The organism is Cellulosimicrobium composti, assembly GCF_009711085.1.
Taxonomy (GTDB): Bacteria; Actinomycetota; Actinomycetes; order Actinomycetales; family Cellulomonadaceae; genus Cellulosimicrobium; species Cellulosimicrobium composti.
Genome location: NZ_WMKA01000003.1, coordinates 115,343 through 171,105 on the forward strand (window position 1 = coordinate 115,343; position 55,763 = coordinate 171,105).

Consider the following 55,763-nt stretch of genomic DNA (forward strand, 5'->3'; position numbering starts at 1 on the left):
AACGCCTGGAACGCCCAGGCGGCCACGGCCGGCGGGCAGGCGATCTTCAACCTCGTCATCACGGGCGCCGTCCTGACGATCCTGCCCCTCGTGATCGCGTTCCTGTTCCTGCAGCGCTACTGGCAGTCCGGCCTCGCCGCCGGCTCGGTCAAGGAGTGACGGCCCGCCCCCGGACGACGCTCCCGACCGCTCCCCCACCCGGTCCCCGCGACCGCACCCCGCACCACCCGCACCACCCGTCCGTCTGACGACGAAGTGAGAGGAACCCTCATGTCCCCCATCACCCGCCGGTCGCGTCGCGCGACCGCCGCCATCGCCGCCACCGGCGCGCTCGCGCTCGTGCTGACGGCATGCAGCTCCGGCTCGGGCGGCGGCAGCGCCGACGACGCCGAGAGCGCCGTCGAGGAGGGCGGCACCATCACGGTGTGGGCCTGGGACCCCACGCTCGAGAGCGTCGCCGCCGACTTCGAGGAGGCGAACCCCGGCGTCGAGGTCGACATCGTCAACGCCGGCACCGGCAACGACCAGTACACCGCGCTCCAGAACGCGATCGCCGCCGGCTCGGGCGTGCCCGACGTCGCGCAGATCGAGTTCTACGCGCTCCCGCAGTTCGCGCTCTCGGAGGCGCTCACCGACCTGTCGTCGTACGGCGCCGACGAGCTCGACGGCACGTTCACGCCCGGGCCGTGGGACGCCGTCACGCAGGGCGACGGCGTGTGGGCCCTGCCCACCGACTCCGGCCCGATGGCGCTGTTCTACAACAAGCGCGTGTTCGACGAGCACGGCATCGCCGTGCCGACCACGTGGGACGAGTACGTCGAGGCGGCCCGCGCGCTGCACGCCGCGGACCCGGGCACCTACATCACCAACGACACGGGCGACGCGGGCTTCACGACGTCGATCATCTGGCAGTCCGGTGGCCGCCCCTACCAGGTCGACGGCACGGACGTGACGATCGACTTCTCCGACGAGGGCACGCAGCGGTTCGCCACGACGTGGCAGCAGATGCTCGACGAGGACCTCGTCGCGCCCGTGACGTCGTGGAGCGACGAGTGGTACCAGGGCCTCGCCGACGGCTCGATCGCGAGCCTCGTCATCGGCGCCTGGATGCGCGGCAACCTCGAGACGTCGGTCGAGTCGGCCTCGGGCGACTGGGCCGTGGCCCCGATGCCGCAGTGGGAGGCCGGCGAGCAGGTGACGTCGGAGAACGGCGGCAGCTCGCTCGCGATCCCCGCCGCGAGCGAGAACCAGGACCTCGCGTGGGCGTTCCTCGAGTACGCGACCGCGGGCGACGGCATCGCGACGCGCGTCGCGGAGGGCGCGTTCCCCGCGACCGTGGCCGAGCTCGAGGCGGACGACTTCACGCAGCAGGAGTTCGAGTACTTCGGCGGCCAGAAGGTCAACGAGGTGCTCGCGGAGTCGGCGGCGAACGTCGCCGAGGGCTGGACCTACCTGCCGTTCCAGGTCTACGCGAACTCGATCTTCAACGACACGGTCGGCAAGGCGTACGTCTCCGGCACGACCCTCACCGACGGCCTGTCCGCGTGGCAGGACGCGTCCGTGACGTATGGCAAGGACCAGGGCTTCACCGTCTCCGAGTGACGGCCTGACCCGGGCCGCCGGGCCGGCCGAGCGCCGGCCCGGCGGCCACCCCCGCGGGCGCGACCAGCGTCCCCGCCCGCCCTCCACCGAGCATCCCGCGAGGAGCACACATGCCTTCCCCCACGCCGCACCGCTGGCTGCGACGTCCCGGTCCCCGCACCCCCTCCGGCGAGCAGGCCGCGCCGGGCACGCACGCCCCGACGGGCCTGTCCTACGGCGCGGACTACAACCCGGACCAGTGGCCGCACGAGGTCTGGGACGAGGACGTGCGCCTCATGCGCGAGGCGGGCGTGACCGTCGTGTCGCTCGCGATCTTCTCGTGGGCCCGCATCCAGCCGAGCGAGGACACGTGGGACTTCGCGTGGCTCGACGAGGTCATGGACCTGCTCCACGAGAACGGCATCACGGTGGACCTCGCCACGGCGACGGCCTCGCCGCCGCCGTGGCTCACGACGAAGCACCCCGAGGTCCTGCCGCAGACCCGCACGGGCGAGACGCTGTGGCCGGGTGCGCGCCAGCAGTGGCGCCCCACGTCGCCCGTGTTCCGCGAGCACGCACTGCGCCTCGTGGAGCGCATGGCCGAGCGGTACGCCGACCACCCCGCGCTCGTCGCGTGGCACGTGTCGAACGAGCTGGGCTGCCACAACGTCTACGACTACTCCGACGACGCCGCCGCCGCCTTCCGCGCGTGGCTGCGCGACCGGTACACGACGCTCGACGCGCTCAACGACGCGTGGGGCACCGCGTTCTGGTCGCAGCGCTACGGCGCGTGGGAGCAGGTCCTCCCGCCGCGCCTGGCCGCGTCGCACCCGAACCCCACGCAGCAGCTCGACTTCAAGCGGTTCTCGTCCGACGCGCTGCGGGACCACCTGCGCGCCGAGGCCGCGATCCTGCGCCGCGTGACGCCCGACGTCCCCGTGACGACGAACTTCATGGTCATGGGCGAGACGAAGGGCATGGACTACGCCGCCTGGGCGGACGATCTCGACTTCGTCTCCAACGACCACTACGTGCTCCCCGGCCCGCAGGCGCTCGACGAGCTGTCGTTCTCCGCCAACCTCACGGGCGGCATCGCCCGGCACCGCCCGTGGTTCCTCATGGAGCACTCGACGAGCGCCGTGAACTGGCAGCCCGTCAACGTGGCCAAGAAGCCCGGCGAGCTCGCGCGCGACTCGCTCACGCACGTCGCGCACGGGGCCGACGCGGTCTGCTTCTTCCAGTGGCGCCAGTCGGCGGCGGGCGCCGAGAAGTACCACTCCGGCATGGTCCCGCACGCCGGCGAGCGCTCGCGCCTGTTCCGCGACGTCGTCGCGCTCGGCGCGACCCTGCGCGACCTCGCGCCCGTCGCGGGGAGCCTGCAGAAGCCCGCGCGCGCCGCGATCGTCTTCGACTGGGACTCGTGGTGGACGAGCGAGCTCGACTCGCACCCGACCGACCGCCTGCGCTACCGGCAGGAGGCGCTCGACTGGTACTCGGCGTTCCTCGCGCTCGGCGTGCGCGCCGACGTCGTGCCGACGGCCACCGACCTCGCGGGGTACGACGTCGTCGTGGCGCCCGTGCTGCACGTCGTCCCCGCCGCGCTGCGCGACCGCCTCACCGCGTTCGTCGAGGGCGGCGGCCATCTCGTGACCACCTACTTCTCGGGCGTCGTCGACCAGGACGACCACGCGTGGCTCGGCGGGTACCCGGGCGCGCTGCGCGACCTGCTCGGCATCCGCGTCGAGGAGTTCGCCCCGCTCCTGGACGGCGAGAGCGCGACCGTCGAGCTCGCCGGCGAGCAGCTCGAGGGCACGCTGTGGACCGAACCCGTCGACGTCGTCGACCCGGACGTCGAGGTGCTGGGCTGGTACAAGACCGGCGAGCAGGCCGGGCGCGCCGCGGTGACGCGGCGCACGGTCCGGGCCGGCGACCGCACGGGCTCCGCCGCGTACGTGTCGACGCGCTTCGGCCGCCTCGGCCTCGTCCCCGTCCTCGCGCGCCTGCTCGACGACGCGGGCGTGCGCAGCGAGCTGCCCGCCGCCGTGCGCGGCGAAGTCGAGCTCGCGGTGCGCACGGACGGGACGGACGACTACTGGTTCCTCGTCAACCGCACGGCCCGACCGGTCGAGGTGCCCGGCGTCACGGGCGACGTGCTCGCGGGCCGTCGGCTCGCGGCGCCCGCGACGACCGGCGCGGACGCACCCGGTGCGCTCCTGCTCGACCCGCGTGGCGTGGCCGTCGTGCGCCGCGCCGCCGAGGCCGCCACGGCCTGACGCCCCACCGCCGCGAGCGCCGCGCGGGGTGCGGGCACGGTCTCCGTGCTCGCACCCCGCGCCGCCCGTCGGCGCCGCAGACCCCCCGCGGGGAGACCCCCGCACCCGGTGCATCCGCCGGTTCGCAGCGACGCGAAGGAGGTGGCTCAGGGATGAGCCCGACCCACACCGACACGACCACCGCACGGGGCGGACCACCCGGTCCCCGCCGCACGAGCCCGGGTCGCCGGGCCACCACGGGGGCGGGGGCACGGCTCACGGCCGGTCTCGGCGCGGGTGCGCTCGTGGCGTCCTGCGCGCTCGCCGCCCTGCCCGCGCAGGCCGCGCCGCTCGGCGTGGCGGCGGTGGGCGCAGCGGCGGTGGACGCGGCCGCGGTGAACGCCGCGGCGGCCGCCGACGTCCCCGGCGTCACCGTCACGCCCGACCCGTCGTACGCGGGCGCGCCGTTCGAGGGCTGGGGCACGAGCCTCGTGTGGTTCGCGAACGCCACGGGCGGCTACCCGGACGAGATCCGCGACCGGCTCGCGGACATGGTGTTCGGCGACGAGGGGCTCAACCTCAACATCGCGCGCTACAACGTCGGTGGCGGCAACGCCCCGGACGTGCCGGACTACCTGCGCGCGGGCGGCGCCGTCGACGGCTGGTGGAAGGCGCCCGAGGGCACGACGCGCACCGACGTCGACTGGTGGGACCCCGAGAACCCGGACCACTGGGACGACGACGCCGACGCGACGCAGCGCTGGTGGGTCGACCGCATCAAGGACGACGTCACGCACTGGGAGACGTTCAGCAACTCCCCGCCCTGGTTCATGACCGTGAGCGGCTACGTCTCGGGCGGGTTCAGCTCGACCGCGGACCAGCTCAGGACGGACCGCATCGACGACTTCGCGGCCTACCTCGTGGGCGTGACGGAGCGCCTCGAGGAGGCGCACGGCATCGAGGTCGACACGATCGACCCGTTCAACGAGCCCAACACGAACTACTGGGGCACCCAGCTCGGCGAGGACGGCAACCCGACGGGCGGCCGCCAGGAGGGCGCCCACATGGGGCCGGAGCTCCAGGCGAAGGTCGTCCCGGCGCTCGCCGCGGCGCTCGAGGGCGCCTCGACGGACGCCGTGGTCTCGGCGATGGACGAGACCAACCCCGGCACGTTCGCGACGAACTGGAACGCGTACCCGCAGGCCGTACGCGACCAGGTGTCGCAGCTCAACGTCCACACGTACGGCACGGGGCAGCGCACGACGGTCCGCGACATCGCCAAGGGCGAGGACAAGCCGCTGTGGATGAGCGAGGTCGGCGGCAACTGGTCCTCGACGGGCCAGGACTTCGAGACGATGGAGTCCGGGCTCGGCAGCGCGCAGCACATCGTCGACGACCTGCGCGAGCTCGAGCCGGACGCGTGGGTGTTCTGGCAGCCCGTCGAGGACTACGACAACATGGCGCCGGGCGGCGAGAGCGCGAACGGCATGAACTGGGGCGAGATCCAGATCCCGTTCGACTGCACGGCCGACGACACGCTCGAGACGTGCCCGATCTACACGAACACGAAGTACTGGGCGACCCAGAACTTCACGCACTACATCGAGCCGGGCGACTCGCTGATCCGCTCGGACGACGCGAGCAGCACGGCCGCGGTGTCCGCGGACGGCACGTCGGCGACGGTCGTGCACGTGAACGCCACGACGGCCGAGCGCGCCGTGACGCTCGACCTGTCGAGGTTCGGTGCGGTCGGGTCCGATGCGACCGTCACCCCCGTCGTCACGAGCACGGCCGGTTACCTCGTCGAGGGCGAGCCCGTGGCCGTCACGCCGGGCGCCGAGGACGGCACGACCGGTCCGAGCGCGACGCTCGTCGTGCCGGCCGAGTCGGTGACGACGTTCGTCGTCGACGGCGTCTCGGGCGTCGCCGAGGACGCGGCGCTCGTCCAGGAGGGCCACGTGTACCGCCTCGACGGCGTGCAGTCCGACCGCTCGCTCGCGCCCTCGGCGTCCGGCGACGCGGTCGTGATTTGCACGGACGCGCCCGTCGCGGAGCAGGCGTGGGAGCTCACCGCGCTCGGCGCCCCCGAGGGCGCCGGGAGCAACCGGACGCGCTACGCCGTGACGAACGCGGCGACGGGCCGTCAGCTCGCCGTCTCGGCGGACACGTCCGCCGTCCTGCAGGACGCCCCGGCCGACGTCGCGGACACCCCGCTCGCCGCGCAGTGGATCCTCTCGACGACCGGCGACGGCACGTACACGCTCGTCAACGCGTCGTCGAGGACCCTGCTCGAGGTCGGCGGCCAGGCGACGGCCGACGGGTCCCCCGTGGGCACGTACCTCGCGAACTCCGGCGTGAACCAGCGCTGGCGGGTCGTGGACGAGACGGTGCTGGGCACCGAGCCGGTCGAGGCGTTCACGACGCCGGGCACCGCGCCCGAGCTGCCCGCGACCGTCACGCCGGTCTACCGCGACGGCGCGCGCGGCGCGCTCCCCGTGACGTGGGACGTGCCGGGCGACGACGCGTGGGCCGAGGCGGGCACCGTCGAGGTGACGGGCACGGTCGCGACCCCGACCGGCGGCACGGTCGCGGCGACCGCGACCGTCGTCGTCGACGTTCTGGCCTCCACGCTCCCCGCGCGCGCCAAGGCGTACGCGGGCGGCACGCCGGACCTGCCCGCGACCGTCACCGCGGTCGCCGCGGGCGGCGCGGAGGTCCGGCGCCCGGTGGTCTGGGACGACGCCCCCGCGGGCGCGTTCGACGCCGTCGGGGTCGTCGAGCTCACGGGAACGGCGGACGCCGGGGCGGGCGCCACGCTCCCCGCGACCGTCCGCGTCCAGGTCACCGAGGCGGACTCCGCCAACGGCGCGCTCGCCGCGGGCACGACCGCGAGCGCGACCTTCACCGAGCCGGGCTACTCCGTCGGCGGCGTCGTCAACGGCACCCTCACGGACAAGGCGTGGTCGAACTGGGTGTCGAGCGCCAAGCGGACCTCGGACACGCTCACCGTCACGCTCCCGGCCGACCGCGACGTCACCGGCGTCGTGACGCGGTTCTGGAAGGACGGGTCCAGCGCGAGCTGGGCGCGCTCCGTGCAGCTCCAGGCGCTCGTGGACGGCACGTGGTCCGACGTCGGCGCCCCCGTCACGGTCGACGCCTCACCGGACGGCCCCGCGCCGGCCGTGGAGATCCCCGCGGACGTGCGGACGTCGTCCGTGCGCGTCGTGCTCACGGCGCGCGAGAACACGCACATGGTGGTCTCCGAGATCGAGGTCCTGGCCAAGGTGCCGGGCACGGGGACGGACGCCACGGCGTCGCGCATCGCGGTCGACGGCGAGCCGCTCGCCGGGTTCGACCCCGCGGTGACGGCGTACGACGTGCCCGTCGCGGGCGCGGTGCCCGCCGTCGAGGCGGTCGCGCACGACCCGTACGCGACCGTCGCGGTCGAGGCCGCCGACGCGGTCCCGGGCACGACGACGGTGCGCGTCACGGCCGAGGACGGGACGGAGCGGGCGTACGCCCTGCGCTGGACGGCCGACGCCGGGTCGGCGCCCGTGGCGGTCACCGCGGAGACGCGGTGCCTGGCAGGAAAGGCGTACGTCGCGGTCCGCGCCACGAACGACGGCGACGTGCCGCTCGACGTGACGCTCACGACGCCGTACGGCACGCGCACGGTCACGGGCGTCGCCCCCGGCGCGAGCGCGTACCAGTCGTTCGCGGCGCGCGCGACGTCCGTCCCCGCGGGGACGGCCGTCGTGACGGTCGACGGGTCCGTGCCGGTCGAGGTCGCGTTCGACGCGCGCACCTGCTGATCCGCCTGCCCGACGGGCCCTGCCGGCGTCCCCGCCGGCGGGGCCCGTCGTCGTACCGGACCCCCACGGGCAGAGGAGACAAATGTCACGTCGTGATCGCGGCCACACGGTGGGCACCGGCGCGCGAGCGTGGGCGTGGCCGCGTAGCGTGTCCCGGGTGCCCGGTACCGTACCGGGACGAGGAGGAGCGCACCACGGTGACCTCGACGACGAGCGGCGACGTCCTGACGGCGGAGGACGGCACACGCTGGACCATGCAGGGTGAGATCGACGCCGCGGTCCAGGCGCGCCGCGAGGACGAGCTCGTGCGGCTCGCGCAGTCCGCGGAGGGGCGCATCCACATCGACCTCGGTGACGTGACGTTCATGGACTCCGGCGGCCTGCGCCTGCTGTACCACGCCGCCACGGCCGGCTCCGGCGTCCCTGTGCTGGAGCGCGTCCCGCGCCGCGTCCGCGACCTGCTCGAGCTCAGCGGCGTCGCCGGGCTGTTCGAGATCGACGACGACGCCGACGAGGACGGCGCGTGAGCGTCGCCCACGCCGCGGTCCCGCCCGGCTTCGTCGAGATCGGTGCGTGGCCGCTGCGCGGGCTCACGGACCTCGCGGCGCTGCGCCAGGGGCTGCACCACATGCTCACGGGCGGCCCGCTCCCGCAGGACCGCGCGCTCGAGGCGACGCCCGAACGCATCGTCCTCGTCGCGAGCGAGCTCGCGACCAACGCGCTGCGCCACGGGCTGCCCCCCACGCGCGTGCGCCTGCTCAGCGACGGGCGCGAGCTCGTCGTCGACGTCGTGGACCACTCGCCCGACGTCCCGCCCGTGGTCGCCGGCCGCCGGTCGCCGGGGGCGGGCGGCTTCGGCCTCGTGCTCGCGCAGCGCGCGGCGACCTGCGTCGGCTGGTGCCGCACCGGCACCGGTGAGAAGCACGTGTGGGCACGGTTCGACGTGCCCGTGTTCCGTGCGGGCGCGTCCGCCCGCAGCGCGCTCCTCCCCGTCCGCTGAGGAGCCCGGCGGCTCAGGCGTCGCGCCGCACCACGAGGAGCGTCGCGTCGTCCGCCGAGCGCGGGTCGCGCGCGGCGGCCACGATGCCGTCCACCTCGACCCCCGGCCCGTCCGCGAAGACGGCCGCCAGCCGGTCCAGACCGTCCCGGATCGACTCGCCCCGCCGCTCGACCAGCCCGTCGCTGTAGAGCACGAGCGCGCCGCCGGGCGGCACCTGCACCTCCTCCGCGGTGGGCGCGCGGTCCACGAGCCCGAGCGGCGGGACGCTCGCGCGACCGGCCCAGCGCGTGGTGCCGTCCGGCCCGACCACGAGCAGCGGCGGGTGGCCCACCGACACGTGCTCCACGACGCCCGTCCGCGGGTCCAGGAGCGCGACGGCGAGCGTCGCCACCTCGCCCGGGAGCGTCCACCGCGCCACGTGCGCCAGGCGCGCCACGGCCTCGACCGCCGAGCCCGTGCTCACGAGCGCGGCGCGCAGCGTGGTGCCGAGCTGTCCCATGGTCGCCGCGGCCTGGAGCCCGTGGCCCGTGACGTCGCCGACGACGAGCGCGATGCGCCCCGACGGCAGCACGAGGGCGTCGTACCAGTCGCCCCCGACGAGTCCGGTCCCGGCCGACTCGTAGCGCGACTGCAGCGTCCAGCCGAGCACGTCGGGCAGCAGCGCCGGCAGCAGGCTGCGCTGCAGCTCCTCCGTCGCGCGCACGGCCTTGCGCCCGCGCAGGTACAGCGCCTCGACGAGGTGCCCGCGCAGCGACGTCGCGACGTCGCGCTGGTCGGCCGTCCACGGCGCGCTGTGCCCGCGCACGACCTCGCGCCACCGCTCGAACGACTTGCGCGGGCTGAGCCGCACGGTGTCGCCCTCGCGCTTCGCGATCGCCTTGTTGTGCGGGTCCCCGCCCCAGTCGACGTGCCGCAGCACCTCGTCGCGCACCCACACCACGACCTGGCCGTCGGGCAGCACGATGCCCATCGCACCGGCCACGTCCGGGGCGAGCGCGGCGACGTCGGGCGCGTCCCGGCCGAGCGCCTCGGTCACCACGAGGTCCTCGTCGCGGCCGAGCACCCAGGCCACGAGCGCGCGGCACCCGTCCTCGTCCGGCGCGTTGCCGACCGCGATGATCCCGCCCTCCGCGACGACGACGGCGCCGTCGGCGCGCACGAGGCGGCGCAGCCAGCCGGAGCGCGTGAGCGCGGTGCCGATCGGCACGCTCTCGTCGCGGCTGTCCGCCGCGAGGTGCGCGAGCACGCCCTCCGCACGGCGCACCTCGACGCCGCGCTCGTCCTCGGCCTGCGCCACGAGCCGCACCGAGAGCGTCGAGCCGAGGAACTCCGCGGCCGTGCGCACCTCGTAGGGCGGCTCGTGCGGGCCGGCGTAGTGGTGGCACGCGATGAGCCCCCACAGCTTTCCCTCGCGCAGGAGGGAGATCGACATCGACGCGCGCACGCCCATGTTGCGCAGGTACTCGAGGTGGATGGGCGAGACGCTGCGCAGCGTGGAGTACGTGAGGTCGAGGGGCGCGCCCGTCGTCGGCAGGAGCGTGGGCACGACCGGCTGCGGCTCGTAGTCGACGTCCGCGATGAGGCGGATCCAGTTCTTCTCGTACAGCGCGCGCGCCTGCGGCGGGATGTCCGACGCCGGGTAGTGCAGCCCGCGGAACGAGTTGAGGTCGTCGCGGCGTGCCTCGGCGACCACCTCGCCGTTGTAGTCGGCGTCGAAGCGGTAGATCATCACGCGGTCGAAGCCCGTGAGCGCGCGCACGTGCCGTGCCGCGTCGTCGTACAGCTCGGTGAGGCTCGCGGCGCGCTCGAGGTCGCGCAGCGCGTGCCGCACGGCGAGGTAGGTGTTGGGGAACGTCAGGGGCCGGGCGCCGGCCGCCGTCTCGAGCTCGACGACGAGCACCGGCTCCGCGCCCGGGCCCTCCGCGGGCAGCGGGGGCCGGTGGAGCACGGCGTCGACCATCTCGTCCGTCGAGCCACCCCACCGGTCGAGGCGGAGCGCGACGGGGTTGCGCGTCGCGAGGTCCGCGACGCTCGCGGCGTGGTCGAGCACGAGGCGCGCCGGCTGCTCGCCCAGGGCGTCCGCGAGCGGACGGCCGGCGAGGTCGTCCGCCGCTGCACCGAGGTAGCGCTCGACGTTCGCCGAGGCCTGCAGCAGCACGCCGTCCGCCTCGCGCACGACGAGGAGCACGCCGCGCGGCTGGATCAGGCCCGGGACGTGGATGGGCTCGCGCGCGCAGTTGTCGAGGTCCACCGCCTCGCCGGGCGCGAGAAGCTCCGGCTCGTCGACCGTCCTGGTCATGGTCCTCCGTCCGGGTCGCCGCACGCGGTGTGGGGCGGGTCGACGGACCACCTGGGCTCGAGGATCCTGTGTCGAGTGCCTCAGGCTACCGCGTCCGCGCAGCACGGCCGCGCCGCGAGGGTATCCCCTCGGGTGACGTCGGGCGCGGTGGACGGCCCGTGAGCCGCGCCACGGAACTCCGCGGTAGCGTCGTTCGTCGGACGTGCGGGACCCCCGGACCGCCCGCCCGGCCCCGACGACCAGAAGGTGACCCATGAGCACGACTGCGACCCCGATCCTGCGCGCCACCGGCCTCGCGGCCGGCTACGGAGGACCCGACGTCGTGAGCGGGGTCGACCTCGACGTGACGCCCGGCGCGGCGCCGGTCGGGATCGTCGGCGAGTCGGGCGCGGGCAAGTCGACGATCGTGCGTGCGCTCGTCGGGCTCGTGCGCCCGACCGCGGGGCACGTCACGTACGCCGGGCGCACCGTCACCAAGCTCTCGCGCCGCGACAAGAAGCAGTTCACGGCCGACGTGCGCCGCGTCTCCCAGGACGGTCTCGCGGGGATCGGGATCGACCCGCGCTGGACCGTGGACCGCACGCTGTCCGCGGCGCTCAAGGACGCGCGCAAGGCCGGACGGCCCAGCGGCCGGTCCGTCCAGGAGCTGCTCGGCGACGTCGCGCTCGAGCCGCGCTACGCGCCGCGCACGGTCCACTCCCTGTCCGGCGGGGAGAAGCAGCGCGTCGCGCTCGCCGTCGCGCTCGCGACGCGCCCGCGCGCCCTGCTCCTCGACGAGCCCCTCACCGCCGTCGACCCCGCGATGCGCGGAGACGTCGTGCGCCGCCTCGCCGGCGCGACGGCCGCGCTCGGCACCGCGGTGCTGCTCGTCTCGCACGACCTCGAGCTCGTCGAGCGCCTGTGCCCCACGGTCCACGTGCTCGCGGACGGGACGTTCGTGTCCTCCGGTCCGCTGCGCGACGTCTTCTCCGGCGCCGCCCCGGGCTCCGACCACCCCGCGGTCCGCGGGCTCGCCGAGGCCGCGCCGCTCGCCGTCCAGCGCTTCCGCTGACCCGGGAGAGCTCGTCAGCGGTCCGTGTCGAAATCCGGGCGGGCCGTCCGACGTGCAGGTGAAGGCACCCCACGGCATAGGGTCGTGGAGGCACTCACCGAGGAGGCAGTCATGCGAGTCATGGTCATGATCACGGGCCACGGGGCGGACGAGGACAAGATCGCCCCGACGCAGGAGATGCTCGCCCAGATGGGCGCGTACAACGAGGAACTCGTCAAGGCCGGCATCATGCTCGACGGCCAGGGGCTGCAGCCCACGTCGAAGGGCGCGCGGGTCGTGTTCCGCGGCGGCGAGACGTCGGTCGTCGACGGGCCGTTCACCGAGTCCAAGGAGATCGTCGCCGGGTACTGGATCTGGCAGGTCTCCTCGCTCGAGGAGGCCGTCGAGTGGGCCCGGAAGTGCCCGAGCGACCCGAACCTGGGGCTCGAGGAGGTGCTCGAGATCCGGCCGATCTTCGAGGCCGAGGACTTCCGGGCGGAGTACACGCCCGAGCAGCGCGAGAAGGACGAGCGCCTCGCCGAGCAGATCCGCGCGCAGCACGGCGCCTGACGCGCCGCCGTCGGGAGCGGGCACGACGATGACCGACGTCTCGCGCACCGTCGAGGCCGTGTGGCGCATCGAGTCGCCGCGCCTCGTCGCGGGCCTCGCCCGGACGCTCCGCGACGTGGGCCTCGCCGAGGAGGTCGCGCAGGAGGCGTTCGTCGCGGCGCTCGAGCAGTGGCCCGCGCAGGGCGTGCCCGACAACCCCGGTGCGTGGCTCACGACGGTCGCGCGCCGGCGCGCCGTCGACCTGGTCCGCCGCGAGCGCACGCGCGACGAGAAGTACGCGCGGCTCGCGGCGGGCCTCGCCGCGCCCGGGTCGGGCACGACGCCCGTCGCGCACCCGGGCGACGGCGCGGCCGCCCTCGTCGGGTCCGTCCCGGCGCCGGACGCGATCGTCGACGACCCGGTGGGCGACGACCTGCTCGCGCTCGTCCTCGTCGCGTGCCACCCCGTGCTCCCCCGCGAGTCGCGCGTGGCGCTCACGCTGCGTCTCGTCGGTGGCCTGACGACCGACGAGGTCGCGCGCGCGTTCCTCGTCCCGTCCGCGACGGTCGGGCAGCGCATCTCGCGCGCGAAGCGGACGCTCGCCGAGGCGAACGTCCCCGTCGAGGTCCCGCACGCCGACGAGCTCGCCGAGCGCGTGCCCGCGGTGCTGGAGGTCGTGTACCTCGTGTTCACGGAGGGCTACGCGGCGACGTCCGGAGAGGAGTGGGTGCGGCGCGAGCTCGCCGAGGACGCGATGCGCCTCGGCCGCGTCCTCGCGGGCCTGCTGCCGGGCGAGCCCGAGGTGCACGGGCTCGTGGCGCTCATGGCGCTGCAGGCGTCGCGCTTCCGCGCGCGCACCGGCCCGGACGGCGAGGCGGTGCTGCTCCAGGACCAGGACCGCTCGCGCTGGGACCGACTGCTCGTGCGGCACGGGCTCGCGGCGCTCGACCGGGCGCTCGCGCTCGGGACCCGCACCGGCCGGGCGCTCGGCCCCTACTCGCTCCAGGCCGCGATCGCGGCGTGCCACGCGCGCGCGGCGTCCTGGGAGGACACCGACTGGGAGGCGATCGCCGCGCTCTACGACGCGCTCGCGACGGTGGCGCCCTCCCCCGTCGTCGAGCTCAACCGGGCCGTCGCGGTGGGCTTCGCGGACGGCCCCGAGGCGGCGCTCGCCGTGCTCGACGGCGTCGCGGACGACCCGCGCCTGGCCCGCCACCACCTGTACGGGGCGGTGCGCGGCGACCTGCTCGTGCGGCTCGGGCGCCACCGCGAGGCCGCCGACGTGCTCGAACGGGCCGCAGCGCTCGCCCCGACCCCGCGCGAGCGGCGGCTCCTGCGCGAGCGCGCCGCGGCGGCGTCCGACCCCGGGGACGACCTGCCGGGCCCCCGCCCGGCCGCGCGACGCTAGCGACGGCCCGTGGGGCGCGCCCGTGCCGCGCGCCCGACGTGGCCGTCGAGGCCGGAGACGATGGCCTCCGCGGCCGCGAGGTCGCGGCCGAGGATCGGGGCGGGGCGGCGCACGCGCGGATGCCCGGGGGCGCGCGGGACGCCCGGCGAGACCTCGACGACGCGCCGCGTGCCACCCCCGTCGTCCGACCCGGGCAGGTCGGTGATGTCGACGACGCCCTCCACGCGCAGCAGCGGGATCCGCAGGAGCCGGGCGAGGAGGTGGATCTCGATACGCATGGCGTCCGCCCGCTAGCCGCCGAGGCGGATGTCCTCGTCGGGCTCCACGTCGCCGGGCCCGGTCCTCGGGCGCGAGCCCGACGACACGCCGTCGCCCTCCTCCAGGCGCTCGCGCAGCCGTGCCGCGAACGCCCGGGCCCCCGCCTCGATCTGGGCCCACCGCTCCCGGCCGGCCCGGGTTCCCACGACGTATCCCAGCCCGAAGAACACCGCGCGCCCGAGCGTCTTACTCCCCAGCATCGTCGTCCCCCTGCTGCCGGGTGCGGATGGCGGAGACCGCCGCGCTGGCCGCCGTCACCGCGGCGAGGGACCCGAGCGTCACGAGGCCCGACCGCACCATGTCCGGGCCGGAGCGCTTCTTCTGCAGCCCGAGCGCCTCGCGCGCCCGGTCGAGGAACGTCTTCCTCCGGAACATCCCCGTCAGGTTCATGATGCCCTCGCCTCCTGCTCGTGCTCGTCGGAGTGCTTGCGGATCGCCGAGACGACGGCCTGCTTGCGCATCGACGAGGTGAGCTCCAGGCCCATCTCGCGGGCGAGCTCGAGCAGCTTGTCCTTCGTCATGTCGTCGAGGTCCAGCGGGTCGGTGTCCGCGTCCGCGCCGAGCCGACGGCCCTCGCCGAGGGCGGCCTCGCGACGCTCCTCGGCGGCGTCGACCCGCTGCCGGGCCCGCTCCGCCTCGGCCTCCGCCTGCTCGGCGAGGCGCTCGGCCCGCTCCCGAGCCTCCTCGGCCGCGGCCCGCGCGGCGGCGGCCGCCTCCTCCGCGAGCTCGCGTGCCCTCGCCATCTCCCGACGTGCCTGCTCGATGGCCTGCTCCGCCCGGGCACGCGCCCGCTCGGCCTCCTCCTCGGCCTGCTCCACGCGGCGTCTCACCTGCGCCTCGACCTCCGCGACCCGGCGCGCGGTGGACTGCTCGGCCTGCGCGCGCTTCGCCGCGACGTACTCGTCCGCCTCGCGCTGCGACTCCGCGACGACCTGGGCGACCTCGCGGTCGGCGTCGTCGCGGGCCGTCTCGAGCTGTCTGCTCCCCTCCTCCTCCGCGGCGCTCAGGGCGTCCGCGCGCTCCTTCGCCTCGCGGGCGGCCTCGTGCGCGCGCAGCTCGAGCTCGTGCACCCGCTCCATCGCGGAGTCCACGCGGCTCGACCTGCGCTCGACGCGGTCGCCGAACGGGTTGACGTCCGCCACGGCCGTGGCCGCGCGCTGGCCGGCGGCCTGCACGGTCTGGCCGGCGGACCGTGCCGGGTTCGTGACCCCGGCGTCCAGCGCCCACAGGATGTTGCGCGGGAGATCGGTCAGGCCGCGTCGCGCCGTGCGCCCCAGCCAGACCATCGGGTTGGTCCTGGTCATCGGCTCCTCCTCGCCTCGGTGAGGGCCGCTGCGGCAGTACCTGGTCGACGACCGCCGCGGCCGCTCGGGGCGGCCGGGCCAGAGGGGGCGCCGACCCGGTGGCACGTCGGCGCGACGAGTGGTCACGACACGCCCCCTCCTGCTAGGAGACGGCAACTGCGCCGACTTCGCACGCCGTCGCGGCGTCACGCCACCGAGGAGCCGACCCGGCGACGCTCCGCGCGCGGGCCGCTACGCGGTGAGGACCGCCTCGATCGCGCCGACCTCGTCCGCCGTGAGCGCGGGCGCGGCGAGCGCCGCGACGTTGCTCTCGAGCTGGCGGACGCTGCTCGCGCCGACCAGCGCGGAGGTGACGCGGTCGTCGCGCAGCACCCAGGTGAGCGCGAGCTGTGCGAGGGTCTGGCCGCGGTCGCCGGCGATCTCGTCCAGCGCCCGCGCGCGCTCGAGGTACGCCTCGTCGAGGTTCCGCTCCGACAGGAACGGCGAGTCGGGGCGCGCGGCGCGCGACCCTTCCGGCGCCGACCCGGACAGGTAGCGGTCCGTGAGCAGGCCCTGCTGGAGCGGCGAGAACACGATGGTGCCCACGCCGAGGTCGCCCACGACGTCGAGCAGCGACTCGCTCTGCACGCCGTCGTACGGGTCGTCGTGCGCGGGGTCCTCGACGTGCCGGTTGAGCATCGAGTAGCTGGGCTGGTGGATGAGGAGCGGGGTGCCGAGGTCGGCGAGGATCGCGGCCGCCTCGCGCGTGCGGGCGGGCGAGTAGTTGGACACGCCGACGTACAGCGCCTTGCCCTGCTGCACGGCGTCGTGCAGGGCCCGCATGGACTCCTCGAGCGGCGTGCTCGGGTCCGGGCGGTGGTGGTAGAAGACGTCCACGTAGTCGAGGTTCATCCGCCGCAGCGACTGCTCGAGCGAGGACAGCAGGTACTTGCGCGAGCCGCCGTCGCCGTACGGCCCGGGCCACATGTCGTAGCCCGCCTTGGAGGAGATGACGAGCTCGTCGCGGTAGGCGCCGAGGTCCTGGGCGAGGTGGCGACCGAAGTTCTCCTCGGCCGAGCCGTACGGCGGGCCGTAGTTGTTCGCGAGGTCGAAGTGCGTGATGCCGAGGTCGAACGCGCGGCGCAGCACGGCGCGCTGGGTGTCGAACGGGGTGACGTCACCAAAGTTGTGCCAGAGCCCGAGCGAGATCGCGGGCAGGTCGAGGCCGCTGCGCCCCGTGCTTCGGTAGGTCATCGAGTCGTAGCGGTCGTCGGCGGCGACGTAGCGGGGGGCGAGAGGCATGGGCCCCATTCTGCCCCGCCCCGCGCCCCCGCAGGCGTCGGCCGGGACGGACCGCGACAGACCGGGCCGCCCGCGGCGGCCGGCGGGACCGCCCGTGGTCAGCGCGTCGGCGTCTCCACGACCTGGCCCGCCCACGCGAACCCGCCGCCGAAGCCGAAGAGCAGCGCGGGGACGCCCGCGGGGATCCTGCCGGCGTGCCACCACTTGGAGAGCCCGAGCGGGATGGACGCGGCGGAGGTGTTGCCCGACTCGACGATGTCCGTCACGACGACCTTCGACTCCAGGCCGAGCGCCTTGGCGAGGGGCTCGATGATGCGCAGGTTCGCCTGGTGCGCGACGAGCACCTCGATGTTGTCGAGCGAGACGCCGGAGCGCTCGACGACGGTGCGCGCGCGGTCGGCGGCGCGCGTGATCGCCCACTTGAAGACGGCGCGGCCGTCCTGGGCGAACTTCTCGTGCGGCGTCTCGATGAGCACGGCGGGCGTGAGGTCGGGCTCGGAGCCCCACGTCACGGGTCCGACGCCGGGCTCGTCCGTCGCGCGCAGCACCGCGGCGCCCGCGCCGTCGGCGGTGAGGATGCACGTGCTGCGGTCGGTCCAGTCGGTGAACGCGGTGAGCTTCTCCGCGCCGATCACGACGGCCGTGCGCGCGGAGCCGGCGCGGATCGCCTGGTCGGCGAGGCCGACGGAGTGGGCGAAGCCGGAGCACGCGACGTTGACGTCGAGCACCGCGGGCCCGACGACGCCGCGCAGGTCGAGCTCGGACGCCTCCTCAGGCGTGGACTGCCCGGGCATGACGCCGGTGCGCAGGTGGTAGGCGACGCGGCCGGCGGTGTTGGGCGAGCGGTCGGTCGCGGTGGCGGTGGCGACGACGACGAGGTCGACCTCGGCGGGGTCGACGCCCGCGTCGTCGAGCGCGTGGCGGGCGGCCGCGGTGGCCATGTCGGCGACGGTCGTGTCCTCGTCGGCGACGTGGCGCGTGACGATGCCCGTGCGCGAGCGGATCCACTCGTCGTTCGTCTCGACGAGCTGCGCGATGTCGTCGTTGGTGAGGGTCTTCTCGGGCTGGAAGTGACCGAGTCCGACGATGCGCGACCCGGCCGCGCCGGTGGCGGGAGTGAGCATGAGGTGATCATGTCACGCGGCCACCCTTCCCCATGACCTACCCTCTGCATTACCTTTGCTTGACCTGAACCGGAGGAGGTGGTGGTGATGACGGAGGACGTCCCCGACTGGGGCTCGGTGACGGAGCCCGCGGCGGACCCGGTGGGGCTCCCGGGGAACCCGGGGTTCCTCAGCCCGCTCGTCCCGGCGTTCGCGGTCCGGGACCCGCGCGGGCGGCCGGTCGTCGAGACGCCGCTCTCGCCGCGCGCCCAGACGCTGTACCTCGCGCGCCTCGTCGCGTCGGCCGGCGTGCTCGTGGCGCCGGTCGCCGGGGCCGCGCTCACGCTGCTCGCGGGCCACCTCCTCGGGTCCGGCGCCCTGCCGGACGGCCGACCCGCGCCCTGGTGGCTCGTGCTCGCGCTCGCGGTGGTCGCGCTCGTGCCGGGCACGCTCCTGATCGGCGTCCACACCGTCGCGCTCGCGGCGACCGGCTCGTCCCGCGTCGGCTCGCGCCTCACGGCGGCCACCGCCCTCCTGGCGGTCGCGCTCGGCGCCGGGACGGTCGTGGCGCTCGACCGGGCCGGCGTCGAGCACCCGCTCGCGCGCGGCCTGGAGCCGCTGCCGCTCGCGGCCCTCGCGCTCACCGCCCTGCTCGCGCTCGCCGGGGGCGGCGCGGCGGTCGCGGCGACGCTCGCGGCCCGGCGCGAGGCGCACGCCGTCCAGGACCGCCTGCGCGCGCTGCGGCGCGACGGGATGCGCACGGAGGGACGCCTGGAGAGCGTGCGGTACCACGGCAGGTGGACCGACGACGGTCGCCCGCGCCTCGACGCGACCGTCACCTACGGCACCCCGGGAGCCGAGCGTCGCGTCGACCTCCTGCTCGTCGCCCCCGCGGACCGCGTGCCCCTGCCCGGCGCACCGGTCGTCGTCGTGCACGACCCCGCCGACGAGCCCACGGGACACGGCACGGCCCCCGGACCCGGCGGCCCGGGCCCCGCCGCGCCCGGCGGCACGAGCCGCGGCCGATGGCTCGACGACGTCGTCCTCGTCGAGCTCGACCAGTCGCGCCCCGTCGCCTACGACCCCGACGTCGCGGCGTACGCGCGCGCCGGGGCCGAGGACTGAGCGCCGGCCCGCGCGGCGGGCGGACCCGCCCGCGGCGAGGTCGGCGAGCGGCCGGTGCGTGACGTAGCGTCGGGTCGTCCCGCCCCCGACCCGAGGAGCCGTCGTGTCCCGTCCCCCGCTGCCCGCCCGCCTCGTCGACCTGCTGCGCCGCCCGAACGCGGCCGTCATGGCGACGGTGCGCTCCGACGGCGCCCCCGTCACCGCGGCCACGTGGTACGTGTGGGAGGACGACGGCCGCGTGCTCGTCAACCTCGACGAGTCGCGCGTGCGCCTCAAGCACCTGCAGCGCGACCCGCGCGTCTCGCTCACGGTCCTCGACGAGAACTGGTACACGCACGTGACGCTCATCGGCCGCGTCGTGGAGCTGCGCGCCGACGAGGGCCTGGCCGACATCGACCGGATCTCGTCCCACTACACGGGGCACGGCTACCCGAACCGGCACAGCCCGCGCGTCAGCGCGTGGATCGAGGTCGAGCGCTGGTACGGCTGGGGCGACGCGCGGACCGCCGGCGACGCGTAGCCACGGCCGCCCGACCGCGTGAGGTAGTCGCGGGCGGGCGCGCACGGACCGAACCGGCCCGGCGAGCCCGCCCGTCACCCGAGGACCGGCCCTCGTGGCCAGGAGGTATCCATGACCGCACCCGCGCCCGAGGCGCACGGGATCCCGTCCACGGCCGTCCTCGACCTCCTGGACACGCTCGAGGGGTCCGGGCTCGACCCGCACGGGCTCGTCGTCGCGCGCGACGGCGTCCCGGTCGTCGAGGCGGCGTGGGCGCCGCACGACGCGCGCGTGCCCGGCCTCGTGTACTCGGTGTCGAAGACGTTCACGGCGATCGCCGTGGGGCACCTCGTCGCGGAGGGCCGCCTCGCCGTCGACGACCGCGTCGGCCCGCTGCTCGGCCTGCCCGACCCGACGGGGCTCACCGTCGAGCACCTGCTGACGATGAGCACCGGGCACTCGGCGGAGCAGGTCGAGGAGATCGGGTTCGACCTCCCCCGCCTGCTCGCGACCCCGCCCGCGCACGCGCCCGGGACGCGCTTCGTCTACAGCTCGCCCGCGACGCGCGCGCTGTCGGCGGTCGTGACGGCCGTCACGGGCGAGCGGCTGCTCGACTACCTGCGCCCGCGCGTGCTCGACCCGCTGGGCGTCGAGCACCCGTGGTGGGTGCCGATCGACGACCTCGACCAGGGGTTCTCCGGGCTCCACGCGACGACGCGCGACGTGAGCCGTCTCGCCGTCGCGCTCGCCGACGGCGGCCGGTACGGGGGCGTGCAGGTCGTCCCGTCCGCGTGGCTGGCCGAGATGCGCGTGCCGCGGTCGGACACGAGCGCGTCCGACGAGGCGGCCGACTGGAGGCTCGGCTACGGCTACCAGGTGTGGTCGAGCCGGTACGGGTTCCGGGCCGACGGCGCGTACGGGCAGTTCGCGCTCGCGGTGCCCGAGCGCGGGCTCGCGGTCGGCTACCGCGGCGCGACGCGGGACACGCCGGCCGTGCTGGAGGCGTTCTGGGCGTTCGTCGAGCGCGCGGGCACGGACGCGACCCCGCTGCCGCCCGACCCCGCCGCGGCCGGCCGCCTTGCCGCACGGGTCGCGGCGCTCGACGCGTGGCCGGCGATCCTCGACCGTCCGCTCGACCCGGAGCCGACGCCCCAGGACGTGCTCAGCCCCGTGCCGTGGACGCTGCTCGCCGCGGGTGACGCGGGGTCGCCCGGCGGCTGGACGGTCGACGTCGGTGGCCAGCGCGTGCCCGTCTCCCCCGACGCGTGGACCACGAGCGTCCTGCCCTGGCCCCACGCCGAGGCGGGCAGCCCGGCCACGGCGGGTCCGGTCGCCGACCCCGTGCTCGTCCTCTCGACGCGCGGGCGGGCGCTGCCCGACGACTCCGTCGAGGTGCACGTCGTGGTCCCCACGTCGCCGCACCGCCTCGTCGCGACCGGGCGCCCGGGCGGGCGCCTGACCCTCGCATGGCACACGACGCCGCTGTGGCACCCGAGCCTCACGACGCTCGTCGTCCCCGCCGCGCACGCCGCGTCCGTCCTCTGACCTCCGGCGAGACGGTCGTGCCCACGGCCCCCGGCCCCGCCGTCGAGGACGAGGACGACACCGGCTGTCAGAGGCCGGTCTCGGCGTAGAAGCCCTCGATGTGCGCGCGCACGGCGGTGGCCGCGCGCTCGCCGTCGCCCGCGGCGACGGCGTCGAGCACCGCGCGGTGCTCGGCGCGCAGGCGCGCGGCGGTCCGCTCCCAGGACGGCAGGGCCGCGCTCCCCCGGGCGACGTAGGACTCGACCGCGCCGCGCAGTCCCGTCATGATCGCCTCCACGAGCGCGTTGCCGGAGAGCCGGACGAGCAGCACGTGGAACGTCGCGTCGAGCTCGCGGAACGCGTCGGCGGGCAGCGCCGGGTCGTCCATGCGGTCGAGGAGCGCGCGCGCCTGGCCGAGGACGCCCGCGACGCCGTCGTCGGCACCGTCGCCCTCGGCCCTGTCGTCGTCGGCGCCGTCAGGCGCGGACGCGCGCGCGACCCGCGCGCCCGCGGCCCGCGCCGCCCACGTCTCGAGCAGCACGCGCGTCTCGACGACGTCGCGCACCGCGAGCGTCCCGGACGCCACGTGCAGCCGCACGGCCGCGCCGAGGCCCGCGGCGGGCCGGTCGATCACCGTCGCCCCGGCGTCGGGCCCGGACCCGACGGCCGTGCGCACGATGCCCATGGCCTCGAGCACGCGGATGGCCTCGCGCACCGACGGCCGCGAGACGCCGAGCTCGTCGGCGAGCGACCGCTCCGCGGGGAGCCGCTCGCCGAGCGCCCAGCGGCCCGCGGCGAGGTCCGCCTCGATCCGGGCGAGGACGCGTTCGTGGGTGCGCACGCGCCCAGGGTAGGCGACCTGTGGTCAGACCACACCGCCGGCGATGGTCTACAGTGGCGACCTGTGGTCAGACCACACCCGCGGCGCCTCACCGCGGGGTCCCGGCGCGCGGCGGGGACGCGGCGCGACTAGACTGGACCCGACACACCGTCTCCCGGAGCAACGATGCGCATAGCCCTCACCGCGACCTGTCTCGGCGACGTGATGTTCCCCCAGGCGCCGCGCGCCACCGCGCTCCTGCTCGAACGGCTGGGGCACGAGGTGTTCTTCCCCGAGCGCCAGGCGTGCTGCGGCCAGATGCACGTCAACACCGGCTACCTCGACGAGGCCGTGCCCGTCGTGCGCAACCACGTCGAGGCGTTCTCCCCCGTGCTCGACGGCGAGTGGGACGCGATCGTCGTGCCGTCCGGATCGTGCACCGGCTCCGTGCGGCACCAACAGGGCATGGTCTGCCGACGCGCCGGCCTCGACGACCTCGCGCGCACCGCCGACGCGGTCGCCGCGAAGACGTACGAGCTCTCCGAGCTGCTCGTCGACGTGCTCGGCGTGACCGACGTCGGTGCCTACTTCCCGCACCGGGTCACGTACCACCCGACGTGCCACTCGCTGCGCATGCTGCACGTGGGCGACAAGCCCCTGCGGCTCCTGCGCGCCGTCGAGGGCATCGACCTCGTCGAGCTGCCCGCGGCCGAGTCGTGCTGCGGGTTCGGCGGCACGTTCGCGCTGAAGAACGCCGAGACCTCGACGGCGATGCTCGCCGACAAGATGACGCACGTGAAGGCGACGGGCGCCGAGGTCCTCACCGCCGGAGACGCGTCGTGCCTCATGCACATCGGCGGTGGCCTGTCGCGCATCCGCGCGGGCGTGCGCACGCTGCACCTCGCGGAGATCCTCGCGTCCACGAAGGACGCGCCCGCCCCGGTCGCGGCCGGCGCGACGGACGGGAGCGCGCGATGACCCGGACGTTCCTCGGCCTGCCCGTCCGGCGCGGCGCACGCACCCTGCCCGACGACGTCGCGCATCCGGGCGGGCACGGCACCTCCGCGAGCGCGGGCCGGGCGTCGGACGCGTTCGGCGACGTGCCGCACCCGGACGCCCCCCTGCGGTGGGGAGACGCGTTCCCCGACGCGGCCCGCGTGGCCCTCCAGAACACCCAGCTGCGCCGCAACCTCGCGCACGCGACCTCGACGATCCGGACCAAGCGCGCCGCCGTCGTGGGCGAGGTGCCGGACTGGGAGGCGCTGCGGGACGCGGGGTCGGCGATCAAGACCGACGTCATGGCGCGCCTGCCGGAGCTCCTCGAGGAGCTGGAGCGCAACGTCGTGGCGCGCGGCGGCGTCGTGCACTGGGCGCGCGACGCGGACGAGGCGAACCGGATCGTCGCGGACCTCGTGAAGGCGAAGGGCGTCGACGAGGTCGTCAAGGTGAAGTCCATGGCGACGCAGGAGACCGGCCTCAACGAGGCGCTCGCCGCCGAGGGGATCGCGGCGTACGAGACGGACCTCGCGGAGCTCATCGTGCAGCTCGCGGACGACATGCCGTCCCACATCCTCGTGCCCGCGATCCACCGCAACCGCGCCGAGATCCGCGAAATCTTCCTCGCGCGGATGGGCGACGCCCCGCCCGACCTGTCGGACGTGCCGCGCGAGCTCGCGATGGCCGCGCGCGCCCACCTGCGCCGCAAGTTCCTCTCGGCGAAGGTCGCGATCAGCGGCGCGAACTTCGGCGTCGCGGACACGGGGACGCTGACCGTCGTCGAGTCCGAGGGCAACGGCCGCATGTGCCTCACGCTCCCCGAGACGCTCATCACCGTCATGGGGATCGAGAAGGTCGTGCCCACGTACACCGACCTGGAGGTGTTCCTCCAGCTCCTGCCGCGGTCGTCCACGGGCGAGCGCATGAACCCCTACACGTCCCTGTGGACGGGCGTCACGCCCGGCGACGGCCCGCAGGAGTTCCACCTCGTGCTGCTCGACAACGGGCGCACCGACGTCCTCGCCGACGAGGTCGGGCGGGCCGCGCTGCACTGCATCCGCTGCTCGGCGTGCCTCAACGTGTGCCCGGTGTACGAGCGGGTGGGCGGCCACGCGTACGGGTCGGTGTACCCCGGCCCGATCGGCGCGATCCTCACGCCGCAGCTCACGAAGGCCTCCGGCGGGCTCTCGGGCCACGACGACCCGAACGCCTCGCTCCCCTACGCCTCGACGCTGTGCGGCGCGTGCTACGAGGTGTGCCCCGTGAAGATCGACATCCCGTCGATCCTCGTCGAGCTCCGCGCGCGCGAGGTCGACGCCGACCGCGGCCGCCCCACCGGGTGGGGCGCCGCGATGAAGGCGGCGTCGTTCGTCATGTCCGACGCGCGGCGGTTCGGGCTCGCGGGCAGGGCCGCGGGCCTGGGGCGCGTGGTCGCCGGGTCGTCGGGCCGGATCTCGACGCTCCCGCCGCCCGCGTCCGGCTGGACCCGCTCGCGCGACCTGCCCGCCCCCGCGCAGCAGACGTTCCGCGACTGGTGGCGCGACCGCCCGGTCGACGAGCCCCGCACCGAGGGGGGTGAGCGCCCGTGAGCGCGCGCGACGACGTCCTCGCGCGCGTGCGCGCCGCGCTCGGAGCACCGGCACCCGGCCCGGCGACAGGCCGCGCGACGGCGGGCACCGTGCCGCGCGCCTACCGCGAGCGCGGCGACCTGACGCCCGGGTCGCCGGAGGCGGTGGAGGTCCTCGTCGACCGGCTCGTCGACTACCGGGCGCACGTGCACCACGCTGCCGGCCCGGCCGACGTCGCCACGCTCGTCGGCGACCTGCTCGCCGACGCGACGTCCGTCGTCGTGCCCGCCGGCCTCGACGAGGCGTGGCTCGGGGGGCTGGGTGACGCGACCGCCGTCGTACGGGACGCGCGCGACGACCCGCGCACGCCCGACGAGCTCGACCGCACGGACGCCGTCGTGACCGCGGCCCGCGTCGCGATCGCCGACACGGGCACGATCGTCCTCGACGGCGAGCCCGACCAGGGCCGGCGGGCCGTCACGCTCGTCCCCGACGTGCACGTGTGCGTCGTGCGCACCGACCAGGTGGTGCAGACCGTGCCCGAGGCCGTGCGCCTGCTCGCCGCCCACCCCGAGCGCCCGCAGACGTGGATCAGCGGCCCCAGCGCGACGAGCGACATCGAGCTCTCGCGCGTCGAGGGCGTGCACGGACCGCGCACGCTCCACGTCGTGCTCGTCGGCGCCTGAGTGCCGCGGGCCGCCCGTCAGGCCCGACGGCGGTGGCGCACCTCGGCGAGCACCGTCGCGAGGCGCACCGGGAAGTCGTCCGGCGTCCCGGCGGGCAGCGCGTCCACGGGGAACCACGCGACGTCCTCGCTCTCGTCGCTCACGACGGTCCGCGCCCCCGGGTCCGCGAACGCGACGAAGCCCACGTCCCAGTGGGTGCGGCACGCGCCGAACGCCGCGGCGAGGTCGTGGCGGTGCACGTCGACGGGCGAGGACGGCGGCGCGCCGGTCGACGGGTCGGGGTCCGGGTCGAACGGCACGAGCGCGTCGAGGCCGCTCTCCTCGCGCGCCTCCCGGTACGCGGCGCCCGCGAGCGTCGTGTCGCACGGCTCGGTGTGCCCGCCGACCTGCACCCAGAACCGGCCCTTGCGGTGGAAGCACAGCAGCACGTGGTCGAGGTCGGGGCTGAGGACGAAGCAGCTCGCCGTGAGGTGCTGCGGGCCGCCGTCGCGGCGCACCGCCTCGGCGCGCGGGCCGGCGTCGCCGCGGACGAACGCGCGGTACTGCGCCGCGAGCGCCTCCTGGCGGGGGTCCACCGGCTGCCACCGGTCGAGGCGGTCGAGGGCGTCGCGGGCGAGCAGGGCTGCGGGGTCGGCGGTCACCGGGGAAGGGTACGCCCGGACCCGCGACCGCCTTCTGCGCCCGCGGCGACCCCCGTCCGGGCCGGGGGGTCGCGCGCGCTGCGACAATAGTGTCCCGTGAGCGACCCTCAGCACGGCAGAGACGGCGGTCCGACCGACGCCGCCACCCGGACCGACCCGGTACCCGCCGGACCCGCCGGGGACCCGGCGCTGTTCGACCTCCCGCCCGGGTCGCGCGAGGTGCCGACCCGGATCGTGCTGCTCACCGGGGCGTCGGGCTCGGGCAAGACGTCGCTCACGCGGCGGCTCGGGCTGCCCGTCGTGTCGCTCGACGACTTCTACCTCGACCACGACCACCCGGACCTGCCGCGCCGGTTCGGGATCGTCGACTGGGACGACCCGCGGTCGTGGGACGGCGCAGGGGCGGTCGCGGCGCTCGTCGACCTCGCGCGCACCGGGCACGCGGACGTGCCCGTGTACGACATCCCGACGTCGCAGCGCACCGGGACGACGCACGTCGACGTCACGGGGTCGCGCGTCGTCATCGCGGAGGGCATCTTCGCGGCGGAGATCGTCGCGGCGTGCCGTGCGCAGGACGTGCTGGCCGACGCGGTGTGCCTGCGCCGCCCGCGCCTCGTGACGTTCTGGTTCCGCCTCCTGCGCGACCTCGCGGAGATGCGCAAGCCCCCGCTCACGCTCGTGCGTCGCGGGTGGGCGCTGCTGCGGGCCGAGCCGCGCCTCGTCGCCCACTGGACCTCGCTCGGGTGCCGGGCGCTCGGTCCCACCCAGGCGGAGAAGGAGATCCGCGCGCTCCTGCAGCGCCCCGCGGCGTAGCCGACGGCGGGCGTCATCCCGCGGGCGGCGGGATCTCCACGCTCGCGCTCCAGGGCCCTCCGCAGTCGCGCCCGTACGGGTGGTCGTCGACGTCCCACGGGACGTCGACGCTCGTCGCGAGGACGGTCGCGCCGGACCCGCTCTCGACGACGCGCACCGCGACCTGCTCCGGTGCGGTGAGACTCGTCCCCGTCCACTCGGGACCGGTCACCGCGGGGCGCTCCGGCGCCGGTGCCGGCGCGTCCGGCGTCGAGGACGGCTGCTCCGGCGTGGAGCCCGGCGCGGTCGGCGTGTCGAGCACCTGGGGCTCCGCGGGCTCCGGAGCGACGACGAGCGTGCCGTCGCGCACGAGCTCGCACCCTCGCTCCCCCGGCAGGCAGGTGACCCGGACGTCGTGCGCGTCCCGGTCCGGCCACGCGTCGTCGAGCCGCACCTCGAGCCGCCCCACATAACCGATCGCGGGGCACGCCACGGTGAGGCCGCCTCCCGGCCCGCTGCACGCGACGGCCACGGCCGCCGCCCCCGCGACCGCGACCACGAGCGCACCACGGCGCACCATGCCCGCCGCGCCGGTCCTGCCCCTCATGCCCGGACTGTGTGGCGGGTGCCGCGCGTCTTGCACCGGGCGCCGGGATGACGCCCGGACAGCGCCGCGCGTCCTCGTCGTCGGCGCGATTCCGTCCGGACGGGCGCTCGTCAGTCGGTCCGCCCGTCGCGCCGCGTGCCGACGACGACCGTCGCGCCGATCTCTTCGTCCCGGACCACGCGCGCGGCGAGCCCGGCGCGCTCCAGCACGGCGACGGCGCCGGGCGCCTGCCGCTCCCCCGACTCGGTGAGCAGGTGGCCGCCGGGCGCGAGCCAGCGCAGCGCGTCGGCCGCCACCCGACGTAGGACGTCGAGGCCGTCGCCGCCGCCGTCGAGCGCGACGCGCGCCTCGTGGTCGCGCGCCTCCGGAGGAAGCAGCGGGATCTCGCCGGTGGGCACGTAGGGGACGTTGGCGAGCAGCACGTCGACGCGGCCACGCAGGCGCGTCGGCAGGGGGTCGAACAGGTCGCCCCGGTACGCGACACCGCCCACGGCGGCGACGTTGCGCGCCGCGCACGCGACGGCCGCGGGGTCGAGGTCGGTCACATGCAGGTCCACGGGGCAGCGTCCGGCGTCGGCCCCGGACCCGAGGTCCGTGGCGACCGCGAGACCGAGCGCACCGGCACCGCAGCACACGTCGACGACCACGACCGGGTCGTCGGCCTGCCCGGGCACGGTCCCGGGCGGCCGCGTGCGGACCGTGCGCCGCCGCACGAGCGCGACCGCCTCGTCCACGAGCAGGACCGTGCGCTGGCGCGGGACGAACACCCCCGGGTCGACGGCGATCCGCAGGCCGTGGAAGTCGACGTACCCGAGCACGTGCTCGAGCGGCTCGCCCTCGACGCGGCGCGCGACGAGCGCCTCCAGGTGGTGCGCGTCGTCGGCCCGCTCGACCAGGCGCGCGGCCTCCTCCTCGGCGAAGACGCACCCGGCGGCGCGCAGCCGCGCGGCGAGGTCGTCGAGCTGGTCCGGGTCCACGCCCGGACCGTACCCCTCGCACCCGGTGCGAGCGTGACTCATTCGACGTCTAGGCGGGCAGCGCACGCGGATCGGCTTGACCCCGCCCGATTCGCTCCTCTAGATTGATCAAGTCATCTGATGTATTCCGCGGTCGTCCGCGGGGACGGCGAGGATACGCATGGCGAGGATCACGAGCGTCGAGATCGAGGACGTCCGCTTCCCGACGTCGCTCACGGCGGACGGCTCGGACGCGATGAACAAGGACGCCGACTACTCGGCCGCGTACGTCGTGCTCCGCACCGACGGCACCGACACGCTCGGGGACCCGCTCGCCGGCCACGGCCTCACGTTCACCATCGGCCGCGGCAACGACATCGTCGCGGAGACCGCGCGCCAGCAGGCCGCCGCGCTCGTGGGGCGCGACGTCGACGAGCTCGCCGCGGACATGGGCGGCGTGTACCGCGCGCTCACGTCCGACTCGCAGCTGCGCTGGCTCGGGCCCGAGAAGGGCGTCGTGCACCTGTCGGTCGCGGCCGTGCTCAACGCGACGTGGGACCTCGTCGCCCGGCGCGCGGGCAAGCCGCTGTGGCGCCTGCTCGCGGACATGACCCCCGCCGAGCTCGTCGCCGTCGCCGACCTGCGCTACCTCTCCGACGCGCTCACCGCCGACGAGGCGGTCGCGCTCCTCGAGGCCAGGGCCGCCACCAAGGCCGAGCGCATCGCCCACCTCGAGCGCACCGGCTACCCCGTCTACACGACCTCCGCCGGCTGGCTCGGGTACGACGACGACAAGCTGCGCCGGCTTTGCCAGGAGGCCGTCGACGCCGGGTACGGGCACATCAAGCTCAAGGTGGGCGCCGACCTCGCCGACGACGTGCGCCGCCTCACCATCGCGCGCGAGGTCATCGGTCCCGACCGGCGGCTCATGGTCGACGCGAACCAGGTGTGGGACGTGCCCCAGGCGATCGAGTGGATGGCCGCGCTCGCGCCGTTCGACCCCCTGTGGATCGAGGAGCCCACGTCGCCCGACGACGTCCTCGGGCACGCGGCCGTGCGCCGCGCCGTCGCCCCCGTCCGCGTCGCGACCGGCGAGCACTGCCACAACCGCGTCATGTTCAAGCAGTTCTTCCAGGCCGGGGCGATCGACTTCTGCCAGCTCGACACGGGCCGCCTCGCGAGCGTCAACGAGATCGTCGCCGTCCTGCTGCTCGCCGCGAAGTTCGGCGTCCCCGTGTGCCCGCACGCGGGCGGCGTCGGCCTGTGCGAGATGGTGCAGCACGTCTCCGTCCTGGACTACGTCGCGATCGCCGGCGACCTCACCGACCGCGTCACCGAGTACGTCGACCACCTGCACGAGCACTTCACCGACCCGTGCGTCGTCGCGGACACCGGCTCCGGGAGCGGCTACGTGCTGCCCCGACGCCCCGGCTACTCGACGCAGATTCACGCCGCGTCCGTCGCGCGGTTCCGGTTCCCCGACGGCGAGTACTGGGCCGAGCGCCGCGCGCGCGAGACCGCACGCGTGACCGCGCAGTCATCAGAGGAATCGCCCGCCGCGGCGTGGCGATAGGTCATACTTCTCGTATGTCCCGCACGGATGAGGTCGTCGACGGCATCAAGCGCATGATCCTCGACGGAGAGCTCGGTCCCGGCGACCGCCTCCCCGTCGAGAAGGACCTCGCCGAGGCCCTCGGCGTCTCGCGCGGCTCCCTGCGCGAAGGCGTGCGCGCGCTGTCCATCCTCGGGATCGTCGACACCCGCCAGGGCGACGGCACCTACGTCACGAGCCTCGACCCCGGGCGCCTGCTGTCCCCCATGGGCTTCGTCGTCGACCTCCAGGGAGACGGCAGCGCCCTCCCCTTCCACCACGTGCGCCGCATCCTCGAGACCGAGGCCGCCGGCCTCGCCGCGACCCGCATCACCCCCGAGGCCCTCGCCGAGGCGCGCGCCGTCCTCGACCAGGTCGACGACATCCTGCGCGAGCCCACCGTCGACCACGAGCGCTTCATCGAGTCCGACATCGCGTTCCACCGCATCATCGCCGCCCACACCGGCAACCCCGTCCTCGCCGCGCTCGTCGAGTCGCTCGCCAGCCGCACCGTCCGCGAGCGCCTGTGGCGCGGCCTCCACGAGGAGGGCGCCGAGGAACGCACGCACGGAGAGCACGAGGCGATCTGGCGCGCGCTCGCCGCGGGCGACGCGGAGCGGGCGCGGCTGCGGATGGCGAACCACCTCCTCGGCGTCGAGGAGTCCCTCCCCCGCGTCCCGGACGACCTCCCCGACGACGACGCCTGATCTCTCCAGGAGCGCGGACGACGGCGTCCGTCCGGCTGGATGGTCGGGGGCTTGTCCGTCCCGCTGGGTGGTCGGGGCGTGCCGACGCGTCCGTCCGGCTGCGTAGTCGGGGCGGGTGGGAGAGGGCACCGCGAGCGGGCGGGGTGGCCTCGGATGCGAAGGGCGTCGACGCCGCGCGCGCAGACCGCCGCCCGACGGACGCAGGTGACGGCGCGGCAGCCCGAGCACCGAAGACACGCCACCCGCGAACCCGGCCACGCGGGCCGTCTCCCGACCCGACCAGCGGACTCGACCCGCGGACCCGACCACGCGGGCCGTCGCCGAGCGTGACCCGGACCACGACGCGAAAGGCCCGGCGCCGGGGCGACCTCAGGGGTCGTCCCCGCGCCGGGCCGGTCGTCGGGTGACGGGCCGTCGGTCACTCGTAGAGGACCGCGGCGATGTCCTCGTCGTCGATGTTCGTCGCGTCGTACCAGTAGAAGCCCGAGTCGATGACGGGCTCGACGTCCTCGCCGTTGATCGCGGCGACGGCGGCGCGGACGGTCTCGTAGCCGATGCCGACGGGGTTCTGCGTGATGGCACCCGCCATGAGGCCGTCACGGATGGCGTCGGTCTGGGCCTTGCCGGAGTCGAAGCCGATCACGGTGAGCGTGCCCGCCCTGCCGAGCTCCTGCACCGCCTTGACGACGCCCGTCGCGGCGCCCTCGTTGGTGCCGTAGATGCCCTGGAGGTCGGGGTTCGCCTGGAGGATCGACTTCGCGGCGTCCGCCGACTTGAGCTGGTCGCCGCCGGCGTACTGGACGTCGACGATCTCGACGTCGGGCGCGTTCTCCTCGATGTAGTCGACGAACCCGGAGACGCGCTGCTGACCCGTCTGCGACGTCTGGTCGTGCCCGAGCACGGCGATCTTCCCGCTGCCGCCGATGAGCTCGACCATGTGCTTCGCCGCCTCGGCGGCGGCGGCCTCGTTGTCGGTCGACACCGTGGTGATCGGCACGTCGGACTCGACGCCGGAGTCGAACGCGACGACGGGGATGCCGCGGGACTGGGCGTCCGCCATGAGCGGGATCGACGCCTCGGAGTCGAGCGCGGCGAAGCCGATGGCGTCGGGGTTCTTGTCGAGCGCGGTCTGCAGCATGGAGAGCTGCTTGTCGACCTCGGTCTCGGTCTCCGGGCCCTCGAACGTCACCTCGACGCCGAGCTCCTCGGCGGCCTCGTCCGCGCCCTGCTTCACGGCCTGCCAGAACTGGTGCTGGAAGCCCTTGGAGACGAGCGCGACGTACGGGGTGCCGCCGTCGCCCCCGCCGGGTGCGGACCCGTCGTCGGCGGCGGAGCTGCACGCGCCGAGCGCGAGGAGGAGGGCGACGGCCCCCGCGGCGCCGACGTGCTTCAGGCGTGCGGCACGGGTGGTCTTCATGAGGGTGCTCCTTCGGGGGATGACGTCGTCGTCGGGGAGACGAGGGAGGTTCGGACGGGTGGAGGGCGGGCGGGCGCCGGGGTCAGGCGTCCTTGCCACGCCGGAGGATGTCGGTGTAGACGGCGAGGAGGATGACGACGCCGACAGCGACCTTCTGCCACTCCTGCGGGATCGACATGATCCGCAGGCCGTTGGTGAGCGTGGCCATGATGAGCGCGCCGATCACGGTCCCGAGGATCGTGGCCTTGCCGCCGCGCAGGGACGTGCCGCCGATGACGACGGCGGCGATCGCCTCGAGCTCGTACCCGAGCCCGAGGCCGGGCTGGGCCGAGTTGAGCCGCGACGCCATGACGACGCCCGCGAGCCCGGTGAAGACGCCCGCGACCGTGTAGACCACGACCTTCCAGCGCCGCACGTCGATGCCGGAGATCGCCGTCGCCTCCTCGTTGGAGCCGATGGACAGCGCGTACCGGCCGACGAGCGACTTGCTGAGCAGCACGCCCGCGACGACGGCGGCGACGAAGAAGATGAGGACGGCGTTCGGCAGCCCGGGCACGAGCTCGCCGAGCGCGATCTGGCCGAAGCCCGCGACGTCGGAGAAGTAGATGGGCTTGGTGCCGGAGATGACGAGCGACAGGCCCTGCGCGACCATCATGGTCGCGAGCGTCGCGATGAACGGCGGGATGCCGAGGAACGACACGTTGAGGCCGTTGACGAGCCCGAGCAGCGCCCCGGCCGCGATCCCGCCGAGCACGCCCACCGCGAGCGGGAGACCGAGGTTGGTGAGGAACACGCCCGTCATGACGGCGCACAGCGTCATCCCGGTCCCGACCGACAGGTCGATCCCGCCCGTGGCGATGACGAACGTCGCGCCGAGCGCCATGATCCCGGTGACCGCGGTGGCGAGCAGGATGCCCTTGATGTTCGCCCAGTCGAGGAAGTACGGGCTCGCGACCGAGAAGAACGCGAAGATCACCACGAGGCCGGCGAACGCGAGGATCTGCTGGAGCTGCTGGCGGTAGCGCGGGCCGCGCGATGTCACGACGGCGTCGGGCAGGGCGTCGGTGACGGTGGTGGTCGAGGTCATCGGGCGTCTCCGGTCGTGGCGAGGAGGTGCTCGGCGCCGCCGAAGCGCGTCGCGAGCTCCATGACGTTGTGCGGGGTGGCGTCGGCGTTGTCGAGGACACCGGTGACCCGGCCCTCGCACATGACGACGATCCGCTCGGACAGGCGCAGGACCTCCGGCAGCTCGGACGAGATCATGACGATCGCCTTGCCCTGGTCCGCGAGCGTGCGCAGGAGGTCGTAGATCTCCTCCTTCGCGCCGACGTCGATGCCGCGCGTCGGCTCGTCGACGACGAGCACGTCGCAGTCGCGCACGAGCCACTTGGCGAGCACGACCTTCTGCTGGTTGCCGCCCGAGAGGTTCTTCGTGCGCTGGCGCACCGACGGCGTCTTGATGGCGAGGCGGCGGACCATGTCGGTCGCGACGCGCCGCGCGTCGCCGTCGCGCACGAACCCGGCCCGGCTCTCGCGGCCCAGCGAGGACAGCATGACGTTCGCGGTGACGTCCTGGTCGAGCAGGAGGCCGTACCGCTTGCGGTCCTCCGACAGGTAGCCGATGCCGTGCCGCACGGCGTCGGCCGGGTTGCGCACGTGCACGGCACGCCCGCGGACCTCGACGCGGCCCGTGCTGCGGTCGGCGCCGACGAGGGCGCGCGCGACCTCCGTGCGACCCGCGCCCATGAGGCCGGCGAAGCCGAGGATCTCTCCCTCGTGGAGGTCGAACGAGACGTCCTTGAGCAGCCTGCGGGTGCTCAGCCCGCGCACGGACAGCACGACGGGGCGGCCGGTCGGGGCGGGCGCGGGCCGCACGTCGGTGCGGATCTCGCGCCCGACCATGCGCGCGATGACGTCGGCGACGGCAGTCCCGGGGGTGTCGAGCGTGTCGATGTAGCGGCCGTCGCGCAGGACGGTGATGCGGTCCGAGATCTCCTTGATCTCCTCCATGCGGTGGGAGATGTAGATGACGCCCGTCCGGGGGGTCAGGAACTGGCGGACGAGCCGGAAGAGCGTGCGCACCTCGGCGTCGTTGAGCGCGGCGGTCGGCTCGTCCATGATGAGGACCTTCGCGTCGAACGACAGCGCCTTGGCGATCTCGACCATCTGCTGCCCGGCGACGCTGAGCTGCGACACCGGCTGGCGCGGGTCCAGGGGGATCCCGAGCCGCTCGAACAGCCCGGTGGCGCGGCGCACGAGCGCGCGGTCGTCGATGAGCCCCAGGCGCCGCGGCTCGCGCCCCGCGAAGATGTTCTGCGCGACCGAGAGGTCGGGCATGAGGTGGAACTCCTGGTGGATGATGCTGATCCCGCGCTCGTTCGCCTCGCGGGGTGAGCGCACGTCGAGCGCCGCGCCGTCGAGCTCCATGGTCCCGGCGTCGGGCTGGTGGATCCCCGAGAGCAGCTTCATGAGCGTCGACTTGCCGGCCCCGTTCTCCCCCACGAGCGCGAGGACCTCGCCACGGCGCAGGTCGAGGCGGACGTCGTCGAGCGCCCGGACCCCGGGGAAGGACTTGGTGATGCCCTCGACACGCAGCAGCGTGCCCGCCGGCGGCGGGTCGCCCGCGCGCACCGCGGGGGTCGGGTCCGTGCTCACGTGAAGCCCCTTTGCTTGGTGGTGACCGAGGTCAGTTCTACCGCAGACATCAGATGCATTTCAAGACTTCGCCCCATCTCTGCCCAGGTCTCGCGCCCGATTCGCGACCTTACGGCGACCGTGAGCGTTTCAACATCTGATGATTCGACCATCAACGGCCTGTTCATCAGACCTGGCGGACCCCGATCGTGAGCAGCAGGTTCGCGTACACGCGCTGGTCCCCGGTCGCCACGAGGAGCGCGACGTCGTCGCCGCGCGCCGCGTCGTAGAACGCGGGTCGGTCGAGGTCCTGCCACGTCGCGGACGGCGCCGCCGCCGCGAGCGCGTCCCGGTACCCCGCGTGCGCGGGCACCCGGGCGCCGGCCGGGAGCACGTCACCCGCGGCGCCGGACGGCGCCATGACGGCCGCCGACTCGACCGGCACCGCGCCGAGCAGCACCTCGAGCACCTGGTCGACCGTGACGAGCCCGGGCCGCAGGTTGAGGTGCACGCGCGCCGCCCCGGCGCGCACGCCCGTCGAGTGCGGGTAGTTCGCGTCCGCGAGCAGGACGCGCGCCCCGTGCCCCGCGGCGGCGAGCGCGCCGATCAGCTCCGGGTGCAGGAGAGGGAAGCGCAGCACGCCGTCACCCCGCGGCGACGGCGGCGCCCGCAGCACGGACCGGGACGTCGGCGTCGGCCACGGCGTGCCGCTGGCGGCCGACGCCCTCGATCTCGACCTCGACGACGTCGCCGTCGCGCAGGTACGGGAAACGCCCGGAGAGGGCGACGCCCTGCGGCGTCCCGGTGCAGATCAGGTCACCCGGCTCCAGCGCCATGTACTGCGAGAGGTGCCACACGAGGTACGCGACGTCGAAGATCATGTCCGCCGTCGTCGAGTCCTGACGGGGCTCGCCGTTCACCCACGAGCGCAGGCGCACGTCCCGTGCGTCGAGCTCGTCCGCGGGGACGAGCGCCGGGCCGGTCGGTGCGAACCCGGGCCCGCACTTGCCCTTGGACCACTGCCCCAGCGACTCGTCGAGCTGCCACGCGCGCTCGCTCACGTCGTCGACGGCCGTGTACCCCGCGACGTGCGCGAGCGCGTCATCCGGCGAGGCGAGGTAGCTCGCGCGGCGCCCGACGACCACCCCGAGCTCGACCTCCCAGTCGAGCCGCTCGGCGCCCGGCGGCACCGGGAGCGTGTCGTCGGGCCCGACCACGGTGTTCGGGTGCTTGAGGAAGACGATCGGCGTCGCCGGGGGCTCGGCGCCCGACTCGGCGGCGTGCGCGGCGTAGTTCTGCCCGATGCACACGACCGCGGCCGGCCGCGCGATCGGCGCCCCGCGGCGCAGGCGGTCCGCGCCGTCGAGCACGGGCAGCGCGCCCGCGGCGAGCGCCGCCCGCACGCGCGCGACGCCGTCCGCCGCGAGGAACGCCCCGTCGACGTCGGCGGTCAGCGGCCGCAGGTCGTAGGTCGTGCCGCCCTCCGCGACGGCGGGGATCTCCTGGCCGGCGGGGCCCAGGCGGAGCAGGTGCATGCGGTCGTTCCTCTCGGGTCAGGGGGTGCGCGCGTCGCGCGAGGGCGCCGCGTCCTCGGGAAGCAGGCCCGCGCGCACGAGCGCGTCCCACAGGTCGTCCGGCACGACGGCTGTGTGCCGCGCGTACGCCTCGCGCACCTGGCCGGGCGTCCGGAGCCCGACGACGGTGCTCGCGACGGCGGGGTGCCGCCGCACGTACGCGAGCGCGGCCTCGGGCAGCGTCACACCGTGCTCGGCGCAGACCGCGGCGATCCGCCGGGTCCGCTCGAGGAGCGCGGCGGGGGCCCGCGCGTAGTCGTACGTCGCGTCGTCGGGCGGCACGTCGCGCGCGAGCAGGCCGGAGTTGTAGACGCCCGCGACGACGACGGCGGCGCCGTGCTCGACGGCCGCGGGCAGGAGGTCGGCGAGCGCCGGCTGCTCGAGGAGCGTGAACCGGCCCGCGCACATGACGACGTCCACGTCCCCGGTGCGGACGAACCGCGCGAGCATCGCGGACTGGTTCATCCCGGCGCCGATCGCCCCGACGACGCCCTGGTCGCGCAGGTCGACGAGCGCGGGCAGCGCCTCGTGCACCGCCGCGTCCTCGTGGTCGTCCGGGTCGTGGAGGTAGACGACGTCGACCCGGTCGAGCCCGGTGCGCGCGAGCGTCGCGTCGATCGAGCGCAGCACGCCGTCGCGCGAGAAGTCCCACACGCGGCGGTGGTCCGCCGGGACGTCGAAGAGGTCCGGGTCCCTCTCGTGCGCGGTCCCCGGTGACGGGACGAGGAGCCTGCCGACCTTGCTCGACACCACGTACTCGTCACGCGGGCGGCCCCGCAGCGCGGCCCCGAGACGCCGCTCGGAGAGCCCGAGGCCGTAGTGCGGGGCGGTGTCGAAGTACCGGACGCCCAGGTCCCACGCCGCCTCGACCGCGGCCGCCGACTCCTCGTCCGTCGTGGCGCGGAAGAGGTTGCCCGCCTGCGCGGCGCCGAACCCGAGGGACGTGAGCCGCACGCCCGTGCCCCGCACCTCGCGCGTCGGGAGCGCGGCCGCCGGCGCGTCCGCCGTCTCGCGCGTCACGACGCCGCCGGCGGGCGGACCCGAAGCGTGTGCATGCCGCCGTCGACCGCGAGCGCCGCACCCGTGGTCGCCTCCGCGAGCGGGCTCGCGAGGTAGCACACGGCGTGCGCGACGGCCTCGGGGCTCACGAGCCGTCCCGTGGGCTGGCGCGCCTCCAGCGCGGCGCGCTCGGCGGCGGGGTCGTCCGCGGCGTCGAGCAGGCGGCCGACCCACGGGGTGTCGACGGTGCCGGGGTTCACGCAGTTCACGCGGATCCCCTCGCGCACGTGATCGGCGGCCATCGCGAGCGTGAGCGCCTGGACGGCGCCCTTGGACGCGGAGTACAGCGCACGCGACGGCAGGCCGGTCCACGCCGCGATGGAGCACGTGTTGACGACGGCCGCGCGGTCGGACGCGCGCAGGTGGGGCAGCGCGGCGCGCGTCACGCGCACGGTCCCCAGGACGTTGACGTCGAGGACGCGCAGCCACTCGGCGTCGTCGTTGTCGGCGACCGTCCCCTGCGCGCCGATGCCCGCGTTGTTGACGACGACGTCGATCCCGCCCATCGCGGCGGCCGCGCTCTCGACGGCGGCGCGGACCGCGGCGTCGTCGGTGACGTCCGCGACCTCGGCACGGGCGCCGTCGGGCACGCCGTCGGTCGTGCGGTCGAGCGACGTGACCGCCGCGCCGCGCGCGAGCATCGCGGTGACGATCGCCGCGCCGATGCCGGAGGCGCCGCCGGTGACGACGGCGCGCACGCCGTCGAGCTCGCGGGTCGTGCTCGTGGGTGCTGTCACGGGTGGCTCTCCTCGGTCTGGGGGACGGCGACGGTGGCGTCGGCGGGGCCGGTGAGGCCGTAGACGCGGCGCGCGGTCCCGGCCCACACCGCGGCGCTCTCGGTCGGCGTGAGCCCGGCGAGCAGCACGCGCAGCGTCTCGATCCAGCGCCCGTAGTCGCTCGCGAGCAGGCACACGGGCCAGTCGGACCCGACCATGAGCCGGTCCGGCCCGAGCACGTCGAGCGCGTGGTCGACGGCGGGCAGCAGGTCGGCCGGCGTCCACGCGTCCCAGCGGGCCTCGGTGACGAGGCCGGACAGCTTCGCGGTGACGTTCTCGTGCGCGGCGAGCGCGGCGAGGTCGGCGCGCCACGCGGCGAGCACGTCGCGCGACGCGCCGGGAGCGGACGCGGCGTCGAGCCGGGGCTTGCCGAGGTGGTCGAGCACGAAGCGCACGTCGGGGAGCGCGGCGACGAGCCGCGCTGCGGCGGCGAGCTGGTGGTCGCGCAGGACGAGGTCGAACGCGAGGCCGGCCGCCCCCACGGCGGCGATGCCGCGCCGCACGTCGGCGCGGTCGAGGTAGTCGGGGTCGGGCTCGGCCTGGACCATGGTCCGCACGCCCACGAGGTGCTCCCCGCCGGGGCCGGCGCGCAGCGCGGCCAGCCGGTCGGCCAGGTCGGGTGCGGTGAGGTCGGCCCAGACGACGGCCCCCGCGAGCCGGGCGGCGCGACCCTCGGGCGACGCGCACGACGCGAGCAGCTCCTCGGACTCTGCCCAGGCGCTCGCGGACTGCACGACGACGGTCGCGCGGACGCCGTGCGCCGCCGCGGGGAGGTCCGCGGGCTCGAAGTCCCGGTCGATCGCCGCCATGGTGTCCGGGTCGATCCAGTCCTGGGGCGTGCGCGCGCGCACCCAGAGGTGGTGGTGCGCGTCCACGACGTCGTGACCGGTCACCGTCGTCCTTCCGTCACGTCGAGCCGCCCTGGCTCCGGATTCATCCAATCTATCGTACACACGAGGGGGCGATATGTGGGGCACCGCGAGCTGATCGCCCGCGCTACGGCATCAGTCATCGGACATCACGAAGGGCTCGGCCGTCAGACCGAGCCCTCCGGGATGATCGATCCTGCGTGTTACGAGGCTAGATCTGTCAAGTTCCGCTGTCCAGGGTCGGATCCCGTGCTCGTGGGCACCGGGAACGACGACGGGCCCCGACCCTCCCTCAGGAGGATCGGGGCCCGTGTGTCAGGCGGTGCCGGTGGACCGGCTGCCGGTCCACCGGCGCGTCACTCGGCGCCGGCCTGCAGCTCGCCCGTGGGGGGCAGGTCGCGGACCGAGACGCCGGTCGGGGCGTCGAGCGCGGCGGCCGCACCCACGCTCACCGGGCCGCGGTCGTGCTCGCCCTTGGGGACGCCCCGGAAGGTGAACTCCCCGAGCAGGCCCTCGCCCTCGGCGTCGACCAGCACGATCTCGCCGGCCTTGAGCTCGCCGAACAGGATCTTCTCGGAGAGCACGTCCTCGATGTCGCGCTGGATCGCGCGGCGCAGCGGACGAGCACCGAGGACCGGGTCGTAGCCCTTCTCGGCGAGGAGCTGCTTCGCCGGCTGGGTGAGCTCGATGCCCATGTCCTTGTCCCGCAGGCGGGCGTCGAGACGGGCGATCATGAGGTCGACGATCTGGATGATCTCGTCCTGCGAGAGCTGCGGGAAGACCACCACGTCGTCGACGCGGTTGAGGAACTCGGGGCGGAAGTGCTGCTTGAGCTCCTCGTTGACCTTCGCCTTCATGCGCTCGTAGGACGTGACCAGGTCGCCGCCGGCGTTGAAGCCGGTCTGGACGCCCTTGGCGATGTCCCGCGTGCCGAGGTTGGTCGTCATGATGATGACGGTGTTCTTGAAGTCCACGACGCGGCCCTGCGAGTCGGTCAGACGACCGTCCTCGAGGATCTGCAGGAGCGAGTTGAAAATGTCCGCGTGGGCCTTCTCCACCTCGTCGAACAGGACGACCGAGAACGGCTTGCGCCGCACCTTCTCGGTGAGCTGGCCACCCTCGTCGTACCCGACGTAGCCGGGGGGCGAGCCGAACAGCCGCGAGACGGTGTGCTTCTCGGAGAACTCCGACATGTCGAGCTGGATGAGCGCGTCCTCGTCCCCGAAGAGGAACTCGGCGAGCGCCTTGGCCAGCTCGGTCTTCCCGACGCCGGTCGGGCCGGCGAAGATGAACGACCCACCCGGGCGCTTCGGGTCCTTGAGGCCCGCACGCGTCCGGCGGATGGCCTGCGACAGCGCCTTGATCGCGGCCTCCTGGCCGACGACGCGCTTGTGCAGCTCGTCCTCCATGTTGAGCAGGCGGCTGGACTCCTCCTCGGTGAGCTTGAAGACCGGGATGCCCGTGGCCATGGCCAGGACCTCGGCGATCAGCTCCTCGTCCACCTCGGCGACGGTGTCCAGGTCACCGGACTTCCACGCCTTCTCCTTGTCGGCGCGCTTCGCGGTGAGCTGCTTCTCCTTGTCGCGCAGGCCGGCGGCCTTCTCGAAGTCCTGCGCGTCGATCGCGGACTCCTTCTCGCGGCGAGCCTCGGCGATCTCCTCGTCGAGCTCCTTGAGCTCCGGCGGGGCCGTCATGCGGCGGATGCGCAGGCGCGCGCCCGCCTCGTCGATGAGGTCGATCGCCTTGTCCGGGAGGAACCGGTCGTTGATGTACCGGTCCGCGAGCGTGGCCGCCGAGACCAGCGCGGAGTCCGTGATGGACACGCGGTGGTGCGCCTCGTAGCGGTCGCGCAGGCCCTTGAGGATCTCGATCGCGTGCGGGAGGGACGGCTCGGCGACCTGGATCGGCTGGAAGCGGCGCTCCAGGGCCGGGTCCTTCTCGACGTGCTTGCGGTACTCGTCGAGCGTCGTCGCGCCGATCGTCTGCAGCTCGCCGCGCGCGAGCATCGGCTTGAGGATGCTCGCGGCGTCGATCGCGCCCTCGGCGGCACCCGCCCCGACGAGCGTGTGGATCTCGTCGATGAACAGGATGATGTCGCCGCGCGTGCGGATCTCCTTGAGCACCTTCTTCAGGCGCTCCTCGAAGTCACCGCGGTAGCGCGAGCCGGCCACGAGCGCGCCGAGGTCGAGCGTGTAGAGCTGCTTGTCCTTGAGCGTCTCGGGGACGTCGCCGCGCACGATGTCCTGCGCGAGGCCCTCGACGACGGCGGTCTTGCCGACGCCGGGCTCGCCGATGAGGACGGGGTTGTTCTTGGTGCGGCGGCTCAGCACCTGCATGACGCGCTCGATCTCGAGGCTGCGCCCGATCACCGGGTCGAGCTTGCCCTCGCGCGCGGCCTGGGTGAGGTTGCGCCCGAACTGGTCGAGCACGGCCGACCCCGACGGCTGGCCCTCGGTGGGACCGCCCGCGGCGACGGGCTCCTTGCCCTGGTAGCCGGACAGGAGCTGGATGACCTGCTGACGCACCTTGTTGAGGTCGGCGCCCATCTTCGTCAGGACCTGAGCGGCGACGCCCTCGCCCTCGCGGATGAGGCCGAGCAGGATGTGCTCGGTGCCGATGTAGTTGTGACCGAGCTGCAGCGCCTCGCGCAGCGACAGCTCGAGCACCTTCTTGGCGCGCGGCGTGAACGGGATGTGCCCGCTCGGGGCCTGCTGGCCCTCGCCGATGATCTCGGTCACCTGGGTGCGGACGCCGTCGAGGGAGATCCCGAGGGACTCCAGCGCCTTGGCCGCGACACCCTCGCCCTCGTGGATGAGGCCGAGGAGGATGTGCTCGGTGCCGATGTAGTTGTGGTTGAGCATCCGCGCCTCTTCCTGGGCGAGGACGACGACCCGACGGGCTCGGTCTGTGAATCTCTCGAACATGTGCTGCTCCTCGTGAGCGGCGTACACCTGCCCGCCGGACGACGGGTACAAGCCTGACCGCATTGACTCTATGCGGTTCGAACGAGCCGTACCCCCTCCGTATGCCGTTGTTCGCCAGGGGCGTGAAAGAGGGGTCGGGCCGTGACCTGGCGACGCCCGCCGCGACGCCGTCCGCGCAGATCACCCGCCCCGACACGCGCCGGGGGCGTTGACCCGGGACCGCACCGCGGGCAGGCTCGGGAGTGCGCGCCGCACGGACGGCCAGAAGGGTGGCGAGAGCGATGCACCAGCCGGACCAGCAGCCGGAGGAACCGGCACCGGGAGCCGACGAGCGCGAGACGCGCACGGGGAGCACGCCCGTCACGTGGGAGCAGGTCGTCGCCCGCTTCGAGGGCGTCGTCGCCGAGGTCGACGACCCCCTCACGTGGGGCCTCGACCTCGACGAGGAGACCCTCACGGGCGCGGCCCACGGCGCGCACGACCCGGCGGAGGAGCGGTTCCTGCGCTCCTACGTGTCGTTCACGGGCGAGACGCTCGACGTCGAGACCCTGCGCGTCCTCGCGGCGCACGACGAGCAGGCCGAGGACATCGTCCGCACGGCGCTCAGCGGGGCGCTCGCCGCGCCCCTGCACGCCGACGACCCCGCCGACGACGACTTCCTCGACTCCTACCAGGAGTACCGCGCCGCGATGCGCGCCATCGTCGAGGAGGTCGACGTCGCGCACGTCGCCCGCACGACGTTCGCCGTCGACGGCGAGCCCTGCGCGTGCCTGCACGTCGCGGTGCGCGAGCACGCCGCCGTGTACGTGCCGCTCGAGGACCGCGCGCTCGTCGTCTCCGGGCCCTCGGACCTGCTCGCGCGCGTCGACGTCGTGACGCGCCCGCTGCGCAACATCCTCCAGGACGAGGCCGAGCCCCGGTTCTGACGAGCCGGTCGGGTCCGCCGCCCGCGCGCGCCCGACGCCGTCCCGGGCCGATCGTGCCGCCGCGGTCTACTGTCGAGTCAGCACCGGCGCGGACGACGGCGCCGGCACGGGTGGTTCACCGGCGGCGCGCGCCGTCGGCCGACCGGGCGGAGGTGACGCGATGCGCGGGGTGATCGTCGGGGTCGACGGGTCCGAGGAGTCCGGCGGCGCGCTGGACTGGGCCCTGCGCGAGGCGGCGGACCGCCACGCACCGCTCACGGGGGTGCTCGCGTGGGAGTCGCGGCAGGGGGCCGAGGCGGACGTCGCCGAGGAGAAGCGGGCCCTCGTCCAGGACTGGCTGGAGGCCGCGCGCACGCGCACCGGCCTGGGCCCCGACGCCGTCACCACGGCCGCCGTCGCGGAGCGCGGCAGCCCCGCCGCCGTGCTGCTCGCCGCCGCCCAGCCGGGCACCGCCCGGGCGACGGACGACGAGGTACGCCCCGCACGCGACGACACCGACGACGCCGAGCTCCTCGTCGTGGGCCGCTGCGGCCGGGGACGCCTCGGACGCATGGTCCTCGGCTCGGTCCCGACCGCCGTCGTGCAGCACGCGACCGTCCCCGTGACCGTCGTGCGCGGCACGCCCGACGTGCGCCACGACCACGCGCGGCCGGTCGTCGTCGGGGTCGACGGGTCCTCGACGTCCGTCCACGCGCTGCGCCACGGCGCGGACGTCGCGCGCCGCACCGGCGCGACGCTCGAGGCCCTGTTCTGCTGGCAGATCGTCTCGCTCGCGCCCCTGCCCGACTCGTGGGGCTGGACGCCGCCGCTCGACGACTACGAGCGGTTCGCCGCGCAGAAGCTCGACGCCGCGCTCGACGCCGCGGGCGTCGACCTGCCCGACGACCGCGTGGTCCGCAGCGTGCGGCACGTCCAGGCCGCGAAGGGGATCATCGAGGCGTCGTCGCACGCCGAGCGGATCGTCGTGGGCAACCGCGGCGTCGGCGGGTTCGACCGGCTCCTGCTGGGGTCGGTGAGCCGCCACGCGATCGAGTACGCGCACTGCCCCGTCACCGTCGTGCGCCCCCCGGACGCGACGCACCCCTCGGGCGCGGCATGATGGGACTCCCCGACAGGTCGGAGCCCCGATGACGAACGTCGACCTTCTCACCGACGCGCACCTCACGAACGCCCGGAGCGCGCCGAACGGGCGCAGCGCCGAGGTCGTGCTGCACGACGGCCCGCTGCGCCAGACGATCCTCGCGCTCCGCGCGGGCGTCGAGCTCGGGGAGCACAACTCGCCGCCCGCGGCGTCGATCCAGGTGCTGCGCGGGCGGGTCCGCGTGACGGCGCTCGGCGAGGGCGACGTCGAGCTCGGCGCGGGCGAGCTGCGCGTGCTCACGCACGAGCGGCACGCCGTGAGCGCGCTCGACGACGCCGCGTTCCTGCTCACGACCGTGACGAGCGTCCCGGGCTCCTGACGCGCCGCCGGTCGGCGGCGGACCGCCCGCTCGACGGGACTCGGCGCCGGGCCGCCCGCGCGACGGGATCAGCGGCGGACGGCCCACGCGGCGAGAGCGAGAGCGACGGCGTCCTCGGCGACGGCGCCCGGCCAGTCGGGCCGCCGGCCCACCGCGAGCCTCCGCCACGCCGCGCCGCCCCACGTACCCACCGCGGCGCCGGCGGCCCCGGCCGCAGCGGCTGCCACGACGCCGAGGCCTCGCGTGCGTCGCCCGGCCACCAGGACGCCGCCCACGGCGCCGGACGCGAGGCGGACGTAGGCGCCGGGCGGGTCGAGGCGGCTCGGCGTCGTGGGCAGCTTGTCGCCCACGAGCTCGCCCGCGACCGCCGCGCCGGCCACGGCCCGGACGAGGCGCCGCCGCCACGCCGGTCCCGCCCCGGGTCGGTCGCCCGCGTGACGTGCGAGCACCGGCGCCGCGACGCCGAGGCTGCTGCGCGACCCCGCGGCCGCGCCGATCGCGAGCGCCCGGGCGAGGGCCGCCGTCGTGCCGTGCGCAGGGGTGGTGTCGCCGGGCGTCATGGGTCCTCCTGCGGGGACGGTCGGGGCGGTCGTGCGTCGAACGTAACCTCTCCGCGCGCTGCCCACCCGGTGCGGGGGCCGCACCGCTACCCTGGGGCCGTGCCCGGACCCACCCTGAGCGAGGTCGCGCGAGACGCCGGCGTCTCCCTCGCGACCGCCTCGCGCGCGATCAACGGGAGCGCGAACCGCACGGTGCGCCCCGACCTGCGGGAGCGGGTGCTCGCCTCGGCGCGCCGCCTCGGCTACTCGCCCGACCCGAGCGCGCAGGCCATGGCGCGCGGTCGCACGACGAGCGTGGGCCTCGTGGTGCACGACATCGCCGACCCGTACTTCTCGTCGCTCGCGGCGGGCGTCGCGGACGCGGCCGACCGCGACGGCCTCATCGTCACGCTCACGAGCACGCGCCACTCGCCGGAGCGCGAGCGCGCGTTCGTCGAGCTCATGGACCGCCAGCGCGCGCGGGCGGTCGTGCTCGGCGGCGGCCGGCTCGCGGACGACGCCGACGGCGCGCTGCGCCGCGCGCTCGAGAGCTACCGCTCCTCGGGCGGTGGCGTCTCGCTCGTCGGTCAGCCGCTCGGAGACCTGCCGGCGGTGCAGATCGCCAACGCGGAGGGCGCGGCAGACCTGGCGCGCGCACTGCACGGCCTGGGGTACCGGTCGTTCGGCGTGTTCGCCGGCCCGGCGGGACACCGCACCGCGGTCGACCGCGCCCGCGGCTTCACCGAGGCGCTCGCCGCGCTCGGCTCCCCCGTCGAGCCGGAGGCGATCGTGGAGTGCGCGTTCACGCGCGACGGCGGCCATCGCGGCATGGGCGAGCTCCTCGCCCGCGTGGGCCCGGGTGCGGGCGGTGCCCACGACGACGCCCCGCGCGCGGTCTTCGCGGTGAACGACGTCATGGCCGTGGGCGCGATGGCGGCGGCCCGCGACGCGGGTCTGCGCGTCCCGGAGGACGTCGCGGTGGCGGGGTTCGACGACATCGTGACGCTGCGCGACGTCACGCCCGCGCTGACGACCGTGCGCATCCCGCTCACCGAGGTGGGCGAGCGGGCCCTCGCGCTGGCGCTGGCCCCGTACGAGGAGGACGCGCCGCCGCAGCGGGTCGAGGTCCGGGGCACCGTCGTGCTCCGGGAGTCGACGCCCGCGCCGGGCTGACGCCGTCGGCCTGGAAATCGCTTCCCCCGGGCGGGACGCCTCCCGCCTCTTGACGCCTCGGGAATACTGCGGCACCTTGGGACGTAGATACCCCCAGGGGGTATCAGGACGCTCCGAAGACCAGGAGGACGACGTGGAGCACGACCACCGCACGGCCGGCACCGCGCGCGACGCCACGACGGCGAGCGGCGCGCACACCGAGGGCACCCCCGCACCGGGCACGCGCACCCACGCACCGCACGCACCCGGCGGGCACGCGCACCACGCGGACGGTCACGGGACGCCCGGTCACGACACGGCGCACGCCCCGTCCCACGACCACGACGGGACCGGCCACGGGGCTCACGGCCACGGGACGACGAGCCACGGGTCCCATGACCACACCGCCGCGGGCCACGACGCGCACGGCGCGGGCCACGACGCTCACGGCGCGCGGCACGGCGGGCACGGCGGGGGCCACGGCGACCACGTCGGTCAGTACCGGCGCCTCTTCTGGGCCATGCTCGCGCTCGCGGTACCGACCGTCGCGCTGAGCCCGATGTTCGCGATGCTCCTCGGGTACGACCTCCCCGACGCGGCCTGGCTGCCCTGGGTGTCACCCGTGCTCGGCTCGGTGATCTTCCTGCGGGGCGGGCGCCCGTTCCTCACGGGCGCGGTCGACGAGCTCCGCGGCCGCACGCCCGGCATGATGACGCTCATCTCGCTCGCGATCACGGTCGCGTTCGCGTCGTCGCTCGGCGCGAGCCTCGGCGTGCTCGCGCCCGAGCTGGACGTGTGGTGGGAGCTCGCGCTCCTCGTCGTCATCATGCTGCTGGGCCACTGGCTCGAGATGCGCTCGCTCGCGCAGACGGCGTCGGCGCTCGACTCGCTCGCGGCGCTCCTGCCGGACGAGGCGGAGCGGGTCGCCGACGACGGCACGGTGACGACCGTCGCGCCGACGGACCTGCGCGTGGGCGACCTCGTGGTCGTCCGGCCGGGCGGCCGCGTACCCGCGGACGGCGAGGTCGCGTCGGGCGCCGCGGACGTCGACGAGTCGATGATCACGGGCGAGTCGCGCCCGGTGCGGCGCACGGTGGGCGACCCGGTCGTCGCCGGGACCGTCGCGACGGACGACGCGCTGCGCGTGCGCGTCACGGCCGTGGGCGACGACACCGCGCTCGCGGGCATCCAGCGGCTCGTCGCGGACGCGCAGGCGTCCTCGACGAGGACGCAGCGCCTCGCGGACCGCGCCGCGGGCTGGTTGTTCTGGTACGCGCTCGGTGCGGCGGCCCTGACCATCGGTGCGTGGCTCGTCCTCGGCTCGCCCGAGCAGGCGCTGATCCGCGCCATCACCGTGCTCGTCATCGCGTGCCCGCACGCGCTGGGCCTCGCGATCCCGCTCGTCGTCTCGCTCTCGACGGAGCGGGCCGCGCGCGCCGGCGTGCTCGTCAAGGACCGCCTCGCGCTCGAGCGCATGCGCACGGTGGACACCGTCCTGTTCGACAAGACGGGGACGCTCACGGCGGGCGAGCCCGTCGTCGTGCACGCCGCCACGACCGGCAGCACGACGGAGGACGACCTCCTCGCGCTCGCCGCCGCTGCCGAGGCCGACAGCCAGCACCCGCTCGCGCGGGCGATCGTCGCGCGCGCCGCCGCGACGCGTCTCGACGTGCCGCGGGCGACGGACTTCCGGTCGCTCACCGCGGTCGGGGTCGAGGCGACGGTCCGCACGCCGGACGGCCCGCGCCGCGTCGCCGTGGGCGGTCCCGCGCTGCTGGGCGAGCGCGGGCTCGACCCGCTGCCCGACGCCGACGCGTGGGCGGGCGACGGCGCGACCGTCCTGCACGTCGTCGTCTCCCCCGTTGCGGGTCCGGACGACGGCGGTCCGGACGACGACGGTCAGCGCGGCGAGGTCGTGGGCGCACTCGCGCTCGCGGACGCCGTCCGGCCGGAGTCCCGCGAGGCCGTGGACGCGCTGCACCGGCGCGGCATCCGGGTCGTCATGATCACGGGCGACGCCGAGCCCGTCGCCCGGTCGGTCGCGCGCGAGCTCGGCATCGACCAGGTCTTCGCGGGCGTGCGCCCGGAGGACAAGGACGCGAAGGTGGCCGAGCTCCAGCGCGGCGGGCGCGTCGTCGCGATGGTCGGCGACGGCGTCAACGACGCCCCGGCGCTCGCGCAGGCCGACGTCGGCATCGCGATCGGCGCGGGCACGGACGTCGCGATCGCGTCGGCCGGGGTGATCCTCGCGAGCTCCGACCCACGCGCGGTGCTCTCGATCATCGCGCTGTCGCACGCGTCCTACCGCAAGATGCAGCAGAACCTCTGGTGGGCGGCGGGCTACAACATCGCCGCCGTCCCGCTCGCCGCGGGCGTGCTCGCCCCGGTCGGGTTCGTCATGCCGATGGCGGCGGGCGCGATCCTCATGTCCGTCTCGACGGTCGTCGTCGCGCTCAACGCGCAGCTCCTGCGCCGCCTCGACCTCGACCCGGGCCGGCTCGCCGCCCGCTGACCGGGGTCCCCCGCCGAACACGGGGTTGCTGTCGTTATCCGGCGGATAACGACAGCAACCCCGTGCTCGACCGTGAGAAGGGCCGTGCTCGCTGCGAGACTGGTCCCGTGACCACGCCGACCCCCGACGACCGGCCCGTCGCCGGCGTCCTGCTCACGCCCGGGGCGGGCGCGAGCCGCGACCACCGCGCGCTCGTCGCGATCGACGACGCGCTCGCCGCGCTCGACCCGCCCGTGCCCGTGCGCCGTGTCGACTTCCCCTACCGGATCGCCGGCAAGCGGATGCCCGACCGGCCGCCGGTCGCGGTCGCGCACGTGCGCGCCGAGGCGGAGGCGTTCGCCGCCGAGCTCGGCACCACGACCGACCGCCTCGTGCTCGGCGGGCGGTCGTACGGCGGGCGCATGTGCTCGATGGCCGTCGCCGAGGGCCTGCCCGCGGCCGGGCTCGCCCTCGTCAGCTACCCCCTGCACCCGCCGGGCAAGCCCGAGCGGCTGCGGACCGAGCACCTCCCCGACCTCCGCGTGCCGGTCCTGTTCGTGTCGGGCCGCACCGACCCGTTCGCGACGCCGGACGAGCTCGCCGAGCACACCGCCGTGATCCCCGGGCCGGTCACGCGCGTGGAGCTGCCCGGCGCGCACGACCTCAAGGGCCAGGACGCCGCGGTCTGCGAGGCCCTCGTCGCGTGGCTCGCGACGATCGGCACCTGACCAGCCGTCGCCACCGGCCGCCGGAGCCGCCAGACCGCACGGGCCCGACCGCCGGAGCCGCCAGACCGCACGGGCCCGACCGCCGGAGCCGCCAGACCGCCCGGGCCCGACCGCCGGAGCCGCCCGGCCCGCGCGACGACGCCCCGACGACAGGGCTTTCCTGCGGCACGGCCGCACTGCGTACGATGTGCCGCGGACCACGCTCGTGCCGATCCGGAGGTGATGATGCGCGCCGCTGGCCGTCTGCTCGCCCTCGCGACCCTCGGGGTCGTCACGGCCGCGGTGACGGCGGCCCCGGCGGCGGCCGAGGACCGTGACGGCGGGGGCGGCCTCACCGTCACGGTCGACGCCGTCTCGTTCGACCCGAGCCGGCTGCGCCACCCCACCGGGTGGCTCGAGTACGTCGTCACGAGGCCCGACGGGTCGCACCCCCGCAACATGGGCGACGGCTACTCGCGCGAGGACGCGGCCGACGGCGTCCTGGAGCTCGACGTGCCCCGCCGGGGCCCGTACCAGGACGGGTACTGCATCAGCTGGGTGCTCGTGACGGGCATCGACCGGCAGTTCGCCGGGTGGAACGGCGACGCCGCGGTCTGCACGACGGCGGCCGCCTCGCCCGCTCCCGCACCCACGACGCCGCCCACGACGCCATCCCCCGCGCCGTCGACCGAGGCCCCCACGCCGGCCCCGCCGCCCGCCGACGCGCCCGTCCCGGCGACCGAGGAGCCGCGGGAGCCCGTGGCCGCGCCCGAGCCGGAGACCACCGAGGAGCCGACGCCGGACCCGACGCCCGAGGCGCCCGTCGAGCCGACCCCGACCGCGGAGCCCTCGACCCCGGAGCCGGAGCCCTCGCGCACGCCGCTCGTGTCGGTGGCGGAGCGCATGCCCCCGCCCCCGCCCGCCGCGGAGTCCTTCCCGGTCTTCGCCGTGGTCGGCGTCGGCGGCCTCGTCGCCGCCGCGGCCGGCGGCGCGATCCTCCTCCTGCGCCGCGTCGGCTGAGCCGTCAGGCGCGCGGCGCGGGCGACGCCCCGTTCCGTGCCGCCCGCCGCTCCCAGCGCGCGCGCTCGTCCACGTCGCCCGCCGTGTAGTCGGCGTCGTCGGGGTCGTGGGCGGCGATCACGGGGCGCCCGGGGGCCGTCGCCCGGTCGTGGCGCCGGGGCGTCCCGGTCGCGCGCGCCGTCGTCCTGGGGGTCGGCAGGGTGTCGACCATCACGTGTCCTCGTCTCGTCCGGCGATCCTCGCCCCGAGACAACCCTGCCCGGGCAGACGCCCGGTGACCGGGCGCTGTCCTGCGGGCGAACTCTCCGGGACGACGCCCGACCGCGCCGGACGCTGCCGCCGAGCGCTGCCGCCGAGCGAGGCCGGACGACGGTCGGACCGGCCGCACCCGGCCCACCCAGCCGGACGACACCCGGGAACGACGAAGCCCTGGCCCGCGTTTCCGCTGGCCAGGGCTTCGTGTCGGAGCCGCCTGTGGGAATCGAACCCACGACCTATTCATTACGAGTGAATCGCTCTGCCGACTGAGCTAAGGCGGCGTGCTGCACCCCGGTCCGCTCCGCGAACCGCTGGCAACGAGCGCCTACTGTACCCAACGACCGGGCCAGATTCCAAAGCGGCCTCGTGGGCCGCCCGCGGGCGCTCTCCGCGTCAGCAGCGCAGCCCGTCCTCGGGCACCGTGCCGTCCACGAGGTAGGCGTCGACGGCGTCGCCCACGCACGCGTTGGAGCGCCCGTACGCGGTGTGGCCCTCGCCCTCCCACGTGAGGAGGACGGCCGAGTCGAGCGTGTCCGCAAGACCCTCCGCCCACACGTACGGGGTGGCCGGGTCGTTGGTCGTGCCGATGACGACGATCGGCGCGGCACCCTCGGCGTGCAGGTCGAACTCCGGCTCGGCGGCGGGGAACGGCCATCCCTCGCACGTGAGCCCGCCGAACGCGAAGAACGTGCCCATCGTCGGGGCGGCCTCCTCGAGGCGCTCGAGCTGGGCCTGCATCGCGGCGGGGTCGTCGTCCTGACGGCCGTCGAGGCAGTTGACCGCGCGGAACGCCTCGGTCGAGTTCGAGGAGTACGTCCCGTCGGGGTTGCGGTCGTTGTAGAAGTCGGCGAGGTAGAGCAGCAGGTCGCCCGTGCCCTCGTCGAAGGCCTCGGTGAGCGCCTGCGTCAGCACGGGCCAGCTCTGGTCGTTGTACAGGGTCACCGCGACGCCGTAGAAGGCGAGCGTCTGCGTCACGCGGCGCCCGGAGTCGGTGCGCAGCGGGTTCGACTTCGCGGCGTCGAGCAGCGCCCGGACCTGGCGCATGCCCTGGTCGGCGTCGCCGCGCAGCGGGCACCCCTCGCCCGCCTGGCAGTCCTCGACGTACGCGCGCAGCGCGTTCTCGAAGCCGACGGCCTGCTGCTCGGAGATCGTGTCCGGGTCGAGCGACGTGTCGATCGCGCCGTCGAGCACGAGGCGTCCCACCTTGTCCGGGAAGAGCCCTGCGTACGTGGCGCCGAGCTGGGTGCCGTACGAGTAGCCCAGGTAGGCGAGCTTCTCGTCGCCGAGCACGGCCCGCAGCATGTCCATGTCTCGTGCGGCGCTCTGGGTGTCCACCTGGCCGAGGAGGTCGCCCGTGTTCTCGGCGCACGCCTCGGCCCAGGCGCGGCGGTCCTCCGCGAGCGCCTCGAGCCCCGCCTCGTCGGTGTCGAAGTCGCGCGAGAGCGACTCGTCCTTGGCCGCGTCGTCGAGGCACACGACGGGCGAGGACTCGCCGACGCCGCGCGGGTCGAACCCGACGAGGTCGTAGGCCTCGGTGACGCGGTCGCCGACCATCGGGGCGAGGCTCGTGACGAACTCGATGCCGGACGCCCCGGGTCCGCCGGGGTTGGTGAGCAGCGAGCCGATGCGCTCCCCGCTCGCGGGCCGGCGCTTGACCGCGAGCTCGATCTCGCCCGCGGACGGGTCCTGCCAGGAGAGCGGGGCACGCGCCGTCGCGCACTCCCAGCCCGCGCCGCAGTCCTCCCACGCAAGGCTCTGCCCGTAGAAGTCCTCGAAGCCCTCCGGGCCGGTCTCGCCCGTGCCCGACGCGGAGGTCGCGACGCCCTCGACGGGGGTCTGCTGCTTGGGCGGCACCGAGCACGACGCCGCCACGAGGGCCAGCACGAGGGTCACGGCGCAGGCCAGGGCACGTCGAGCGGGGCGCGAGGCGGGGGACGTCGTCACCCGGACACGGTAGCCGCTCCCCCGGTGCGCGCAGGACGGTCGGCCGGTCGCGGAGCCGTCCTTTCACGCGCTCTTCACGGCGCGGGTCGCTACTCCTCGACCCAGGCCCACTCGCCGGCGGCGCCGTCCGCGGCGGGCGGTACGACGACGGTCCCGCGGTCCCCGAGCACGACGCTCACCTCGGCGCCCGGGTCGACGTCGTCCGGCACCCCGACGACGGACGTCGCGGGCACGTAGTCCATGGTGCACGGCGTGGTCGGGTCGATCTCGACGAACGTCACCACGACCTCGTCCCCCCGGACCGCGGCCTCGTCCTCGGCGAGCACCGGGCAGCTGCTCGACCCGTAGGAGACGACGAGCAGGAGCCCGGGCTCGGCGCTCCAGGCCGCGCCGGTCCCGCCCTCGGCGGGCGCGTCCACGCCGGGCGGCAGACCCGTGCCGTGCGCCCCGGCCACGACGTCCATCGTCGCGGCGTCCGGCAGGCCCTCCTCCTCGCCGGTCGCGTCGTCCGACGGCTCGTCGGACGGCTCGTCGCTCGGCTCGGGCGACTCCTGCGTGGTGGCGGTGCCGTCACCGCCGCCGTCGGTCTCGGACGCGCACGCGCCGAGCAGCGCGACGGCGAGGGCGAGGCCGAGCGCGGACGCGGCACGGGCGGGGCGGGGCGCGGGGCGACGGGCGGGGGTCATCGGGACTCCTCGGTCGGCGGCGGGTGCGACCATCGTGCTCCCCGGCCGGGCGTTCTGCGCGGCGAACCGCTGGCGCGTCGCCGGGTGGGCCGCGCCCGGTTCACCCCGCCTCGCCGGGCACGAACCGCCCCGCCTCGCTAGGTTCGCCGTGACGGCGCGCGGCAGCAGGCCGTGCGCGCTACGGGGATACGTCGAGAAAGGGCGCGACCGTGGACTTCTGGGACTTCTTCTGGCTGCTCGTGTGGAGCTTCTTCTTCATCGCCTACCTCATCGTGCTCTTCCAGATCATCGCGGACCTGTTCCGCGACCATGAGCTGTCCGGGTGGTGGAAGGCCGTGTGGATCATCTTCCTCATCTTCCTGCCCGTACTGACCTCGCTCGTCTACCTCATCGCCCGCGGTCGCGGCATGGCCGAGCGGCAGGCCGCGGCGGTGGCCCAGGCCAAGCACGAGACCGACTCGTACATCCGCCAGGTGGCGCACACGTCACCGGCCGAGCAGATCTCGCACGCGAAGTCCCTCCTGGACTCGGGAGCCATCACCCCGGAGGAGTTCGCCCAGCTCAAGGCGAAGGCGCTCGCCTGACGCGACGTCACGCCCGACGGGCCGGGTGCACCCGCGTGCGGGCGCACCCGGCCCGTTCCACGATCGAGGCATGACCCGCTTCGGCTACACCCTCATGACCGAGCAGTCCGGCCCGCGCGCGCTCGTGGAGCACGCGGTCGACGCGGAGCGCGTCGGCTTCGACTTCGAGGTGATGAGCGACCACTACTTCCCGTGGCTCGACGCCCAGGGCCACTCCCCGTACGCGTGGAGCGTGCTCGGCGCCGTCGCCCAGGCGACCGAGCGCGTCGGGCTCATGACGTACGTGACGTGCCCGCTCATGCGCTACCACCCGGCCGTCGTCGCGCAGAAGGCCGCGACGGTCGCGCTCCTGTCCGACGACCGCTTCACCCTCGGGCTCGGCGCGGGCGAGAACCTCAACGAGCACGTCGCGGGCGAGCGCTGGCCCGCGGTCGGCGAGCGGCACGACATGCTGGAGGAGGCGGTGGAGATCATCCGGTCGCTGCTCGACGGCGAGCGCCTCACCTTCGAGGGGGTCCACTACCGGGTCGACTCCGCGAGGCTGTGGGACCTGCCCGACGAGACGGTGGAGATCGGCGTCGCCGTGTCGGGGCCGCAGTCGATCGAGCGGTTCGCGCCGCTGGCCGACCACCTCGTGACCACGGAGCCCGACGCGGACGTGGTGCAGCGGTGGTCCGCGGTCCGGGGCCGTGCCGACCTCGCCGCGTCGCGCGTCGTGGGGCAGATGCCGATCTGCTGGGACCCGGACGAGGAGGTCGCCGTCGCACGGGCGCACGAGCAGTTCCGCTGGTTCGGGGGCGGCTGGCGCGTCAACGCGGACCTGCCCACGACGGAGGCGTTCGACGCGGCGACGGCGTTCGTGCGCCCGGAGGACGTGGCGGAGGCGATCCCGTGCGGCCCCGACCTCGACGCGGTCGTCGAGGCGGCGTCCGCCTGGTGGGAGGCCGGGTTCACCGACCTGGCGCTCGTCCAGGTGGGCGAGGTCGGGCAGCGCGAGTTCCTCGCGGACGCCGCGGGGCCGCTGCTGGAGAAGCTCCGCGCGGCGGCCCCGACGACGTAGCGCGTCAGGCGCGCGCCGCCTCGGGCGCGTACGAGCCGGACTCGAGCTCGTCGGCGAGCGTGCCGCGGCGCGGGCTCCACCCGAGCTCGACGGAGCGCTGCGCGCGCGGCGCCTGGTCGAGCAGGAGCGCGTCGGCGAGCGCCGCGCCGAGCCGCTCGCGCGTCTGCTCGACGGTCTGCGGCACGACGGCGCCGCCCAGCCCCACGGCCCGGCTCGCCGCCTCGCCGAGCGAGCGGACGGTCGGGTTCTCGGCCGTCGTGCCGAGCAGGTGGCCGCGCGCCCCGCGCTCGAGGGCGAGCGCGTAGAGGTCGGCGAGGTCGTCGACGTGCACGACCGACCACCGCTGCGTGCCGTCGCCCACGAGGGCGAGCCCCGTCCCGTCAGGCCCGTCGACCCGCGGCGCCCCGGCGAGGAGCGTCGGCAGGCCGCGCCCGTGCCCGTAGACGACGCCGGGCGCCACGACGGACGCGACGACGTCCTGCGCGAGCAGGTGCTCCTCGACGGCGACGCGCCACGCGACGATCGCGGGCGGGTCGGCCGGCGCGTCGTCGGTGCCCCCGGCGCCGCTGCCGTGCTTCCACACGCCGCTCGTGTGCACGAACGGTCGTGTCGTGCCGCCGTAGGCCCGCGCGACGGCCGCCACGACGGCGCGGTCGAGGGCCTCGTTCGTCCCGTCGTCGGGCGCCGCGGTGTGGATCGCCCCGTCCGTCGCGGCGAGCGCGGCGGCGAGCGCGTCGACGTCGTACGCGTCCGCGCGCAGGGGCGTCGCCCCGGCGTCCGCCACGGCCGCGGCGGACGCCTCGGACCGCACGAGCGCGGTGACCTCGTGCCCGCGGTCGCGCAGCTCCCGCAGCACGGCCGACCCGATGAACCCGGTCCCCCCGGTGAGCAGCACCTGCATGTCGTTCCTCCCGTGTCGTTCGGCGGCCGGCTCTCGGCCGAGCGGCACGGTATCCGACAGGTACTGGTGACTTCACCGTGCCATACTTCCCGGATGGATACCATGGCGCGCTCCCGGGGCCGACGTGCCGGCGACGACGTCTCGCCTGGTGGACCGGACGTCTTCTCGGCCGACTGCCCGAGCCGCCTCGTCGTCGAGCGGATCGGCGACAAGTGGACGCTGCTCGTCTTCATGGCGCTGCGCCGGCGCGTGCTGCGGTTCGGCGAGCTGCGCGACCTCGTGGGTGCCGTGACGCCGAAGGTCCTCACGCAGACGCTGCGCTCGCTCGAGCGC

General features: G+C 75.2%; 53 protein-coding genes and 1 tRNA gene (2 of these 54 running past the window's edge). 28 read left to right on the forward strand and 26 right to left on the reverse strand.

Annotation, left to right across the window (positions count from 1 at the left end; all coding sequences use genetic code 11):
* From GJV82_RS02210 to GJV82_RS02235, 6 genes are all read left to right on the forward strand, one after another.
* Nucleotides 1–159: the end of a carbohydrate ABC transporter permease gene (locus GJV82_RS02210; protein ID WP_155098082.1), read on the forward strand. 783 nt of this gene lie to the left of the window's left edge; the window shows 159 of its 942 coding nt (coding positions 784–942); the start codon falls outside the window, past its left edge; the stop codon is at nucleotides 157–159.
* Nucleotides 160–270: 111 nt separating this feature from the next.
* Nucleotides 271–1,602, forward strand: a complete 1,332-nt coding sequence (locus GJV82_RS02215) for an ABC transporter substrate-binding protein (protein ID WP_024838862.1) — start codon at nucleotides 271–273, stop codon at nucleotides 1,600–1,602.
* Nucleotides 1,603–1,712: 110 nt separating this feature from the next.
* Nucleotides 1,713–3,854 (forward strand): beta-galactosidase, encoded by a 2,142-nt coding sequence (locus tag GJV82_RS02220; protein ID WP_155098083.1) that lies wholly within the window; start codon nucleotides 1,713–1,715, stop codon nucleotides 3,852–3,854.
* A gap of 152 nt (nucleotides 3,855–4,006) precedes the next feature.
* A complete protein-coding gene (locus GJV82_RS02225; protein WP_155098084.1) occupies nucleotides 4,007–7,645 on the forward strand; it encodes an RICIN domain-containing protein in 3,639 nt (1,212 codons plus the stop codon).
* 197 nt (nucleotides 7,646–7,842) lie between these two features.
* Nucleotides 7,843–8,172, forward strand: coding sequence for an STAS domain-containing protein (locus GJV82_RS02230; protein WP_318657185.1), 330 nt, complete (start codon nucleotides 7,843–7,845; stop codon nucleotides 8,170–8,172).
* On the forward strand, nucleotides 8,169–8,645 hold the full coding sequence (locus tag GJV82_RS02235) for an ATP-binding protein (RefSeq protein ID WP_024838866.1): 477 nt from the start codon (nucleotides 8,169–8,171) through the stop codon (nucleotides 8,643–8,645). Before GJV82_RS02230 ends, GJV82_RS02235 begins: the two co-directional genes overlap by 4 nt.
* 13 nt (nucleotides 8,646–8,658) lie before the next feature.
* Here the strand turns inward: GJV82_RS02235 and GJV82_RS02240 are convergent, their stop codons facing one another.
* Complete coding sequence (locus GJV82_RS02240) at nucleotides 8,659–10,944, reverse strand: SpoIIE family protein phosphatase (RefSeq protein ID WP_155098085.1); 2,286 nt, start codon at nucleotides 10,942–10,944, stop codon at nucleotides 8,659–8,661.
* 253 nt (nucleotides 10,945–11,197) lie between these two features.
* Here GJV82_RS02240 and GJV82_RS02245 point away from each other — a divergent pair, with 253 nt between their 5' ends.
* The 3 genes from GJV82_RS02245 to GJV82_RS02255 all read left to right on the forward strand — a co-directional run bounded on the left by GJV82_RS02245 (nucleotide 11,198) and on the right by GJV82_RS02255 (nucleotide 13,931).
* Nucleotides 11,198–11,995, forward strand: a complete 798-nt coding sequence (locus GJV82_RS02245; protein ID WP_155098086.1) for an ABC transporter ATP-binding protein — start codon at nucleotides 11,198–11,200, stop codon at nucleotides 11,993–11,995.
* 111 nt (nucleotides 11,996–12,106) lie between these two features.
* A complete protein-coding gene (locus GJV82_RS02250) occupies nucleotides 12,107–12,544 on the forward strand; it encodes a YciI family protein (protein ID WP_155098087.1) in 438 nt (145 codons plus the stop codon).
* A 28-nt stretch (nucleotides 12,545–12,572) separates the two neighbouring features.
* Nucleotides 12,573–13,931, forward strand: coding sequence for an RNA polymerase sigma factor (locus GJV82_RS02255; protein ID WP_155098088.1), 1,359 nt, complete (start codon nucleotides 12,573–12,575; stop codon nucleotides 13,929–13,931).
* Here the strand turns inward: GJV82_RS02255 and GJV82_RS02260 are convergent.
* The 6 genes from GJV82_RS02260 to GJV82_RS02285 form a co-directional block, all read right to left on the reverse strand.
* Complete coding sequence (locus GJV82_RS02260) at nucleotides 13,928–14,209, reverse strand: hypothetical protein (protein WP_155098089.1); 282 nt, start codon at nucleotides 14,207–14,209, stop codon at nucleotides 13,928–13,930. The genes GJV82_RS02255 and GJV82_RS02260 overlap by 4 nt on opposite strands.
* A 12-nt stretch (nucleotides 14,210–14,221) precedes the next feature.
* On the reverse strand, nucleotides 14,222–14,449 hold the full coding sequence (locus GJV82_RS02265; RefSeq protein WP_155098090.1) for a hypothetical protein: 228 nt from the start codon (nucleotides 14,447–14,449) through the stop codon (nucleotides 14,222–14,224).
* Nucleotides 14,436–14,639, reverse strand: a complete 204-nt coding sequence (locus GJV82_RS02270) for a hypothetical protein (RefSeq protein WP_155098091.1) — start codon at nucleotides 14,637–14,639, stop codon at nucleotides 14,436–14,438. The genes GJV82_RS02265 and GJV82_RS02270 overlap by 14 nt, the downstream gene beginning before the upstream one ends.
* Entirely contained in the window at nucleotides 14,636–15,553 is a 918-nt protein-coding gene (locus GJV82_RS02275) for a Rho termination factor N-terminal domain-containing protein (RefSeq protein WP_155098092.1), read from the reverse strand. Before GJV82_RS02275 ends, GJV82_RS02270 begins: the two co-directional genes overlap by 4 nt.
* 231 nt (nucleotides 15,554–15,784) lie before the next feature.
* Entirely contained in the window at nucleotides 15,785–16,834 is a 1,050-nt protein-coding gene (locus GJV82_RS02280) for an aldo/keto reductase (RefSeq protein WP_155098093.1), read from the reverse strand.
* Between the two features lie 98 nt (nucleotides 16,835–16,932).
* Nucleotides 16,933–17,958: a 3-oxoacyl-[acyl-carrier-protein] synthase III C-terminal domain-containing protein gene (locus tag GJV82_RS02285; protein ID WP_155098094.1), complete on the reverse strand. Its 1,026-nt coding sequence runs from the start codon at nucleotides 17,956–17,958 to the stop codon at nucleotides 16,933–16,935.
* An 87-nt stretch (nucleotides 17,959–18,045) separates the two neighbouring features.
* Between GJV82_RS02285 and GJV82_RS02290 the strand changes: the two genes are divergently transcribed.
* The 3 genes from GJV82_RS02290 (at nucleotide 18,046) to GJV82_RS02300 (ending at nucleotide 21,106) form a co-directional block, all read left to right on the forward strand.
* Nucleotides 18,046–19,062, forward strand: a complete 1,017-nt coding sequence (locus GJV82_RS02290; RefSeq protein ID WP_143314175.1) for a hypothetical protein — start codon at nucleotides 18,046–18,048, stop codon at nucleotides 19,060–19,062.
* A 103-nt stretch (nucleotides 19,063–19,165) separates the two neighbouring features.
* Nucleotides 19,166–19,582, forward strand: a complete 417-nt coding sequence (locus tag GJV82_RS02295) for a TIGR03618 family F420-dependent PPOX class oxidoreductase (protein ID WP_024838874.1) — start codon at nucleotides 19,166–19,168, stop codon at nucleotides 19,580–19,582.
* 111 nt (nucleotides 19,583–19,693) lie between these two features.
* Complete coding sequence (locus tag GJV82_RS02300) at nucleotides 19,694–21,106, forward strand: serine hydrolase domain-containing protein (RefSeq protein WP_155098095.1); 1,413 nt, start codon at nucleotides 19,694–19,696, stop codon at nucleotides 21,104–21,106.
* Between the two features lie 67 nt (nucleotides 21,107–21,173).
* Here GJV82_RS02300 and GJV82_RS02305 read toward each other — a convergent pair whose 3' ends face one another.
* On the reverse strand, nucleotides 21,174–21,926 hold the full coding sequence (locus GJV82_RS02305) for a FadR/GntR family transcriptional regulator (protein ID WP_318657186.1): 753 nt from the start codon (nucleotides 21,924–21,926) through the stop codon (nucleotides 21,174–21,176).
* 165 nt (nucleotides 21,927–22,091) lie between these two features.
* Here GJV82_RS02305 and GJV82_RS02310 point away from each other — a divergent pair, with 165 nt between their 5' ends.
* From GJV82_RS02310 to GJV82_RS02320, 3 genes are read left to right on the forward strand one after another with little or no spacing between them, the layout of a single operon-like run.
* A complete protein-coding gene (locus GJV82_RS02310; RefSeq protein ID WP_155098096.1) occupies nucleotides 22,092–22,883 on the forward strand; it encodes a (Fe-S)-binding protein in 792 nt (263 codons plus the stop codon).
* Nucleotides 22,880–24,490, forward strand: coding sequence for a LutB/LldF family L-lactate oxidation iron-sulfur protein (locus tag GJV82_RS02315; RefSeq protein WP_155098097.1), 1,611 nt, complete (start codon nucleotides 22,880–22,882; stop codon nucleotides 24,488–24,490). The genes GJV82_RS02310 and GJV82_RS02315 overlap by 4 nt, the downstream gene beginning before the upstream one ends.
* The gene (locus GJV82_RS02320) at nucleotides 24,487–25,155 is read left to right on the forward strand and encodes a LutC/YkgG family protein (RefSeq protein WP_318657187.1); all 669 of its coding nucleotides are present in this window, start codon (nucleotides 24,487–24,489) and stop codon (nucleotides 25,153–25,155) included. Before GJV82_RS02315 ends, GJV82_RS02320 begins: the two co-directional genes overlap by 4 nt.
* 17 nt (nucleotides 25,156–25,172) lie before the next feature.
* Here the strand turns inward: GJV82_RS02320 and GJV82_RS02325 are convergent, their stop codons facing one another.
* The gene (locus GJV82_RS02325; protein ID WP_318657188.1) at nucleotides 25,173–25,796 is read right to left on the reverse strand and encodes an NUDIX hydrolase; all 624 of its coding nucleotides are present in this window, start codon (nucleotides 25,794–25,796) and stop codon (nucleotides 25,173–25,175) included.
* A 96-nt stretch (nucleotides 25,797–25,892) separates the two neighbouring features.
* Between GJV82_RS02325 and GJV82_RS02330 the strand changes: the two genes are divergently transcribed.
* Nucleotides 25,893–26,609 (forward strand): uridine kinase family protein, encoded by a 717-nt coding sequence (locus GJV82_RS02330; RefSeq protein ID WP_318657189.1) that lies wholly within the window; start codon nucleotides 25,893–25,895, stop codon nucleotides 26,607–26,609.
* 13 nt (nucleotides 26,610–26,622) lie between these two features.
* On the opposite strand, the gene GJV82_RS02335 is transcribed toward GJV82_RS02330, so the two are convergent.
* Both GJV82_RS02335 and GJV82_RS02340 read right to left on the reverse strand, forming a co-directional pair.
* The gene (locus tag GJV82_RS02335) at nucleotides 26,623–27,195 is read right to left on the reverse strand and encodes a hypothetical protein (protein ID WP_155098098.1); all 573 of its coding nucleotides are present in this window, start codon (nucleotides 27,193–27,195) and stop codon (nucleotides 26,623–26,625) included.
* Nucleotides 27,196–27,305: 110 nt separating this feature from the next.
* On the reverse strand, nucleotides 27,306–28,172 hold the full coding sequence (locus GJV82_RS02340; protein WP_318657190.1) for a putative protein N(5)-glutamine methyltransferase: 867 nt from the start codon (nucleotides 28,170–28,172) through the stop codon (nucleotides 27,306–27,308).
* A gap of 160 nt (nucleotides 28,173–28,332) precedes the next feature.
* On the opposite strand from GJV82_RS02340, the gene GJV82_RS02345 reads away from it, so the two are divergent.
* Complete coding sequence (locus tag GJV82_RS02345; protein WP_115941966.1) at nucleotides 28,333–29,724, forward strand: enolase C-terminal domain-like protein; 1,392 nt, start codon at nucleotides 28,333–28,335, stop codon at nucleotides 29,722–29,724.
* A gap of 14 nt (nucleotides 29,725–29,738) precedes the next feature.
* Nucleotides 29,739–30,449 (forward strand): FadR/GntR family transcriptional regulator, encoded by a 711-nt coding sequence (locus GJV82_RS02350; protein ID WP_024838897.1) that lies wholly within the window; start codon nucleotides 29,739–29,741, stop codon nucleotides 30,447–30,449.
* Between the two features lie 418 nt (nucleotides 30,450–30,867).
* On the opposite strand, the gene GJV82_RS02355 is transcribed toward GJV82_RS02350, so the two are convergent.
* The 9 genes from GJV82_RS02355 to GJV82_RS02395 all read right to left on the reverse strand — a co-directional run bounded on the left by GJV82_RS02355 (nucleotide 30,868) and on the right by GJV82_RS02395 (nucleotide 41,702).
* Entirely contained in the window at nucleotides 30,868–31,866 is a 999-nt protein-coding gene (locus tag GJV82_RS02355; protein WP_024838898.1) for an ABC transporter substrate-binding protein, read from the reverse strand.
* An 82-nt stretch (nucleotides 31,867–31,948) separates the two neighbouring features.
* Complete coding sequence (locus GJV82_RS02360) at nucleotides 31,949–32,953, reverse strand: ABC transporter permease (RefSeq protein WP_024838899.1); 1,005 nt, start codon at nucleotides 32,951–32,953, stop codon at nucleotides 31,949–31,951.
* Complete coding sequence (locus GJV82_RS02365) at nucleotides 32,950–34,521, reverse strand: sugar ABC transporter ATP-binding protein (protein ID WP_024838900.1); 1,572 nt, start codon at nucleotides 34,519–34,521, stop codon at nucleotides 32,950–32,952. The genes GJV82_RS02360 and GJV82_RS02365 overlap by 4 nt, the downstream gene beginning before the upstream one ends.
* A gap of 166 nt (nucleotides 34,522–34,687) precedes the next feature.
* Nucleotides 34,688–35,140, reverse strand: a complete 453-nt coding sequence (locus tag GJV82_RS02370) for an RbsD/FucU domain-containing protein (RefSeq protein WP_024838901.1) — start codon at nucleotides 35,138–35,140, stop codon at nucleotides 34,688–34,690.
* Between the two features lie 4 nt (nucleotides 35,141–35,144).
* Nucleotides 35,145–36,035: a fumarylacetoacetate hydrolase family protein gene (locus GJV82_RS02375; RefSeq protein ID WP_155098100.1), complete on the reverse strand. Its 891-nt coding sequence runs from the start codon at nucleotides 36,033–36,035 to the stop codon at nucleotides 35,145–35,147.
* An 18-nt stretch (nucleotides 36,036–36,053) separates the two neighbouring features.
* Nucleotides 36,054–37,094, reverse strand: a complete 1,041-nt coding sequence (locus tag GJV82_RS02380; RefSeq protein ID WP_318657191.1) for an aldo/keto reductase — start codon at nucleotides 37,092–37,094, stop codon at nucleotides 36,054–36,056.
* Nucleotides 37,091–37,870, reverse strand: coding sequence for an SDR family NAD(P)-dependent oxidoreductase (locus GJV82_RS02385; RefSeq protein WP_196217167.1), 780 nt, complete (start codon nucleotides 37,868–37,870; stop codon nucleotides 37,091–37,093). The genes GJV82_RS02380 and GJV82_RS02385 overlap by 4 nt, the downstream gene beginning before the upstream one ends.
* Nucleotides 37,867–38,802, reverse strand: coding sequence for an amidohydrolase family protein (locus tag GJV82_RS02390; protein ID WP_318657192.1), 936 nt, complete (start codon nucleotides 38,800–38,802; stop codon nucleotides 37,867–37,869). The genes GJV82_RS02385 and GJV82_RS02390 overlap by 4 nt, the downstream gene beginning before the upstream one ends.
* A gap of 332 nt (nucleotides 38,803–39,134) precedes the next feature.
* Nucleotides 39,135–41,702, reverse strand: a complete 2,568-nt coding sequence (locus GJV82_RS02395; protein ID WP_024838906.1) for an ATP-dependent Clp protease ATP-binding subunit — start codon at nucleotides 41,700–41,702, stop codon at nucleotides 39,135–39,137.
* A gap of 281 nt (nucleotides 41,703–41,983) precedes the next feature.
* Here GJV82_RS02395 and GJV82_RS02400 point away from each other — a divergent pair, with 281 nt between their 5' ends.
* From GJV82_RS02400 to GJV82_RS02410, 3 genes are all read left to right on the forward strand, one after another.
* Nucleotides 41,984–42,628: a hypothetical protein gene (locus GJV82_RS02400; protein WP_024838907.1), complete on the forward strand. Its 645-nt coding sequence runs from the start codon at nucleotides 41,984–41,986 to the stop codon at nucleotides 42,626–42,628.
* Nucleotides 42,629–42,788: 160 nt separating this feature from the next.
* Nucleotides 42,789–43,727, forward strand: coding sequence for a universal stress protein (locus GJV82_RS02405; RefSeq protein ID WP_155098102.1), 939 nt, complete (start codon nucleotides 42,789–42,791; stop codon nucleotides 43,725–43,727).
* A 28-nt stretch (nucleotides 43,728–43,755) separates the two neighbouring features.
* Entirely contained in the window at nucleotides 43,756–44,088 is a 333-nt protein-coding gene (locus tag GJV82_RS02410; protein WP_024838909.1) for a cupin domain-containing protein, read from the forward strand.
* 68 nt (nucleotides 44,089–44,156) lie between these two features.
* Here the strand turns inward: GJV82_RS02410 and GJV82_RS02415 are convergent, their stop codons facing one another.
* Nucleotides 44,157–44,648 carry a hypothetical protein gene (locus tag GJV82_RS02415; protein WP_155098103.1) on the reverse strand — a complete coding sequence of 164 codons (492 nt, stop codon included), beginning with the start codon at nucleotides 44,646–44,648 and terminating at the stop codon, nucleotides 44,157–44,159.
* A gap of 99 nt (nucleotides 44,649–44,747) precedes the next feature.
* Between GJV82_RS02415 and GJV82_RS02420 the strand changes: the two genes are divergently transcribed.
* The 4 genes from GJV82_RS02420 to GJV82_RS02435 all read left to right on the forward strand — a co-directional run bounded on the left by GJV82_RS02420 (nucleotide 44,748) and on the right by GJV82_RS02435 (nucleotide 49,997).
* Entirely contained in the window at nucleotides 44,748–45,800 is a 1,053-nt protein-coding gene (locus tag GJV82_RS02420) for a LacI family DNA-binding transcriptional regulator (protein WP_318657193.1), read from the forward strand.
* 133 nt (nucleotides 45,801–45,933) lie between these two features.
* Nucleotides 45,934–48,291, forward strand: coding sequence for a heavy metal translocating P-type ATPase (locus GJV82_RS02425; protein ID WP_187308625.1), 2,358 nt, complete (start codon nucleotides 45,934–45,936; stop codon nucleotides 48,289–48,291).
* 107 nt (nucleotides 48,292–48,398) lie between these two features.
* Nucleotides 48,399–48,998 (forward strand): alpha/beta hydrolase family protein, encoded by a 600-nt coding sequence (locus tag GJV82_RS02430; RefSeq protein ID WP_318657194.1) that lies wholly within the window; start codon nucleotides 48,399–48,401, stop codon nucleotides 48,996–48,998.
* A gap of 222 nt (nucleotides 48,999–49,220) precedes the next feature.
* Nucleotides 49,221–49,997 (forward strand): hypothetical protein, encoded by a 777-nt coding sequence (locus tag GJV82_RS02435; protein WP_155098104.1) that lies wholly within the window; start codon nucleotides 49,221–49,223, stop codon nucleotides 49,995–49,997.
* A gap of 4 nt (nucleotides 49,998–50,001) precedes the next feature.
* Here the strand turns inward: GJV82_RS02435 and GJV82_RS02440 are convergent, their stop codons facing one another.
* The 4 genes from GJV82_RS02440 to GJV82_RS02455 all read right to left on the reverse strand — a co-directional run bounded on the left by GJV82_RS02440 (nucleotide 50,002) and on the right by GJV82_RS02455 (nucleotide 52,885).
* The gene (locus tag GJV82_RS02440) at nucleotides 50,002–50,208 is read right to left on the reverse strand and encodes a hypothetical protein (RefSeq protein WP_155098105.1); all 207 of its coding nucleotides are present in this window, start codon (nucleotides 50,206–50,208) and stop codon (nucleotides 50,002–50,004) included.
* A gap of 255 nt (nucleotides 50,209–50,463) precedes the next feature.
* Nucleotides 50,464–50,536, reverse strand: a tRNA-Thr gene (locus GJV82_RS02445).
* A gap of 112 nt (nucleotides 50,537–50,648) precedes the next feature.
* Nucleotides 50,649–52,199 (reverse strand): alpha/beta hydrolase, encoded by a 1,551-nt coding sequence (locus GJV82_RS02450; protein WP_318657195.1) that lies wholly within the window; start codon nucleotides 52,197–52,199, stop codon nucleotides 50,649–50,651.
* An 89-nt stretch (nucleotides 52,200–52,288) separates the two neighbouring features.
* Nucleotides 52,289–52,885, reverse strand: coding sequence for a hypothetical protein (locus GJV82_RS02455; RefSeq protein ID WP_115941956.1), 597 nt, complete (start codon nucleotides 52,883–52,885; stop codon nucleotides 52,289–52,291).
* A 209-nt stretch (nucleotides 52,886–53,094) separates the two neighbouring features.
* On the opposite strand from GJV82_RS02455, the gene GJV82_RS02460 reads away from it, so the two are divergent.
* Nucleotides 53,095–53,469 carry an SHOCT domain-containing protein gene (locus GJV82_RS02460; protein ID WP_024838917.1) on the forward strand — a complete coding sequence of 125 codons (375 nt, stop codon included), beginning with the start codon at nucleotides 53,095–53,097 and terminating at the stop codon, nucleotides 53,467–53,469.
* Nucleotides 53,470–53,539: 70 nt separating this feature from the next.
* On the forward strand, nucleotides 53,540–54,529 hold the full coding sequence (locus GJV82_RS02465) for a TIGR03557 family F420-dependent LLM class oxidoreductase (protein ID WP_115941955.1): 990 nt from the start codon (nucleotides 53,540–53,542) through the stop codon (nucleotides 54,527–54,529).
* Between the two features lie 4 nt (nucleotides 54,530–54,533).
* On the opposite strand, the gene GJV82_RS02470 is transcribed toward GJV82_RS02465, so the two are convergent.
* Entirely contained in the window at nucleotides 54,534–55,430 is an 897-nt protein-coding gene (locus GJV82_RS02470) for an NAD-dependent epimerase/dehydratase family protein (RefSeq protein WP_155098106.1), read from the reverse strand.
* A gap of 93 nt (nucleotides 55,431–55,523) precedes the next feature.
* Between GJV82_RS02470 and GJV82_RS02475 the strand changes: the two genes are divergently transcribed.
* Nucleotides 55,524–55,763, forward strand: partial view of a winged helix-turn-helix transcriptional regulator gene (locus GJV82_RS02475; RefSeq protein WP_404812915.1) — the 5' portion only. Its footprint extends 177 nt past the window's final position; only the first 240 of its 417 coding nucleotides appear in the window; its start codon is at nucleotides 55,524–55,526; its stop codon lies beyond the right edge, outside the window.

Excerpts from the sequence above, each read along its gene's own strand:
- GJV82_RS02215 (WP_024838862.1), top strand. The coding sequence starts at position 271 with ATGTCCCCCATCACCCGCCGGTCGCGTCGCGCGACCGCCGCCATCGCC.
- GJV82_RS02220 (WP_155098083.1), top strand. The coding sequence starts at position 1,713 with ATGCCTTCCCCCACGCCGCACCGCTGGCTGCGACGTCCCGGTCCCCGC.
- GJV82_RS02225 (WP_155098084.1), top strand. The coding sequence starts at position 4,007 with ATGAGCCCGACCCACACCGACACGACCACCGCACGGGGCGGACCACCC.
- GJV82_RS02240 (WP_155098085.1), bottom strand. The coding sequence starts at position 10,944 with ATGACCAGGACGGTCGACGAGCCGGAGCTTCTCGCGCCCGGCGAGGCG.
- GJV82_RS02245 (WP_155098086.1), top strand. The coding sequence starts at position 11,198 with ATGAGCACGACTGCGACCCCGATCCTGCGCGCCACCGGCCTCGCGGCC.
- GJV82_RS02250 (WP_155098087.1), top strand. The coding sequence starts at position 12,107 with ATGCGAGTCATGGTCATGATCACGGGCCACGGGGCGGACGAGGACAAG.
- GJV82_RS02255 (WP_155098088.1), top strand. The coding sequence starts at position 12,573 with ATGACCGACGTCTCGCGCACCGTCGAGGCCGTGTGGCGCATCGAGTCG.
- GJV82_RS02260 (WP_155098089.1), bottom strand. The coding sequence starts at position 14,209 with ATGCGTATCGAGATCCACCTCCTCGCCCGGCTCCTGCGGATCCCGCTG.
- GJV82_RS02265 (WP_155098090.1), bottom strand. The coding sequence starts at position 14,449 with ATGCTGGGGAGTAAGACGCTCGGGCGCGCGGTGTTCTTCGGGCTGGGA.
- GJV82_RS02270 (WP_155098091.1), bottom strand. The coding sequence starts at position 14,639 with ATGAACCTGACGGGGATGTTCCGGAGGAAGACGTTCCTCGACCGGGCG.
- GJV82_RS02275 (WP_155098092.1), bottom strand. The coding sequence starts at position 15,553 with ATGACCAGGACCAACCCGATGGTCTGGCTGGGGCGCACGGCGCGACGC.
- GJV82_RS02280 (WP_155098093.1), bottom strand. The coding sequence starts at position 16,834 with ATGCCTCTCGCCCCCCGCTACGTCGCCGCCGACGACCGCTACGACTCG.
- GJV82_RS02285 (WP_155098094.1), bottom strand. The coding sequence starts at position 17,958 with ATGCTCACTCCCGCCACCGGCGCGGCCGGGTCGCGCATCGTCGGACTC.
- GJV82_RS02290 (WP_143314175.1), top strand. The coding sequence starts at position 18,046 with ATGACGGAGGACGTCCCCGACTGGGGCTCGGTGACGGAGCCCGCGGCG.
- GJV82_RS02300 (WP_155098095.1), top strand. The coding sequence starts at position 19,694 with ATGACCGCACCCGCGCCCGAGGCGCACGGGATCCCGTCCACGGCCGTC.
- GJV82_RS02310 (WP_155098096.1), top strand. The coding sequence starts at position 22,092 with ATGCGCATAGCCCTCACCGCGACCTGTCTCGGCGACGTGATGTTCCCC.
- GJV82_RS02315 (WP_155098097.1), top strand. The coding sequence starts at position 22,880 with ATGACCCGGACGTTCCTCGGCCTGCCCGTCCGGCGCGGCGCACGCACC.
- GJV82_RS02335 (WP_155098098.1), bottom strand. The coding sequence starts at position 27,195 with ATGAGGGGCAGGACCGGCGCGGCGGGCATGGTGCGCCGTGGTGCGCTC.
- GJV82_RS02345 (WP_115941966.1), top strand. The coding sequence starts at position 28,333 with ATGGCGAGGATCACGAGCGTCGAGATCGAGGACGTCCGCTTCCCGACG.
- GJV82_RS02350 (WP_024838897.1), top strand. The coding sequence starts at position 29,739 with ATGTCCCGCACGGATGAGGTCGTCGACGGCATCAAGCGCATGATCCTC.
- GJV82_RS02355 (WP_024838898.1), bottom strand. The coding sequence starts at position 31,866 with ATGAAGACCACCCGTGCCGCACGCCTGAAGCACGTCGGCGCCGCGGGG.
- GJV82_RS02360 (WP_024838899.1), bottom strand. The coding sequence starts at position 32,953 with ATGACCTCGACCACCACCGTCACCGACGCCCTGCCCGACGCCGTCGTG.
- GJV82_RS02375 (WP_155098100.1), bottom strand. The coding sequence starts at position 36,035 with ATGCACCTGCTCCGCCTGGGCCCCGCCGGCCAGGAGATCCCCGCCGTC.
- GJV82_RS02395 (WP_024838906.1), bottom strand. The coding sequence starts at position 41,702 with ATGTTCGAGAGATTCACAGACCGAGCCCGTCGGGTCGTCGTCCTCGCC.
- GJV82_RS02400 (WP_024838907.1), top strand. The coding sequence starts at position 41,984 with ATGCACCAGCCGGACCAGCAGCCGGAGGAACCGGCACCGGGAGCCGAC.
- GJV82_RS02405 (WP_155098102.1), top strand. The coding sequence starts at position 42,789 with ATGCGCGGGGTGATCGTCGGGGTCGACGGGTCCGAGGAGTCCGGCGGC.
- GJV82_RS02410 (WP_024838909.1), top strand. The coding sequence starts at position 43,756 with ATGACGAACGTCGACCTTCTCACCGACGCGCACCTCACGAACGCCCGG.
- GJV82_RS02415 (WP_155098103.1), bottom strand. The coding sequence starts at position 44,648 with ATGACGCCCGGCGACACCACCCCTGCGCACGGCACGACGGCGGCCCTC.
- GJV82_RS02435 (WP_155098104.1), top strand. The coding sequence starts at position 49,221 with ATGATGCGCGCCGCTGGCCGTCTGCTCGCCCTCGCGACCCTCGGGGTC.
- GJV82_RS02440 (WP_155098105.1), bottom strand. The coding sequence starts at position 50,208 with ATGGTCGACACCCTGCCGACCCCCAGGACGACGGCGCGCGCGACCGGG.
- GJV82_RS02455 (WP_115941956.1), bottom strand. The coding sequence starts at position 52,885 with ATGACCCCCGCCCGTCGCCCCGCGCCCCGCCCCGCCCGTGCCGCGTCC.
- GJV82_RS02465 (WP_115941955.1), top strand. The coding sequence starts at position 53,540 with ATGACCCGCTTCGGCTACACCCTCATGACCGAGCAGTCCGGCCCGCGC.
- GJV82_RS02470 (WP_155098106.1), bottom strand. The coding sequence starts at position 55,430 with ATGCAGGTGCTGCTCACCGGGGGGACCGGGTTCATCGGGTCGGCCGTG.